Source organism: Paenibacillus zeisoli, from assembly GCF_003994465.1.
GTDB classification, from domain to species: Bacteria; Bacillota; Bacilli; order Paenibacillales; family Paenibacillaceae; genus Fontibacillus; species Fontibacillus zeisoli.
In genome coordinates this window covers 1-56,003 of the sequence record NZ_RZNX01000014.1, presented here as the reverse complement: position 1 = coordinate 56,003, position 56,003 = coordinate 1, and the positions used below count along the sequence as shown (strand labels likewise).

The 56,003-nt window shown below is 46.8% G+C and carries 71 protein-coding genes and 1 other annotated feature (1 of these 72 running past the window's edge); of the genes, 2 read left to right on the top strand and 69 right to left on the bottom strand.

Features of this window, described 5'->3' with window-relative positions; genetic code table 11:
• From EJP77_RS19610 to truA, 5 genes are all read right to left on the bottom strand, one after another.
• On the bottom strand, positions 1-292 hold the start of the coding sequence (locus EJP77_RS19610) for a bifunctional 2',3'-cyclic-nucleotide 2'-phosphodiesterase/3'-nucleotidase (protein ID WP_127200955.1). 4,568 nt of this gene lie to the left of the window's left edge; the window shows 292 of its 4,860 coding nt (coding positions 1-292); its start codon is at positions 290-292; its stop codon lies off the left edge, out of view.
• Between the two features lie 247 nt (positions 293-539).
• Complete coding sequence (rpsI, locus tag EJP77_RS19605) at positions 540-932, bottom strand: 30S ribosomal protein S9 (RefSeq protein WP_068620356.1); 393 nt, start codon at positions 930-932, stop codon at positions 540-542.
• A gap of 20 nt (positions 933-952) precedes the next feature.
• Positions 953-1,390, bottom strand: a complete 438-nt coding sequence (gene rplM / locus EJP77_RS19600) for a 50S ribosomal protein L13 (protein ID WP_127200954.1) — start codon at positions 1,388-1,390, stop codon at positions 953-955.
• 267 nt (positions 1,391-1,657) lie between these two features.
• On the bottom strand, positions 1,658-1,993 hold the full coding sequence (locus EJP77_RS19595; protein ID WP_127200953.1) for a TFIIB-type zinc ribbon-containing protein: 336 nt from the start codon (positions 1,991-1,993) through the stop codon (positions 1,658-1,660).
• A gap of 65 nt (positions 1,994-2,058) precedes the next feature.
• The gene (gene truA / locus EJP77_RS19590; RefSeq protein ID WP_127200952.1) at positions 2,059-2,904 is read right to left on the bottom strand and encodes a tRNA pseudouridine(38-40) synthase TruA; all 846 of its coding nucleotides are present in this window, start codon (positions 2,902-2,904) and stop codon (positions 2,059-2,061) included.
• A gap of 856 nt (positions 2,905-3,760) precedes the next feature.
• Here truA and EJP77_RS20755 point away from each other — a divergent pair.
• Positions 3,761-3,937: a hypothetical protein gene (locus EJP77_RS20755; RefSeq protein ID WP_185897404.1), complete on the top strand. Its 177-nt coding sequence runs from the start codon at positions 3,761-3,763 to the stop codon at positions 3,935-3,937.
• A 16-nt stretch (positions 3,938-3,953) separates the two neighbouring features.
• Here EJP77_RS20755 and rplQ read toward each other — a convergent pair whose 3' ends face one another.
• The 56 genes from rplQ to EJP77_RS19310 form a co-directional block, all read right to left on the bottom strand.
• A complete protein-coding gene (gene rplQ / locus EJP77_RS19585; protein ID WP_068620364.1) occupies positions 3,954-4,319 on the bottom strand; it encodes a 50S ribosomal protein L17 in 366 nt (121 codons plus the stop codon).
• Positions 4,320-4,351: 32 nt separating this feature from the next.
• A complete protein-coding gene (locus EJP77_RS19580) occupies positions 4,352-5,296 on the bottom strand; it encodes a DNA-directed RNA polymerase subunit alpha (RefSeq protein ID WP_127200951.1) in 945 nt (314 codons plus the stop codon).
• Positions 5,297-5,427: 131 nt separating this feature from the next.
• Entirely contained in the window at positions 5,428-5,823 is a 396-nt protein-coding gene (gene rpsK, locus EJP77_RS19575) for a 30S ribosomal protein S11 (RefSeq protein WP_127200950.1), read from the bottom strand.
• Between the two features lie 19 nt (positions 5,824-5,842).
• Positions 5,843-6,211 (bottom strand): 30S ribosomal protein S13, encoded by a 369-nt coding sequence (gene rpsM / locus EJP77_RS19570; RefSeq protein ID WP_127200949.1) that lies wholly within the window; start codon positions 6,209-6,211, stop codon positions 5,843-5,845.
• A 19-nt stretch (positions 6,212-6,230) separates the two neighbouring features.
• Complete coding sequence (rpmJ, locus tag EJP77_RS19565) at positions 6,231-6,344, bottom strand: 50S ribosomal protein L36 (RefSeq protein WP_021296640.1); 114 nt, start codon at positions 6,342-6,344, stop codon at positions 6,231-6,233.
• A gap of 173 nt (positions 6,345-6,517) precedes the next feature.
• Positions 6,518-6,733 (bottom strand): translation initiation factor IF-1, encoded by a 216-nt coding sequence (gene infA, locus EJP77_RS19560; RefSeq protein WP_028559500.1) that lies wholly within the window; start codon positions 6,731-6,733, stop codon positions 6,518-6,520.
• Positions 6,734-6,736: 3 nt separating this feature from the next.
• Positions 6,737-7,042 (bottom strand): KOW domain-containing RNA-binding protein, encoded by a 306-nt coding sequence (locus tag EJP77_RS19555; protein ID WP_127200948.1) that lies wholly within the window; start codon positions 7,040-7,042, stop codon positions 6,737-6,739.
• Between the two features lie 10 nt (positions 7,043-7,052).
• Positions 7,053-7,805, bottom strand: a complete 753-nt coding sequence (map, locus tag EJP77_RS19550) for a type I methionyl aminopeptidase (protein ID WP_127200947.1) — start codon at positions 7,803-7,805, stop codon at positions 7,053-7,055.
• Positions 7,806-7,809: 4 nt separating this feature from the next.
• On the bottom strand, positions 7,810-8,454 hold the full coding sequence (locus EJP77_RS19545; RefSeq protein ID WP_127200946.1) for an adenylate kinase: 645 nt from the start codon (positions 8,452-8,454) through the stop codon (positions 7,810-7,812).
• 91 nt (positions 8,455-8,545) lie between these two features.
• Entirely contained in the window at positions 8,546-9,850 is a 1,305-nt protein-coding gene (gene secY, locus EJP77_RS19540) for a preprotein translocase subunit SecY (protein ID WP_127200945.1), read from the bottom strand.
• Positions 9,850-10,290: a 50S ribosomal protein L15 gene (rplO, locus tag EJP77_RS19535; RefSeq protein ID WP_127200944.1), complete on the bottom strand. Its 441-nt coding sequence runs from the start codon at positions 10,288-10,290 to the stop codon at positions 9,850-9,852. The genes secY and rplO overlap by 1 nt, the downstream gene beginning before the upstream one ends.
• 45 nt (positions 10,291-10,335) lie before the next feature.
• A complete protein-coding gene (rpmD, locus tag EJP77_RS19530; protein WP_127200943.1) occupies positions 10,336-10,521 on the bottom strand; it encodes a 50S ribosomal protein L30 in 186 nt (61 codons plus the stop codon).
• Between the two features lie 13 nt (positions 10,522-10,534).
• Entirely contained in the window at positions 10,535-11,032 is a 498-nt protein-coding gene (gene rpsE / locus EJP77_RS19525) for a 30S ribosomal protein S5 (RefSeq protein WP_127200942.1), read from the bottom strand.
• Between the two features lie 27 nt (positions 11,033-11,059).
• Positions 11,060-11,428, bottom strand: coding sequence for a 50S ribosomal protein L18 (gene rplR / locus EJP77_RS19520; protein WP_127200941.1), 369 nt, complete (start codon positions 11,426-11,428; stop codon positions 11,060-11,062).
• Between the two features lie 80 nt (positions 11,429-11,508).
• Positions 11,509-12,051 carry a 50S ribosomal protein L6 gene (rplF, locus tag EJP77_RS19515; protein WP_127200940.1) on the bottom strand — a complete coding sequence of 181 codons (543 nt, stop codon included), beginning with the start codon at positions 12,049-12,051 and terminating at the stop codon, positions 11,509-11,511.
• A 30-nt stretch (positions 12,052-12,081) separates the two neighbouring features.
• Entirely contained in the window at positions 12,082-12,480 is a 399-nt protein-coding gene (gene rpsH / locus EJP77_RS19510; RefSeq protein WP_127200939.1) for a 30S ribosomal protein S8, read from the bottom strand.
• A 31-nt stretch (positions 12,481-12,511) separates the two neighbouring features.
• Positions 12,512-12,697, bottom strand: a complete 186-nt coding sequence (locus EJP77_RS19505; protein ID WP_009226651.1) for a type Z 30S ribosomal protein S14 — start codon at positions 12,695-12,697, stop codon at positions 12,512-12,514.
• A gap of 45 nt (positions 12,698-12,742) precedes the next feature.
• Complete coding sequence (gene rplE / locus EJP77_RS19500; protein ID WP_127200938.1) at positions 12,743-13,285, bottom strand: 50S ribosomal protein L5; 543 nt, start codon at positions 13,283-13,285, stop codon at positions 12,743-12,745.
• Positions 13,286-13,317: 32 nt separating this feature from the next.
• Entirely contained in the window at positions 13,318-13,671 is a 354-nt protein-coding gene (rplX, locus tag EJP77_RS19495; protein WP_082927007.1) for a 50S ribosomal protein L24, read from the bottom strand.
• Positions 13,672-13,715: 44 nt separating this feature from the next.
• On the bottom strand, positions 13,716-14,084 hold the full coding sequence (gene rplN, locus EJP77_RS19490) for a 50S ribosomal protein L14 (protein WP_127200937.1): 369 nt from the start codon (positions 14,082-14,084) through the stop codon (positions 13,716-13,718).
• Positions 14,085-14,121: 37 nt separating this feature from the next.
• Positions 14,122-14,385 carry a 30S ribosomal protein S17 gene (gene rpsQ, locus EJP77_RS19485; protein WP_127200936.1) on the bottom strand — a complete coding sequence of 88 codons (264 nt, stop codon included), beginning with the start codon at positions 14,383-14,385 and terminating at the stop codon, positions 14,122-14,124.
• A gap of 53 nt (positions 14,386-14,438) precedes the next feature.
• Positions 14,439-14,639 carry a 50S ribosomal protein L29 gene (rpmC, locus tag EJP77_RS19480; RefSeq protein ID WP_127200935.1) on the bottom strand — a complete coding sequence of 67 codons (201 nt, stop codon included), beginning with the start codon at positions 14,637-14,639 and terminating at the stop codon, positions 14,439-14,441.
• Complete coding sequence (gene rplP / locus EJP77_RS19475) at positions 14,629-15,063, bottom strand: 50S ribosomal protein L16 (RefSeq protein ID WP_068620409.1); 435 nt, start codon at positions 15,061-15,063, stop codon at positions 14,629-14,631. The genes rpmC and rplP overlap by 11 nt, the downstream gene beginning before the upstream one ends.
• 2 nt (positions 15,064-15,065) lie before the next feature.
• Entirely contained in the window at positions 15,066-15,731 is a 666-nt protein-coding gene (rpsC, locus tag EJP77_RS19470; protein ID WP_127200934.1) for a 30S ribosomal protein S3, read from the bottom strand.
• Between the two features lie 13 nt (positions 15,732-15,744).
• Complete coding sequence (rplV, locus tag EJP77_RS19465; RefSeq protein ID WP_127200933.1) at positions 15,745-16,077, bottom strand: 50S ribosomal protein L22; 333 nt, start codon at positions 16,075-16,077, stop codon at positions 15,745-15,747.
• Positions 16,078-16,110: 33 nt separating this feature from the next.
• Positions 16,111-16,389 carry a 30S ribosomal protein S19 gene (gene rpsS / locus EJP77_RS19460; RefSeq protein WP_127200932.1) on the bottom strand — a complete coding sequence of 93 codons (279 nt, stop codon included), beginning with the start codon at positions 16,387-16,389 and terminating at the stop codon, positions 16,111-16,113.
• A 75-nt stretch (positions 16,390-16,464) separates the two neighbouring features.
• Positions 16,465-17,295: a 50S ribosomal protein L2 gene (gene rplB / locus EJP77_RS19455; protein WP_127200931.1), complete on the bottom strand. Its 831-nt coding sequence runs from the start codon at positions 17,293-17,295 to the stop codon at positions 16,465-16,467.
• Between the two features lie 29 nt (positions 17,296-17,324).
• The gene (gene rplW, locus EJP77_RS19450; RefSeq protein ID WP_127200930.1) at positions 17,325-17,615 is read right to left on the bottom strand and encodes a 50S ribosomal protein L23; all 291 of its coding nucleotides are present in this window, start codon (positions 17,613-17,615) and stop codon (positions 17,325-17,327) included.
• Entirely contained in the window at positions 17,615-18,238 is a 624-nt protein-coding gene (gene rplD / locus EJP77_RS19445) for a 50S ribosomal protein L4 (RefSeq protein WP_127200929.1), read from the bottom strand. The genes rplW and rplD overlap by 1 nt, the downstream gene beginning before the upstream one ends.
• 26 nt (positions 18,239-18,264) lie before the next feature.
• Positions 18,265-18,888, bottom strand: a complete 624-nt coding sequence (rplC, locus tag EJP77_RS19440; RefSeq protein ID WP_127200928.1) for a 50S ribosomal protein L3 — start codon at positions 18,886-18,888, stop codon at positions 18,265-18,267.
• Between the two features lie 45 nt (positions 18,889-18,933).
• Positions 18,934-19,242, bottom strand: coding sequence for a 30S ribosomal protein S10 (gene rpsJ / locus EJP77_RS19435; protein WP_017692074.1), 309 nt, complete (start codon positions 19,240-19,242; stop codon positions 18,934-18,936).
• A 344-nt stretch (positions 19,243-19,586) separates the two neighbouring features.
• Positions 19,587-20,777, bottom strand: a complete 1,191-nt coding sequence (gene tuf / locus EJP77_RS19430) for an elongation factor Tu (RefSeq protein WP_127200927.1) — start codon at positions 20,775-20,777, stop codon at positions 19,587-19,589.
• A gap of 95 nt (positions 20,778-20,872) precedes the next feature.
• Positions 20,873-22,951 (bottom strand): elongation factor G, encoded by a 2,079-nt coding sequence (gene fusA, locus EJP77_RS19425; protein ID WP_127200926.1) that lies wholly within the window; start codon positions 22,949-22,951, stop codon positions 20,873-20,875.
• 47 nt (positions 22,952-22,998) lie between these two features.
• Entirely contained in the window at positions 22,999-23,469 is a 471-nt protein-coding gene (gene rpsG / locus EJP77_RS19420) for a 30S ribosomal protein S7 (protein WP_007432586.1), read from the bottom strand.
• A 48-nt stretch (positions 23,470-23,517) separates the two neighbouring features.
• Positions 23,518-23,937, bottom strand: a complete 420-nt coding sequence (rpsL, locus tag EJP77_RS19415; protein ID WP_127200925.1) for a 30S ribosomal protein S12 — start codon at positions 23,935-23,937, stop codon at positions 23,518-23,520.
• Between the two features lie 138 nt (positions 23,938-24,075).
• Positions 24,076-24,327 carry a ribosomal L7Ae/L30e/S12e/Gadd45 family protein gene (locus EJP77_RS19410; RefSeq protein ID WP_127200924.1) on the bottom strand — a complete coding sequence of 84 codons (252 nt, stop codon included), beginning with the start codon at positions 24,325-24,327 and terminating at the stop codon, positions 24,076-24,078.
• A gap of 169 nt (positions 24,328-24,496) precedes the next feature.
• Complete coding sequence (gene rpoC / locus EJP77_RS19405; protein WP_127200923.1) at positions 24,497-28,111, bottom strand: DNA-directed RNA polymerase subunit beta'; 3,615 nt, start codon at positions 28,109-28,111, stop codon at positions 24,497-24,499.
• 37 nt (positions 28,112-28,148) lie between these two features.
• Entirely contained in the window at positions 28,149-31,694 is a 3,546-nt protein-coding gene (gene rpoB, locus EJP77_RS19400) for a DNA-directed RNA polymerase subunit beta (RefSeq protein ID WP_127200922.1), read from the bottom strand.
• 376 nt (positions 31,695-32,070) lie between these two features.
• Entirely contained in the window at positions 32,071-32,670 is a 600-nt protein-coding gene (locus EJP77_RS19395; protein WP_127200921.1) for a class I SAM-dependent methyltransferase, read from the bottom strand.
• Between the two features lie 143 nt (positions 32,671-32,813).
• Positions 32,814-33,176, bottom strand: a complete 363-nt coding sequence (gene rplL, locus EJP77_RS19390) for a 50S ribosomal protein L7/L12 (protein ID WP_127200920.1) — start codon at positions 33,174-33,176, stop codon at positions 32,814-32,816.
• 60 nt (positions 33,177-33,236) lie between these two features.
• Positions 33,237-33,746 carry a 50S ribosomal protein L10 gene (gene rplJ, locus EJP77_RS19385; RefSeq protein ID WP_127200919.1) on the bottom strand — a complete coding sequence of 170 codons (510 nt, stop codon included), beginning with the start codon at positions 33,744-33,746 and terminating at the stop codon, positions 33,237-33,239.
• Between the two features lie 143 nt (positions 33,747-33,889).
• Positions 33,890-34,039 (bottom strand) — a sequence feature (ribosomal protein L10 leader region).
• Between the two features lie 86 nt (positions 34,040-34,125).
• On the bottom strand, positions 34,126-34,818 hold the full coding sequence (gene rplA / locus EJP77_RS19380) for a 50S ribosomal protein L1 (protein WP_127200918.1): 693 nt from the start codon (positions 34,816-34,818) through the stop codon (positions 34,126-34,128).
• A gap of 76 nt (positions 34,819-34,894) precedes the next feature.
• Positions 34,895-35,320 carry a 50S ribosomal protein L11 gene (gene rplK, locus EJP77_RS19375; RefSeq protein ID WP_127200917.1) on the bottom strand — a complete coding sequence of 142 codons (426 nt, stop codon included), beginning with the start codon at positions 35,318-35,320 and terminating at the stop codon, positions 34,895-34,897.
• Between the two features lie 77 nt (positions 35,321-35,397).
• Positions 35,398-35,931 carry a transcription termination/antitermination protein NusG gene (nusG, locus tag EJP77_RS19370; protein ID WP_127200916.1) on the bottom strand — a complete coding sequence of 178 codons (534 nt, stop codon included), beginning with the start codon at positions 35,929-35,931 and terminating at the stop codon, positions 35,398-35,400.
• Positions 35,932-35,953: 22 nt separating this feature from the next.
• Positions 35,954-36,145 carry a preprotein translocase subunit SecE gene (gene secE / locus EJP77_RS19365; RefSeq protein ID WP_068620446.1) on the bottom strand — a complete coding sequence of 64 codons (192 nt, stop codon included), beginning with the start codon at positions 36,143-36,145 and terminating at the stop codon, positions 35,954-35,956.
• 21 nt (positions 36,146-36,166) lie between these two features.
• Positions 36,167-36,316: a 50S ribosomal protein L33 gene (gene rpmG / locus EJP77_RS19360; RefSeq protein WP_127200915.1), complete on the bottom strand. Its 150-nt coding sequence runs from the start codon at positions 36,314-36,316 to the stop codon at positions 36,167-36,169.
• Positions 36,317-36,750: 434 nt separating this feature from the next.
• Entirely contained in the window at positions 36,751-37,398 is a 648-nt protein-coding gene (sigH, locus tag EJP77_RS19355) for an RNA polymerase sporulation sigma factor SigH (protein WP_127200914.1), read from the bottom strand.
• A 159-nt stretch (positions 37,399-37,557) separates the two neighbouring features.
• On the bottom strand, positions 37,558-38,079 hold the full coding sequence (locus tag EJP77_RS19350) for an NYN domain-containing protein (RefSeq protein ID WP_127200965.1): 522 nt from the start codon (positions 38,077-38,079) through the stop codon (positions 37,558-37,560).
• Positions 38,080-38,086: 7 nt separating this feature from the next.
• Positions 38,087-38,842 carry a 23S rRNA (guanosine(2251)-2'-O)-methyltransferase RlmB gene (rlmB, locus tag EJP77_RS19345; RefSeq protein ID WP_127200913.1) on the bottom strand — a complete coding sequence of 252 codons (756 nt, stop codon included), beginning with the start codon at positions 38,840-38,842 and terminating at the stop codon, positions 38,087-38,089.
• 669 nt (positions 38,843-39,511) lie between these two features.
• Positions 39,512-39,955, bottom strand: coding sequence for a Mini-ribonuclease 3 (locus EJP77_RS19340; RefSeq protein ID WP_127200912.1), 444 nt, complete (start codon positions 39,953-39,955; stop codon positions 39,512-39,514).
• A gap of 14 nt (positions 39,956-39,969) precedes the next feature.
• Positions 39,970-41,373, bottom strand: a complete 1,404-nt coding sequence (gene cysS / locus EJP77_RS19335; RefSeq protein WP_127200911.1) for a cysteine--tRNA ligase — start codon at positions 41,371-41,373, stop codon at positions 39,970-39,972.
• A gap of 67 nt (positions 41,374-41,440) precedes the next feature.
• Positions 41,441-42,118, bottom strand: coding sequence for a serine O-acetyltransferase (gene cysE / locus EJP77_RS19330; protein WP_127200910.1), 678 nt, complete (start codon positions 42,116-42,118; stop codon positions 41,441-41,443).
• 414 nt (positions 42,119-42,532) lie between these two features.
• On the bottom strand, positions 42,533-43,993 hold the full coding sequence (gltX, locus tag EJP77_RS19325; RefSeq protein ID WP_127200909.1) for a glutamate--tRNA ligase: 1,461 nt from the start codon (positions 43,991-43,993) through the stop codon (positions 42,533-42,535).
• Positions 43,994-44,050: 57 nt separating this feature from the next.
• Entirely contained in the window at positions 44,051-44,533 is a 483-nt protein-coding gene (gene ispF / locus EJP77_RS19320) for a 2-C-methyl-D-erythritol 2,4-cyclodiphosphate synthase (RefSeq protein WP_127200908.1), read from the bottom strand.
• The gene (ispD, locus tag EJP77_RS19315; RefSeq protein ID WP_127200907.1) at positions 44,530-45,249 is read right to left on the bottom strand and encodes a 2-C-methyl-D-erythritol 4-phosphate cytidylyltransferase; all 720 of its coding nucleotides are present in this window, start codon (positions 45,247-45,249) and stop codon (positions 44,530-44,532) included. The genes ispF and ispD overlap by 4 nt, the downstream gene beginning before the upstream one ends.
• Before the next feature lie 59 nt (positions 45,250-45,308).
• Positions 45,309-46,394: a PIN/TRAM domain-containing protein gene (locus tag EJP77_RS19310; RefSeq protein WP_127200906.1), complete on the bottom strand. Its 1,086-nt coding sequence runs from the start codon at positions 46,392-46,394 to the stop codon at positions 45,309-45,311.
• Between the two features lie 213 nt (positions 46,395-46,607).
• On the opposite strand from EJP77_RS19310, the gene EJP77_RS19305 reads away from it, so the two are divergent.
• Positions 46,608-47,003, top strand: a complete 396-nt coding sequence (locus EJP77_RS19305) for a nucleoside triphosphate pyrophosphohydrolase family protein (protein ID WP_127200905.1) — start codon at positions 46,608-46,610, stop codon at positions 47,001-47,003.
• A gap of 84 nt (positions 47,004-47,087) precedes the next feature.
• Here EJP77_RS19305 and pssA read toward each other — a convergent pair whose 3' ends face one another.
• The 8 genes from pssA to EJP77_RS20750 all read right to left on the bottom strand — a co-directional run bounded on the left by pssA (position 47,088) and on the right by EJP77_RS20750 (position 55,862).
• Positions 47,088-47,822 carry a CDP-diacylglycerol--serine O-phosphatidyltransferase gene (gene pssA / locus EJP77_RS19300; RefSeq protein WP_127200904.1) on the bottom strand — a complete coding sequence of 245 codons (735 nt, stop codon included), beginning with the start codon at positions 47,820-47,822 and terminating at the stop codon, positions 47,088-47,090.
• Positions 47,823-47,875: 53 nt separating this feature from the next.
• Entirely contained in the window at positions 47,876-48,952 is a 1,077-nt protein-coding gene (gene disA, locus EJP77_RS19295) for a DNA integrity scanning diadenylate cyclase DisA (protein WP_127200903.1), read from the bottom strand.
• Between the two features lie 13 nt (positions 48,953-48,965).
• The gene (gene radA, locus EJP77_RS19290) at positions 48,966-50,333 is read right to left on the bottom strand and encodes a DNA repair protein RadA (protein ID WP_127200902.1); all 1,368 of its coding nucleotides are present in this window, start codon (positions 50,331-50,333) and stop codon (positions 48,966-48,968) included.
• A 199-nt stretch (positions 50,334-50,532) separates the two neighbouring features.
• Positions 50,533-52,974, bottom strand: coding sequence for an ATP-dependent protease ATP-binding subunit ClpC (clpC, locus tag EJP77_RS19285; protein ID WP_127200901.1), 2,442 nt, complete (start codon positions 52,972-52,974; stop codon positions 50,533-50,535).
• Positions 52,975-53,032: 58 nt separating this feature from the next.
• Positions 53,033-54,091, bottom strand: coding sequence for a protein-arginine kinase McsB (gene mcsB, locus EJP77_RS19280; protein ID WP_127200900.1), 1,059 nt, complete (start codon positions 54,089-54,091; stop codon positions 53,033-53,035).
• A 12-nt stretch (positions 54,092-54,103) separates the two neighbouring features.
• A complete protein-coding gene (mcsA, locus tag EJP77_RS19275; RefSeq protein WP_127200899.1) occupies positions 54,104-54,625 on the bottom strand; it encodes a protein-arginine kinase activator protein McsA in 522 nt (173 codons plus the stop codon).
• 29 nt (positions 54,626-54,654) lie between these two features.
• Positions 54,655-55,116, bottom strand: coding sequence for a CtsR family transcriptional regulator (locus EJP77_RS19270; RefSeq protein ID WP_127200898.1), 462 nt, complete (start codon positions 55,114-55,116; stop codon positions 54,655-54,657).
• 578 nt (positions 55,117-55,694) lie between these two features.
• On the bottom strand, positions 55,695-55,862 hold the full coding sequence (locus EJP77_RS20750; protein ID WP_185897403.1) for a hypothetical protein: 168 nt from the start codon (positions 55,860-55,862) through the stop codon (positions 55,695-55,697).
• Between the last annotated feature and the right edge of the window lie 141 nt (positions 55,863-56,003).

Genomic DNA, 56,003 nt, shown 5'->3' with positions numbered 1-56,003 from the left:
CCAACCCTACAGTAGGTGAAACCTGGTCCTTATAATAATCGTAAGACATTAGGTTTGTATGAATATCGGTTGTTTCCATGATTCTTAACTTAAGATCAGAGTTATCAGCGGGAGTGGTATCGGCGGATGTGGTATTAGTCGGATCTTGATTTGTTAAAAGGGATACTGTAGGGACTGTTTGTTCAGCAGCCGCCGCATGCATCTGTCCTGCCAAAAACTGAGTCGATAATACACAGACAGCAAGTGTGCTGGTTGCTGCCTTTCTGAATCCTTTTCGAAAATTTAATTCCATTCCTTGTTTTCCACCCTTCTAGATTACTGTTGCTTGGGGGAATTATCCCCTACTATCAATTTAATTTTTGTATGTTAAGTAGGTTCTCTTTTATTATTTGTTAAAGTAGCTAAGTAGGTAAAATTAAGTAAATTGTATAAACATGACAAAAAACCACTGATATAATAAGTCAGCGGCTGTAAAATACGTCTTATCTCCATATAACAAAGAAAACCCTTGACCAGATGGCCAAGGGCTTTGCTGTTGATTAACGTTTCGAGAACTGTGGAGCGCGACGAGCGGCTTTGAGACCGTATTTCTTACGCTCTTTCATACGAGGGTCACGAGTCAAGAATCCTGCTTTTTTCAAAGCTGGACGGAACTCAGGGTCTGCTTTAAGCAGAGCACGGGAGATACCATGACGGATCGCACCCGCTTGACCAGAAATACCGCCACCATGTGCAATAACAATTACATCATAGTTAGTCAGAGTTTCAGTCAGGTTCAGAGGTTGTTTAACGATGAGTTTGAGTGTTTCCAAACCGAAATATTCATTGATATCACGTTTATTGATGACAATGCGTCCTTCACCCGGTACAAGGCGAACACGAGCTACCGAATGTTTACGACGACCTGTCCCATAGTATTGTACTTGTGCCATGAAACTGTCCTCCCTTTTAATTATCCGCGAAGTTCGTAAACTTCAGGTTTTTGTGCTGCATGTGGATGTTCAGTGCCAGCGTATGCTTTCAATCTCAGCTTCATTTTCTCACCTTGGCGAGTTTTAGGAAGCATGCCGTGAACAGCAGATTCAATCATGCGTTCAGGTTTAGTCTTGAGGAGATCCTGAGCAACTGTCACTTTCAAACCACCTGGGTGCAGGGAGTGACGATAGTATTTCTTATTCTCCATTTTCTTACCTGTCAACTGAATCTTCTCAGCATTGATAACGATAACGAAATCGCCAGAATCAACGTGAGGGGTGAATTGTGGCTTGTGCTTGCCGCGGATTAGAGCAGCAGCTTCACTTGCCAGACGGCCCAATGTTTTGCCTTCAGCATCAATAATGTGCCAATTGCGCTCTACTTCATTTGGCTTAGCCATATAGGTGGTACGCATGAAAAGATCCTCCTTCATTCTCGTCCGAAATCTAAGTTTCTATGATACAAATGTTCAGCTGTAAAGCTCATCATTCCATCATATATATCTTCGTTCGTTGTTAGTTGTTGTAGTTAGTAAAGCTAAAAATCGTTGTTATGGCGGTTTTCTTAATTGGGGGCTGTGGGATAGCCGTTAAGAAAACACAAACTTTATTTTACAGCATACAACTTTATTAAGCAAGTAGTTTTTCAAAACTAAATGCACGTTGTCGCAAAAATATTCATGTTAATCAAACAAGTCTCCGAACACATCCAAGACGGACTTTTTCTTCTTAGGATGTCCGTAGTTCTTATGATTCCCATGCTGTGGATAATGAGACTCACGGTGGTCCTTGCTATAGTCAGGTCTATAGTCGTTCTCACGAGGTTTACGGTACTGCTCCCGCTCGCGTTCTCCGTACCATTCATCAAAAGCCGGACGTGCCTCGTTGACCTGACTCATCAGCTTATCCAGTTCTCCTCTGTCGAGCCATACCCCTTTACAGCTTGGACAAACATCGATCAGAACCCCATTCTTATCCACTTCCCTAAGCTGCACATTATCGCATATTGGACAAAGCATATGAATTCCCTCCTAGAGTAGACGCATTATATCCTTCTTAATACGTCCAAGGCATGCTCCAGGTTTCACTCGGTGGAATCAGCCTCATCTTCCTCCACTTCATCCAAGGCAAAAGAAGGCGGCTCTGGCTTGTCCTCCATAAAGTTATACTCTACATTCCAAAGCATCAGACCTTTCCCCTCTGCCGTAGGGCCAGCCGCACTACGATCTTTAGCCTCCAGGATCCGCTGAATATCCACCGGGTTACGCTTGCCTTCGCCCACTTGAAGAAGCGTACCTACAATAATCCGGACCATATGCTGCAAGAATCCATTGCCGGTTATAAAAAGCTCAATGACCCCCTGATCTCTGGGGTGACCCTCGCGGCACTTGGATCTATCTACTTCGATATGAGCATCGTATATCGTTCGCACATGATTCTGCTTGGTAGAATGACGTGAAGCAAAGGAGGTATAGTCAAAGGTACCTATAAGATACGTTACTGCCTCTTTCATAGCATCTATATCAAGAATGCCTGGATGATGCAGCTGCAGATGACGTAGAAACACATCCGGATACTGGTTCGCGTTGATGGTATACCGATAGGTCTTTCGCTTGGCTGAATGACGAGAGTGAAATCCCGGTTTCACTTCTCTAGCCTCAAGAATAACAATGTCCTTGGGAAGTCGGCCGTTCAGAGCAAGGCACCAGCGCTCAAGCGGAATAGCTGACTGCGTATGAAAGTTAAACACCTGACGGTATGCATGGACACCCGCATCAGTTCTTCCCGAACCGATAATTTTGATCTTTTCTCCTGTGAGTTGACGTATTGCCTCTTCCAGGTGATCCTGAATCGTATTCCCATCAGGCTGCGATTGGAAGCCATAATAGTTCGTTCCGTCAAAGCTGACGGTCATACAGAGATTGCGCATATAAAATCCCTCCTAAGTCCCCCAGGGGGATTCCAAAGGGCTGCGCCCTCTGGACACCTATTAAAGGACGGTGATCCTTAAACCGTTCTTCTCTTCACAACCCTCCCAAACCCTCCCTTGCCTAAGGGAGGGCCCCAAGGGCTCTCCCCTCTGGACACCCTGGTGAGTGACTTAAGAGTAACAGAGATGGAGTTTGGCAAGTGCGTGCTTGGAATCGCTTGTCGTCCCCTCCGGGGGACCCGCTTGGGTTAGTGGTGCCTAGTTACAAGCTGGATTGTCACCGAGGGAGGCTTGTTGGCGCGAGAAGAGCTGCGTAGTGCAACGAGCCGCTTGCCGTCCCTCCGGGACCCGCTCTACTTCTTCGAGTTCACCTGCAAGGTCTGCCTCACTGGAGGTCGCAGACGTTAGGCCGCGCTGACCGGGAGGGGCTATTCCTTCTCGAAACGCCCGCGTAGGTTAACTCCCTGGAGGTCGCGGCCGATAAGGCGCGCTGATCAGGGAGCCACACGCTCCCCTGAACTCACCCCCAAGTCTTGCCCCTCGGGATGTCGGGGACGTTTAGGACGCGCTGACCGGGGGGTGAGCTCTTCCTTCTCGAAAAGGCCCTCGTAGGGTACTCCCTGGAGGTCGTGGCCGGTAGGTCACGCTGATTAGTGAGCTGCTCGCTTCCTCGAGCCTACCTGCAAAACTTACCCTCGGGAGGTCGCGGACGTTAGGCCGCGCTGACCGGAAGGGGCCCTGCTTCTAAGAACAGCCCCAGACAAACTAAAACTCTCTGGAAGTCGGGTCCACAGGGCCCGCTGACAGAGAGTAACTTAGCTTCGGAGCTATACTTGTACAACATAGGAGCAGCTCTATGATAGAGCAAACCCCGCGCAAACCAGAAGGCTCGCCCGGGGCTGAAAGCCGCGGGAATGAGCCGGGCTCCACCGCGAAAGTCGCTCTCTATGAGTATCCCTTATCCATCCACAAGAAACTTGCGGGTGTCCAGAGGGCTGCCGCCCTTTGGGGTCCCCCTACAAGGGGGATTTAGGGGGTATGCTCAAATATTATGCGCGGTCTACCAGTTCCAAGTAAACCATAGGTGCGCCGTCACCACGACGAGGTCCCAGTTTCAGGATACGAGTGTATCCGCCTGGACGCTCAGAGTAACGAGTTGCGATTTCCGAGAACAGTTTTTGGATTGCATCCTGTTCACCATCAACGGATTCGCGGCGTACAAACGCAGCTACTTGACGACGAGCGTGCAAATCACCACGTTTTGCTTTCGTAATCAGTTTTTCCGCAATAGAGCGAACTTCTTTCGCTTTTGCTTCAGTAGTTTGGATACGTTCATACAAGAACAAATCTGTTACCAAATCGCGGAACAATGCCTTACGAGCGCTGGAATCACGTCCCAATTTTTGATAAGCCATGTTTTTCCCCTCCTTTGCTAAACGTTAGTAGGCTATTCTTCTGTACGGAGTCCCAAACCGAGTTCCTCAAGCTTTTCTTGAACTTCTTCCAAAGATTTGCGGCCCAGGTTACGGACTTTCATCATATCTTCTTCAGTCTTCGTAGTCAGCTCTTGTACTGTGTTAATACCAGCACGTTTGAGGCAGTTATAAGAACGAACGGAAAGATCAAGCTCTTCTATCGTCATTTCAAGCACTTTTTCTTTTTTGTCTTCTTCTTTCTCAACCATGATTTCAGCGTCCTTCGCTTCGTCCGTGAGACCCACGAACAAGAAAAGGTGCTCGGTCAAAATTTTAGCACCGAGGCTAACCGCTTCTTCCGGTCTGATACTTCCATCAGTCCACACTTCAAGCGTAAGCTTGTCATAGTTGGTTACTTGACCAACACGTGTGTTCTCGATGGAGTAATTCACCCGGGAAATCGGAGTATAGATAGAATCAACAGGTATCACACCAATTGGTTGATCGTCGCGTTTGTTCTTATCTGCTTGAACATAACCACGACCGCGATTGGCAAAGATACGCATGTGGAGTCTGGAACCCGGTGCCAGGGTCGCAATGTGAAGTTCTGGATTCAGAATCTCAACATCACTATCTGCACGGATATCACCTGCAGTGATTGCTCCATCGCCATCAGCATCAATCTCGAGAACTTTCTCCTCGTCAGAATGAATCTTCAGGGAAAGAGCCTTCAAGTTCAGAATGATTTCCGTAACGTCTTCCATAACACCTGGGATCGTAGCGAACTCATGCAGAACACCATCGATTTGAACCGAGGTTACCGCTGCACCTGGAAGCGAGGAGAGCAAAATCCGGCGTAAAGAGTTGCCGAGTGTTGTTCCATATCCACGCTCAAGTGGTTCCACTATAAATTTACCATAGGTGCCTTCCACGTTAACGTCTACGGTCTCAATTTTTGGCTTTTCGATTTCTATCACTGCAATACCCTCCTTCGAAACGTCGTTTCTTCTGAAACTGTCACCTTTTTGTGAGTCTATCATGTAGTATGCCTAAACAACCATTCTTACCAAGTTGCGACGGGGTTATACCACACTAGAGGTTGACTTCATTAGACACGACGACGTTTTGGAGGACGGCATCCATTATGCGGCACTGGAGTAACGTCTTTAATCATGTTAACTTCGAGTCCTGCAGCTTGAAGCGAGCGGATTGCAGCTTCGCGGCCGGCGCCAGGACCTTTAACCATGACTTCAACGGACTTCATTCCATGCTCCATTGCAGCTTTAGCAGCGGTTTCCGCAGCCATTTGAGCGGCAAAAGGAGTCGATTTACGGGAACCTTTGAACCCTTGACCACCAGAACTTGCCCAAGAGATCGCGTTACCGTGTGGATCCGTAATAGTAACGATCGTATTGTTGAAAGTGGAGCGAATGTGCGCCACGCCAGATTCGATATTTTTACGGTCACGACGTTTAGTACGTACGACTTTTTTCGGTTTAGCCATTGTCTGTTATCCCTCCTTCTTATTTCTTCTTGTTCGCTACAGTACGACGAGGTCCCTTACGAGTACGGGCATTCGTTTTAGTACGTTGTCCACGAACCGGCAATCCACGACGATGACGAACACCGCGGTAGCAACCGATCTCGATGAGACGTTTAATATTTAAAGAAATTTCACGACGCAGGTCACCTTCAACCTTAACCGTTTTGTCGATAGATTCCCGGAGTTTGCTTACTTCGTCTTCTGTCAAATCCCGAACGCGAGTGTTCGGGCTGATGCCTGTTGTGCTCAAAATTTTCTGGGAAGTCGTTTTACCGATTCCGAAAATGTAAGTCAAGGCGATCTCAACGCGTTTATCACGTGGTAAATCCACACCAGCTATACGAGCCATTTTACGCTACACCCCCTTCTTAACCTTGTCTTTGTTTGTGTTTCGGATTTTCGCAAATAACCATTACATTGCCTTTACGACGAATGACTTTGCATTTTTCGCAAATTGGCTTTACAGAAGGTCTTACCTTCATATCAATTACCTCCTAAAAGTTTTACCTGAGTAAAACTAATTTCGAAAGCATACGGCTGGTTTTGACAAAGCAAAACCCACCTCCAAAGTTGTTAACATGGTTTACATTAATTCACATTAATAAAACCCAACTTTGCTATCATACCACGAAACTATACTCATGCGGTATGGAATCTATTTACGGTAAGTTATACGACCCTTAGTTAAATCATAAGGTGATAACTGTATAACCACTTTGTCCCCTGTCAGAATACGGATAAAGTGCATCCGCAGCTTACCAGAAACGTGAGCAAGAATCTGATGACCGTTCTCAAGCTCAACCTTAAAAGTAGCATTCGGCAACGGCTCAATTACCGTTCCTTCAACTTCAATGACATCTTCTTTAGCCATAAGTCAGTCTCCTTTCTCTTCAGCTTTGGTTTCGAATTGAACAAACGTGCTTACCGCATGACGCAATTTGCCGTTTGTTACCCGACCACTCTCATTTAAACTATTAACAACTTCGCTGCTAATCAAGTCCAGAAATTCTAAATGCTGAATGTTCTTCCGTTTTGCCTGATCAAACTTTCGTTTGTTACCATCGGCGATCCGGACAAACTTGTCATCCAGAAGCTCTACAACAACTCCGATCCCTCCGGCATCTTTGCCTTTGAGAATTCTTGCGATTTGACCGATCTGCGGGTCTGTGCGGTGTGTCAAAAGGGTTCACCTACGCATTCAGTTTCGTAAGAATTTCGAGGCCATCAGCTGTGACAGCTACTGTATGCTCAAAGTGAGCACACCAGGAACCATCAACCGTGACAACCGTCCAATTATCTTCCAGCGTCTTGACATAACGCTTTCCGATATTGACCATCGGTTCTATTGCAAGCACCATCCCAGGTTTGAGCCTAGGACCGCGATCGGCAACTCCGTAGTTTGGAATCTGAGGTTCTTCATGGAGCTTGGCTCCAATCCCATGACCTACATACTCTCTGACAACAGAAAAGCCTGCATCTTCAATAACCTTTTGAATCGCATGCGATATTGTAAATAAGCGGACATCCGGTTTGACAAGTTCAAGACCGGCATACAGGGAACGCTCCGTTACATCCAGAAGCTTTTGAACTTCATCAGTAATTTTTCCTACTGGATAAGTCCAAGCCGAGTCACCGTGGTAACCCTTATATTCCGCTCCGATGTCAAGACTGATGATGTCGCCTTCGTTTAATTTACGCTTGCCGGGGAATCCATGAACCAGCTCTTCGTTAGTCGAAGCGCATATGCTGTAAGGGAAACCATTATAGTCTTTAAAAGATGGCACTGCATTTTGACTCCGAATGTACTTGTCAGCGATTTGATCAAGTTCTCCCGTCGTAATACCGGGCTCGATCGCTTGTGCCAAGATCCGGTGCGTTTCCGCAACGATCCGCCCTGCTTCTCTCATAAAGCCAAGTTCCGTTTCGGATTTACAAATGATCATTCAGCTAACCTCTCAGTAGAGATACGATTTCTTGGGATACCGTATCGATTTCCAGTTCGCCATCGACTTCGCGAAGCAAACCCTGCTGTTCATAAAAGTTAAGAAGCGGTGCAGTTTTAGTGATATATTCGTCTAGTCGTGTACCTACGCTCTCTTCGTTATCATCGGAACGCTGATACAGCTCACCACCGCATTTATCACATACACCTTCCTGCTTAGGAGGATTAAAGAGCACATGATAGGTAGATCCACATGATTTGCAAATGCGACGTCCTGTAAGACGAGCCAGCAGCTTATCACGATCTACTTTCAGGTTGACAACATGATCCAGTTTGCGTCCGAGCTCCGTAAGCAGTTGATCCAGCGCTTCCGCTTGCGAAAGGGTTCTTGGAAAACCATCCAGTAAAAAACCTTTTTCGCAATCGGACTGCTGGAGACGCTCACGAACGATGCCGACTGTCACATCATCAGGTACCAACAGGCCCTGATCGATGTATTCTTTAGCTTTAATCCCAACGGGAGTTCCTTGTTTGATCGCTAGACGAAATGCATCGCCTGTTGAAATATGAGGAATGCCGAATTCACCGATAATGACTTCTGCTTGTGTTCCTTTTCCTGCCCCAGGAGGCCCCATAATTAAGATGTTCACGTCTGTCACTCCCTCCATAACTAGCTTGAGTGCAAGAACATAACAATAGGTGCCGGTTCGAGTCTAAAAGAGCCCGGCCGGAACCTATCGCCTACTTATTAATAAACCCTTTGTAATGGCGCTTCATCAATTGGCTTTCGATCGTCTTCATCGTATCAAGTGCAACGCCGACAACGATTAGAAGAGATGTACCTCCAATTTGAATTGAGCTAGGTAGTCCAGCCCATGAGCCTAAGGCTATCGGAAGTAGTGAAATCAGTGCCAGGAAGATCGCACCGGTCATTGTCAAACGTGTCATAACACGAGTGAGGTAAGTAGCCGTTGTTTTTCCTGGACGAACTCCCGGAATATAGCCTCCGTTCTTCTTCATTTGATCCGCCATCTGAGTCGGATTCATTTGAACAAAGGTGTAGAAGAACGTAAAACCAATAATCATTATGACATACAGCACCATAGCAAGAGGTGCAGCTTTCTGCATTGAGAAATTGTCGATAATCCACTGAGCCCAAGCATGCGTAGACCAGAAACCAGCAATAATTGTTGGGAACTGGAGAAGGGATACAGCAAAGATAACAGGAATAACGCCAGCCGCATTGATCTTCAATGGGATATGCGTATTTTGTCCACCGTACATCTTGTTGCCAACAACCCGTTTTGCGTACTGTACCGGGATCTTACGGATCGCCTGTTGGATGTAGATAACACCGACAATAATCAGCACTACAACCAAGGCAATGATTATGAATTTTGCAATATTCAAGAAGGTTTGCCCTTCTGCAATGAAATCAGAGTTAACCAAGCTTTGAATGTGACCCGGAATACCTGCAATAATACTCGCAAAGATAATCAGCGAAATACCATTACCGATACCCTTCTCTGTGATTTGTTCACCCAGCCACATCAGGAATGCAGTTCCTGCTGTAAGCACGATGGCAATCAAGGCATAGTCCGCAAATGTAGCATTTGGAACCATTTGAGTACCATAGATCCGGTTGAATCCGATCGACATTGCAAAGGCTTGAATCAGACCTAGCACAATCGTCAAATAACGTGTGAGCTGTGCTGATTTCTTTTTCCCCATCTCACCCTGTTTGGCCCATTCCGCTAACTTCGGAACGACATCCATAGACAGGAGTTGAACGATGATGGAAGCCGTGATATATGGATAGATCCCGAGCGCCAGAATTGAGAATTGTTTCAATGCGCCGCCCGAGAACGTGTTCAGGAGGCCGAACAATGCATTACCTGCTTGATTTGTTGCCGTAAACACATCTGTGTTAACACCCGGAACAGGTACGAATGTACCAATCCGGTATATCAAGAAAATAAACAGTGTAAACAAAATCCGGTTGCGTAAGTCCTTCACATTCCATATATTCTTGAGGGTTTTAAACATTAGATCACCTCGGTTTTACCGCCGGCAGCCTCGATCTTCTCTACCGCAGATTGAGAGAACTTGTTTGCTTTAACAGACAATTTAACAGTAACTTCACCGTTGCCAAGAATCTTGATCCCGCTTTTCGCGTTCTTAACGATTCCTTGTTCAAACAACAGTTCAGGAGTAACTTCTGTATCAGCCGCAAAGTTGTTAAGTTCCTCGATGTTCACAATCGCATACTCTTTACGGGTTGGGTTAACAAAACCACGTTTTGGCAAGCGACGATAGAGCGGGTTTTGTCCGCCTTCGAAGCCCGGACGAACACCACCGCCGGAACGAGCGTTTTGACCTTTGTGACCACGTCCAGATGTTTTACCCATGCCGCTGCTGGTACCGCGTCCTACGCGTTTGCGCTCTTTGCGGGAACCAGGAGCTGGGGAAAGCTCATGTAACTTCATCGTTCGTTGCACCTCCTTCATAATTGTAAGCTGAATCTATATGTCTTAGTCTTGAATTTCTTGTACAGATACCAAGTGAGTCACTTTGTTAACCATGCCACGAATAGCTGCGTTGTCATTGTGAACTACTTGTTGATTGATTTTGCGAAGTCCCAAAGTGTTAACGGTTGTACGTTGGTCTTCTGGACGGCCAATCAAACTCCGTACGAGGGTAATTTGAAGTTTTGCCATTTAGATTCCCTCCTTAACCGAGAAGTTCTTCGACGGTTTTGCCGCGCAATTTCGCAACATCTTCAGCACGCTTCAGACGGGACAAGCCCTCCAAAGTCGCGTTGACCATGTTCATGGAATTCGAAGAACCTAGGGATTTTGTCAAAATGTCGCCAACACCAGCAAGTTCAAGAACTGCACGAACTGGACCGCCAGCGATAACTCCGGTACCTTCCGATGCCGGCTTCAAGAGAACGCGGCCGGCACCAAAGTGTCCGGTCACAAGGTGAGGAATAGTCGTTCCAACCAGGGGAACGTGTACCAGGTTCTTCTTCGCATCTTCAATACCTTTGCGAATTGCATCTGGAACTTCGCCTGCTTTACCGATACCAGCACCAACCCAGCCATTGCCGTCACCGACAACTACCAGTGCGCTGAAACTAAAACGACGTCCGCCCTTTACAACTTTAGCTACACGATTAATATTTACAACTCTTTCAGTCAGTTCTAAAGCGTTAGGATCTACACGCAAGTCGTTAACCTCCTTTTAGAAATAGTCTTAGAATTCAAGTCCAGCTTCGCGAGCTGCATCAGCCAAAGCTTGAATCCGTCCATGGTACAAGTAACCTCCGCGGTCGAATACCACGTTTTTAACGTTTTTATCTTGAGCACGTTTAGCGATGAGTTCTCCAACTTGACGAGCAGACTCAACACTACCGCCATTTTTAACATTAGCGCTAAGCTCTTTATCAACTGTAGAAGCAGACACAAGAGTTACGCCTGCTACGTCATCGATCAGTTGAGCATAGATATGTTTGGAAGAACGGTATACGTTTAGTCTTGGACGTTCAGCCGTTCCTTGGATTTTTTTACGCACACGCAGGTGTCTTTTCAGACGCGCTTTGTTTTTATCCGCTTTTGTAATCATGACTTCCATTTCACTCCCTTCGGTTTACCATACAAGCTGTTTCAATTCAAGCCGCAATCGGGTTAACTGAATTAAGAAGCTTACTTCTTCTTACCAGCTTTACCTTCTTTACGAATAATACGTTCGCCTTCATACTTGATCCCTTTACCTTTGTAAGGTTCAGGTTCGCGTACGGAACGGATTTTAGCAGCGTATGCACCTACGCGCTCTTTATCAATTCCTTTAACGATGATCTTTGTGTTAGCAGGAACTTCAAATTCGATGCCTGGTTCCGGAGAAATTTCAACCGGGTGGGAGTAACCCACGTTCAGGACGATCTTGTCACCAGATTTGCTTGCACGGTATCCAACCCCAACCAATTCAAGGTTTTTAGAGAAACCGTCGGTTACGCCGCTCACCATGTTGCTAACAACGCTACGCGTTGTGCCATGAAGGGAACGGTGAAGTTTATTATCGGAAGGACGTTCAACTGTGATTTGGTTCTCTTCAACAGTTACTTTCATGTCCTTATGAAGTTCACGAGTCAAAGTACCTTTAGGTCCTTTTACCGTAATCACGGTGTTATCAACTTTGATATCAACACCACTTGGTACATTTATTGGTTTGCGACCAATACGAGACATTTGCTGCACCTCCTTGTTTTGTGACTTTAATTACCAAACGTAGCAGACAACTTCGCCGCCAGCTTTGGATTGACGAGCTTCTTTGTCGGTCATAACTCCCTTGGATGTGGAGATGATCGCAATACCCAAACCGCCGAGGACACGAGGAACTTCATTGCTCTTCGTGTACACGCGAAGGCCAGGCTTACTAATTCTTTTCAATCCGGAAATAACACGCTCGTTATTGGACCCGTATTTCAAGAAAATGCGGATAATCCCTTGTTTATTGTCATCGATATATTCTGCATCACGGATAAAACCTTCACGCTTCAAGATTTCAGCGATTTGTTTTTTGATCGTAGATGCAGGCATTTCCACAGTTTCGTGACGCACTACATTCGCGTTACGAATACGTGTAAGCATATCAGCAATTGGATCTGACATAGTCATTCGTGTAAACCTCCTTCCCGTTGTTGATTGTTTACCAGCTTGCTTTTTTCACGCCAGGGATCTGGCCTTTATAAGCTAATTCACGGAAACAAATTCTGCAGATTTTATATTTTTGCAGCACCGAATGTGGACGACCACAACGCTCGCAACGTGTGTATGCACGTACTTTAAACTTAGGTGTGCGTTGTTGTTTAACTTTCATTGAAGTTTTTGCCACTTAGCCTGACACCTCCCGAATCGATTCCAAGAATCGAATTTTTCCTTACTTTACAAAAGGCATTCCGAGTTGAGTCAGCAATTCGCGGGACTCTTCATCAGTTTTAGCCGTAGTTACGATTACGATATCCATACCGCGCACTTTGTCAACTTTATCATATTCGATCTCAGGGAAGATCAATTGTTCCTTGAGGCCGAGTGTGTAGTTACCACGTCCGTCAAACGCTTTGTTTGATACACCGTGGAAGTCACGTACACGTGGAAGAGTTACATTGAACAGCTTGTCGAGGAAGTAGTACATACGCTCACCGCGAAGTGTTACTTTCACACCGATTGGCATGTTCTCACGAAGTTTAAATCCGGCAATGGATTTCTTCGCACGAGTGATTACTGGCTTTTGACCAGAGATCAACTGCAGATCATTTACCGCAGAATCAAGCACTTTCGAGTTAGATACAGCGTCACCAACACCCATGTTGATAACTACCTTCTCGATTTTTGGCACTTGCATAACTGTTGTATAGTTAAACTTTTGAACCAAAGCTGGGGAAACTTCATTCAAATAACGTTCTTTCAATCTTGCTGCCATGAATCATGGACCTCCTTTCATTCAATGCTGGATTAGTCGATCACTTCTCCGGATTTCTTAGCTACACGAACTTTTTTGCCGTTATCCAATACTTTGTAACCGATACGAGTTACTTTTCCGCTCTTTGGATCGACATGCATAACGTTCGATGCGTGAATCGGAGCTTCTTGTTCAATAATTCCGCCTTGTGGGTTAAGTTGATTTGGTTTTTGGTGTTTCTTAACCATGTTCACGCCTTCCACAAGCACACGGTTCTCACGAGGATAAGCGGCGATGACACGGCCTTTTTTGCCTTTATCTTTACCACTAATCACGATAACCGTATCGTCTTTTTTGACGTGCAGTTTATTGTTGTGAGACTCCAGAATCTTTTTCAATCTAGGCATTTGTTACACCTCCCGGTTGCATGGATATAAGGGACTAACTTTATTTAGATAACTTCCGGAGCCAAGGAAACGATTTTCATGAAATCTCTATCACGAAGTTCGCGAGCAACAGGTCCGAAAATACGAGTACCACGTGGGCTCTTGTCATCTTTCACTACTACAGCTGCATTCTCATCAAAAGCGATGTAAGAACCATCTTTACGGCGAACAGAACGCTTAGTGCGAACTACTACCGCTCTTACTACATCACCCTTTTTGACAACGCCGCCTGGTGTTGCTTGTTTCACAGAGCAAACGATCAAATCACCGATTTGAGCAGTACGACGACCAGTACCACCCAGAACGCGGATACACATCAATTCCTTCGCTCCAGAGTTATCAGCAACGTGCAAACGAGTAAATGGTTGAATCATTCTAATTTCCTCCTTTCAACTTCACTAACGAGTTCAATTAGATAATAACCGCTTGTTCTACGACTTCAGTCAGTCTCCAGCGTTTATCTTTGGAAAGCGGGCGAGTTTCTGTGATTTTCACAGTATCACCAATCTTCGCTGTATTGTTCTCATCATGTGCTTTGAATTTCTTAGTATGCTTAATACGTTTATGGTACAAATCATGCTTTTTGTAGGTTTCAACAGCTACTACGATGGTTTTATCCATTTTGTCGCTGACGACTTTACCAATTTGAACTTTACGAGTATTACGTTCGCTCATGGTTAGCCTCCTTCCTGATTTCAAGCACTGCTATTGAAGCTGCACTTTGATAATTAGCTAGTTATGCCAAGTGCTCTCTCATGTAAAATGGTTTTAGCACGAGCTATATCCTTGCGCACGTCACGGATTCTAGTTGGGTTGTCAAGCTGGCCAGTAGCCAGTTGAAAACGCAGGTTGAAAAGTTCTTCTTTGAATCCAGTGATTTTTTGTTCTATCTCAACAGTGGTTAAGTTGCGAAGTTCATTAGCTTTCATTTGCTTCACCACCCAATTCTTCACGTTTCACAAACTTAGTTTTTACAGGCAGTTTGTGAGCGGCAAGACGCATCGCTTCGCGTGCGATTTCCTCCGATACACCAGCAAGTTCAAACATGATCTTACCTGGTTTCACAACTGCAACCCATTTCTCAACGTTACCTTTACCACTACCCATACGAACCTCAAGAGGCTTTTGAGTAATAGGCTTATCTGGGAAAATCTTGATCCAAACTTTACCACCACGTTTGATGTAACGCGTCATGGCAATACGAGCCGCTTCGATCTGACGGTTCGTAATCCAAGATGGCTCAGTTGCTTGAAGACCGTATTCACCGAAGTTAAGTTCAGTGCCGCCTTTAGCTTGACCTCTCAAACTACCGCGTTGTTGTTTGCGGTGTTTTACACGTTTAGGTACCAACATGATTAGTTGCCTCCTTCCTGAGCAGCTTGCTTCTTAGCTGGAGGAAGAACCTCTCCACGGTAGATCCATACTTTTACGCCGATACGGCCGTAAGTTGTATGTGCTTCAGCTGTACCATAGTCGATGTCAGCACGAAGTGTATGAAGTGGAACAGTTCCTTCACTGTAGCCTTCTGAACGAGCAATTTCAGCACCGCCAAGACGGCCGCTTACTGCTGTTTTAATCCCTTTAGCGCCGGAACGCATAGTTCTTTGAATCGCTTGTTTCAATGCACGACGGAAGGAAACACGACGTTCCAATTGTTGAGCAATGCTTTCTGCGACTAGAATTGCATCCAGTTCAGGGTGTTTAATTTCAGAGATATTGATGTGAACTTTCTTACCGCCTGCGATTTGAGTGATTTCGTTACGAATGTTCTCAACTTCAGAACCGCCTTTACCGATAACCATACCCGGCTTCGCAGTGTGGATAGTTACATTCACACGGTTAGCTGCTCTCTCGATTTCAACACGAGATACAGCAGATTCTTTCAATTTGCCTTTTAAGTGTTCACGAATTTTAACGTCTTCCATAAGAAGATCACCAAAATCTTTACCTGCATACCATTTAGATTCCCAATCACGGATAATACCTACCCGCAATCCGACGGGATTTACCTTTTGGCCCACACGTTTTCCCTCCTTATTTTTCGGATACCACCAAAGTAATGTGGCTGGTGCGTTTGTTGATCCGGCTTGCACGTCCCATTGCACGTGGACGGAAACGTTTCATTGTCGGACCTTGGTTAACGAAAACTTCCGAAATAACCAATTTATTTACATCCATAGAATAGTTATGTTCAGCATTCGCAATCGCCGAGTTCAAGAGCTTCTCCACTACTGGTGAAGCTGCTTTAGGAGTATGGCGAAGAATGGCGATGGCTTCACCCACTTGTTTGCCGCGAATCAGGTCAACAACGAGCTTAACCTTACGAGCAGCAATACGGATGGATCTTGCATGTGCTTTTGCTTCCATGTTTGTTACCTCCTCTCAAACGAAGAACTCATCTTAACGTCTTGTTTTCTTATCGTCGTCCGTATGTCCTTTGTAGGTACGTGTTGGAGCAAATTCACCCAATTTGTGTCCTACCATGTCTTCCGTTACGTATACAGGCACGTGTTTACGACCGTCATATACTCCGAAAGTGTGTCCGATAAATTGTGGGAAAATCGTGGAACGGCGGGACCATGTTTTGATCACGGTTTTTTTGTTGCTATCGTTCACTTCATCCACTTTTTTGAGTAGGTAGCCATCGATAAATGGCCCTTTTTTCAAACTGCGACCCATAGCTTGAATCCTCCCTTCATGAAACCATCATAAGTCTCTAATCCGTTAACCGGAGAAGTAATGCGCCTAAGCGTATTACTTCGTACGACGGCGAACGATGTATTTATCAGAAGCTTTACCTTTTTTACGCGTTTTGTAGCCAAGGGTTGGTTTGCCCCAAGGAGACAATGGCGATTTACGACCGATAGGAGCGCGTCCTTCACCACCACCGTGTGGGTGATCGTTAGGGTTCATGACAACACCGCGAACTTCCGGACGTTGTCCGAGCCAGCGACTGCGTCCAGCTTTACCGATTTTCACAAGCTCGTGATCTCCGTTACCTACGGAACCGATTGTAGCACGGCAAACTTTAAGGAGCTTGCGAACCTCACCGGATGAAAGACGAACTGTGACATATTTTTCTTCTTTACCAAGAAGTTGAGCTTCAGTACCAGCTGCACGAACAAGCTGTCCGCCTTTACCTGGTTGAAGTTCGATGTTGTGGATAACGGAACCCACTGGAATGTTCTCCATTGGAAGTGCGTTACCGATTTTGATATCAGCTGTAGGACCTGATACTACAACATCATCAACTTTCAAGCCTTTAGGAGCGATGATATAACGCTTCTCACCGTCTGCATAATGGATCAAAGCGATGTTGGAAGTACGGTTCGGGTCATACTCGATTGTAGCAACGCGGCCCGGTATTCCATCTTTGTTCCGTTTGAAGTCGATGATACGATATTTACGTTTGTGTCCACCACCGTGGTGACGAACCGTAATTTTACCTTGGTTGTTACGACCAGCAGTTTTGCTAAGTGGTGCAAGCAAGGATTTTTCCGGCACATTTGTAGTGATTTCTTCAAAAGTAGACACGGACATTGCGCGTCTTGCCGGGGAAGTCGGTTTATACTTTTTGATTGGCACTTGTGTTCCCTCCTATCTTCAAAAATTTCTTATACCGATTCAAAGAACTCAAGCGGTTTGCTGTCTGCCGTAAGAGTAACGAACGCTTTCTTCCACTCTGGTGTATAACCAAAATGACGTCCGTAACGTTTAGGCTTCGCAGGAACACGCAAAGTGTTAACTTTGTTCACCTTCACGCTGAAGATCGCTTCAATAGCTTGTTTGATCTCAGTCTTATTAGCACGGATATCTACTTCGAATACATATTTCTGTTCACCCATGTATTCAGCCGTACGTTCCGTAATCACTGGACGTTTGATAACATCACGAGGATCTTTCATTACGCGAGCACCTCCTCTACCTTCTGAACTGCTTCTTTCGTAATGATCAGTTTGTCGTACGTAAGTACGTCAAGAACATTGATGCCGTCAGCTGCTACGAATTTTACACCTGGAATGTTACGTGCAGACAAAGCAACTTTATCATCATAGCTGGAACCTACGATCAAGGCTTTGCGTTCTACTTTCAGGTTATTCAGGATAGCTGCGAATTCTTTTGTCTTCGGCGCTTCAAAGCTCAATTGATCTAGTACGATAATATCGTTATCAACAACTTTCGAAGAAAGCGCGGATTTGATCGCCAAACGACGAACTTTCTTAGGAAGCTTGAATGCATAACTGCGTGGTGTTGGTCCGAAAACGACACCGCCGCCTACCCATTGTGGTGAACGGATCGAACCTTGACGAGCACGGCCAGTACCTTTTTGTTTCCAAGGCTTACGACCACCGCCGCGTACTTCAGAACGTCCTTTAACTTTGTGAGTACCTTGACGAAGGGATGCACGCTGCATAACAACAGCATCATGAAGAACATGAACGTTTGGCTCGATACCGAATACCGCATCATTCAATTCAACTTCGCCCACTTGGCTGCCACTTACATTAAAAAGTGCTACTTTAGGCATTGATTGTTCCTCCTTTCTTCAGAAGATTATTTCTTCACCGTTTCTTTGATTTTCACGAAGCCTTGTTTAGGGCCTGGAATAGAACCTTTTACAAGCAATACGTTACGTTCAACATCGACTTTGATAATTTCAAGGCCTTGGATCGTAACCGTCTCGTTACCCAAATGTCCTGGCAAGTGCTTACCTTTAGGAACACGGTTTGCTTGAATGGAACCCATCGAACCCGGTCTACGATGATAACGGGAACCGTGAGCCATTGGTCCGCGGCTTTGTCCCCAACGTTTGATAACGCCGGCAAAACCTTTACCTTTGGAAATACCTGTTACGTCAACAAATTCGCCCTCAACAAAGACATCAGCTTTAACCTCTTGGCCAACCTCATATCCTGTCAAATCAATACCGCGAATTTCGCGAACGTAGCGCTTAGGTGCAGTGTTAGCCTTTTTGGCATGCCCTGCTTCTGGTTTGTTAGCTCTGCTCTCTTTTTTATCAGAGAAACCTAGCTGAACCGCTTCGTAACCATCGTTATCTGCATCCTTTTTCTGCAAAACAACATTGGGGCCTGCTTCAATAACGGTTACTGGAATTACATTACCTTCAGCGGTAAATACTTGAGTCATTCCAAGTTTTTTTCCTAAGATACCTTTCATGTTGACACCTCATTCCCTTTTCTAATCAAATGCTTGTTATTAGACTTACAGTTTAATTTCGATATCTACACCGGACGGTAGATCCAAGCGCATCAAGGCATCCACAGTTTGTGGAGTCGGATTAACAATATCGATCAAACGCTTGTGAGTACGCTGCTCGAATTGCTCCCGAGAATCCTTGTACTTGTGTACCGCACGGAGAATAGTAATAATTTGCTTTTCTGTTGGAAGCGGAATCGGCCCAGATACACCAGCACCTGAACGTTTTGCAGTTTCAACAATTTTCTCAGCAGATTGATCAAGAATTCTATGGTCGTAAGCTTTCAAACGAATACGAATCTTTTGCTTTGCCATTTTTAGTCCCTCCTTCTATCGCCCAATTTATTATCGGACATACTCCGTGAAAATTTTCCAAACACCTGCCTCATGGCAAAGGGGCCGGGTGTGTCGGTAACCTCTCACATCATCGCAACGTCACAGAACAACATATATTATTATATTAAAAAGATAGGCTCAATGCAAGCCTTATATACAAAAATTTTTAATTCCACTTTTCAGGGGACGAGCCAATGTTCTCCTGACATAAAACAAGAAGGTTCATCTCCAAAGAGATGAACCTTCTCTTCTTTCGTTTACAGTACATTGTTGCTCGTTACATCACACTGTTGCTCTATAATCAATCAGGCTAAGACGCCTAATTACTTTTGAATGCTTGCTACGGAACCGGCACCTACTGTACGTCCACCCTCACGAATGGAGAACTTAGTTCCTTCTTCGATCGCGATTGGGGAGATCAGGGAAACAGTAACGGTGATGTTGTCACCAGGCATTACCATTTCAGTACCTTCAGGCAGGTTGATGATGCCTGTTACGTCAGTTGTACGGAAGTAGAACTGTGGACGGTATCCAGTGAAGAATGGTTTGTGACGTCCACCCTCTTCTTTAGTCAACACGTAGATTTGAGCTGTGAATTCTGTGTGAGGCTTAACAGAACCCGGCTTAGCCAATACTTGGCCACGCTCGATCATGTTACGATCAACACCACGAAGAAGTGCACCGATGTTATCACCAGCTTGAGCGGAATCCAGCAATTTGCGGAACATCTCAACGCCTGTTACAACGGATTTCTTAGTTTCTTCAGTAATACCAACGATTTCGATCTCTTCGCCGACTTTAACAGTACCACGCTCTACACGGCCAGTTGCAACTGTACCACGGCCAGTGATGGAGAATACGTCCTCGACAGGCATAAGGAAAGGCTTGTCAGTTTGACGCTCAGGAAGTGGAATGTAAGTGTCGATAGTTTCGAACATTTCAACGATCTTTTTAGCCCACTCGCCATCAGGGTTTTGAAGAGCTTCACGAGCAGAACCACGAGTGATTGGAGTGTCATCACCAGGGAATTCATATTCGTTAAGAAGATCGCGAACTTCCATTTCAACCAATTCCAAAAGCTCTTCGTCTTCAACCATGTCACATTTGTTCAAGAACACAACGATGTAAGGCACGCCTACTTGGCGGGACAACAGGATGTGCTCACGAGTTTGTGGCATAGGACCGTCAGCTGCGGATACTACGAGGATTGCTCCGTCCATTTGTGCAGCACCAGTGATCATGTTTTTAACATAGTCGGCGTGACCTGGGCAGTCAACGTGTGCATAGTGACGGTTGTTTGTTTCATACTCAACGTGTGCAGTTGAGATTGTGATACCGCGCTCGCGCTCTTCTGGAGCTTTATCGATTTGGTCGAATGCTACAGCAGCACCACCATAAGTTTTGGACAATACAGTAGTGATTGCAGCAGTCAGGGTTGTTTTACCATGGTCGACGTGACCGATAGTACCGATATTAACGTGCGGTTTTGTACGTTCGAATTTAGCCTTTGCCATTTTGAACAGTTCCTCCTTAAAATATGGGATTGTTATGTTTTACTGAACGGAGTGTCTCCCTAATGAAAAACACCCGAACAGCAGTTGAAAATTAATTAATCTGAACCTTTTGCTTTAGAAACAATCTCTTCTTGAATGGACTTCGGTACTTCTTCATAGTGAGAGAGTTCCATCGAGAACACACCGCGACCTTGGGTACCGGAACGGATAGTAGTCGAGAATCCAAACATTTCGGAGAGAGGCACTTTAGCACGGATAATTTGAGCTCCACCGCGGGAATCCATACCTTCGATACGGCCACGACGGGAGTTCAGCATACCCATTGCGTCACCCATGTACTCTTCAGGCACTGTTACTTCAACTTTCATAACAGGCTCAAGAATAACTGGCTTACATTTTTCCGCAGCAGCTTTAAGCGCCATGGAACCCGCAATTTTAAATGCCATTTCGTTGGAGTCAACATCGTGGTAAGAACCATCTACGATAGTTGCTTTTACATCCACGAGTGGGAATCCAGCGATAACACCATTTTTCATTTGCTCTTCAATACCTTGCTGTGCAGGTCCGATATATTCTCTTGGTACCGAACCACCCACAACTTTGCTCTCGAACTGGTTACCAGTACCTGGCTCCAATGGTTCGAATTCAACCCATACGTGACCGTATTGACCACGACCACCGGATTGACGTACGAATTTACCTTCTACACGCGCTGGCGCGCGGAAAGTTTCGCGATAAGCAACTTGTGGTGCACCTACGTTGGTCTCCACTTTGAACTCACGACGCATACGGTCGATGATGATGTCCAAGTGAAGCTCACCCATACCAGCCAGGATGGTTTGGCCTGTTTCTTCATTAGTATGCGCACGAAGAGTTGGATCCTCTTCAGTCAGCTTACTAAGAGCGACGCCCAATTTATCTTGGTCAGCTTTGGTTTTCGGCTCAACGGCGATCTCGATAACTGGATCAGGGAAGTTCATGGACTCCAGAATAACTGGACTCTTCTCATCACACAGTGTATCACCTGTACCGGTATCTTTCAAACCTACGGCAGCTGCAATGTCACCAGAATATACTTCACTGATCTCTTGACGGCTGTTCGCATGCATCTGAAGGATACGTCCAATACGTTCGCGTTTACCTTTTGTTGCATTCAACACATAAGATCCGGATTGAAGCACACCGGAATATACGCGGAAGAACGTAAGTTTACCAACGTAAGGGTCAGTCATGATTTTAAAAGCTAGCGCCGAGAAGGTTTCTTCATCCGAAGATTTACGAACCGCTTCTGTACCATCTTCAAGGTGACCCTTGATGTCTGGAACGTCAATCGGAGCTGGCAGATAATCAATAACTGCGTCCAACATCAATTGAACGCCTTTGTTACGATATGAGGAACCACAGATAACTGGGAAGATCTTTACTTCTACAACACCTTTACGAAGAGCAGATTTGATCTCTTCTACAGTGATTTCTTCACCTTCAAGGTATTTCATAGTAAGGTCTTCGTCAAGTTCAGCGACTTTCTCTATCAATAACGAACGAAGTTCTTCGACTTGCGCCTTGAACTCTTCAGGAACATCAACCACTTCGATGTCTTGACCCAGATCGTCTTTGAACATATGAGCTTTCTCTTCCACGATATCAATGATACCAGTGAAGTCGTTCTCTGCACCGATTGGCAGTTGAATTGCAACTGCGTTCGCTTGCAGACGCTCATGCATGTCTTTAACAACGTTCAAGAAGTCAGCACCGATGATGTCCATTTTATTTACATATGCAATCCGTGGAACGCCATAACGGTCTGCCTGTCTCCATACAGTTTCAGACTGAGGCTCTACGCCTTCCTTCGCACTGAAAACGCCTACTGCCCCGTCCAATACACGAAGGGAACGTTCAACTTCAACTGTGAAGTCAACGTGTCCCGGGGTATCAATAATATTTACGCGGTAGCCCTTCCAAGCAGCGGTAGTAGCGGCGGACGTAATCGTGATCCCGCGCTCCTGTTCTTGCTCCATCCAGTCCATTGTAGCAGCACCCTCGTGAACCTCACCGATTTTGTGCGTACGGCCTGTGTAGAACAAGATCCGTTCTGTAGTCGTGGTTTTACCGGCGTCAATATGCGCCATGATCCCAATATTACGTGTATTTTTCAAGGAGAACTCTCTTGCCATGAATAAAGTCTCCCTTCAAAAATGAAGTTATTAGTTTAGGCCTTATCCTACCAACGATAGTGTGCAAACGCTTTGTTTGCTTCAGCCATTTTGTGCGTATCTTCGCGTTTCTTAACAGAAGCGCCGGTGTTGTTGGATGCGTCGATGATCTCAGCAGCCAAACGCTCTTCCATAGTCTTCTCTCCGCGGTTGCGGGAGTAGTTCACGAGCCAACGTAAACCAAGGGAAGTACGTCTTTCCGGTTTAACTTCGATAGGCACTTGATAGTTCGCACCGCCCACACGGCGAGCTTTAACTTCAAGAACTGGCATAATATTTTTGATCGCTGCTTCAAACACTTCCATTGGGTCGTTACCAGTGCGTTCTTGAATCAGTTTGAACGCATTGTATAGAATGCTTTGAGCAACGCCGCGTTTTCCGTCGAGCATGATGCGGTTGATTAGGCGAGTAACAAGCTTGCTGTTATACACCGGATCTGGCAACACGTCTCTTTTTGTAACTGGACCTTTGCGTGGCATTGATTATCCCCCTTTCAGAAATAGTTCATTCTAATTTGTTCAATCTTCTTACTTCTTAACTTTAGGACGTTTTGCACCATATTTCGAACGAGCTTGCATACGGTTGTTAACACCAGCTGTATCCAAAGCACCGCGAACGATGTGATAACGTACTCCTGCAAGGTCTTTGACCTTACCACCACGAATCAATACAACACTGTGCTCTTGCAAGTTATGACCGATACCTGGAATGTAAGCAGTAACCTCCAGACGGTTAGTCAAACGAACACGGGCATATTTACGAAGTGCGGAGTTCGGTTTACGTGGAGTCATAGTACCTACACGAGTGCAAACACCACGTTTTTGAGGAGCGCTCAAATCAGTAGTCTCACGTTTGAGGGCATTGAACCCTTTTTGAAGAGCTGGTGATTTGGACTTCTCAACTTTGGCTTGACGCCCTTTACGAACTAGTTGGTTAATTGTTGGCATGTTGTTGCCACCCCCTTCCTCAAATTTTCATGTCTTTACAAACCTTTTAATTAAGCCCACAGACCCAGGCGGTTCATAAAAGAACAAAGGAAAGTTTCTGCCCCAAGCTTTCACCTGAAACAAAAACGTTTCATACCATTATTGTTTTACTATCGCAGCCACCGCTGCCCCAACTTCAATCCCACATACCTTACCGAGTTCTTTCATCGTATCGACATAAGTGATCTTGATTGAAGCCTTGTTACAGAGCCCGATGATCTTTGACGTAACACGAGGATCTGCATCTTGTGCGATATAGACCTCTTCGGCTTGACCAAGTTCCACTACCTTCGCAGCTTGTTTGGCACCGATCTTGACATGAGCATCCTGTAGTCCTCTATCATTAGACATCTTACGATACCTCCAAAAATACAGGGAATTACCGCTACTCACGCACCTTTGCTATATTAGCATCTGAATTGGGCGATGTCAAGTGTTTATATTAATTATAACGGCGGAGCAGCCGCATATTGCCTAGATCTACAACATGGACTCCTCCGCCATTTCTTGCTTTATAAATCTATTCTACCGAAACAGGCTCAAGATTCTCTGCAGAAACATCGCCTTCTTCTTGATCGTCAAACTGAACACTGCGATAACGGTTCATACCCGTACCCGCTGGGATCAGCTTACCGATAATAACATTCTCTTTCAGACCGAGCAGCTTATCAACTTTACCTTTAATGGCAGCATCGGTAAGTACCCGAGTTGTCTCCTGGAAGGAAGCGGCCGACAAGAAGGAGTCTGTCTCAAGAGATGCCTTCGTAATACCGAGCAGTACAGGCTTAGCAACAGCAGGCTCTTTATCCGATAGGATGGCCTCTTTGTTGGCTGTTTCATATTCATGAATGTCCACAAATGAACCTGGGAGAAGTGTAGTATCTCCAGCATCAACAATACGGATTTTACGAAGCATCTGCTTAATCATAACCTCAACGTGTTTATCGTTGATCTCAACGCCTTGGTTACGGTATACGCGCTGTACTTCTTGCAAAATGTAGTTCTGTACGCCACGAATACCTTTGATTCGCAGAATTTCTTTAGGGTCAATTGAACCGTCGGTAAGCTCATCGCCGGCTTCAATCTCTTGACCTTCGCTAACACGAAGTCGAGAACCGTAAGTTACGGAGTAGACTTTAGTCTCTGCTTCACCTTGGATCTCAATTTCACGGCGATCCTTAGCTTCACGGATTTCTTTGACTACGCCGTCAAGTTCACTGATTGTGGCTTGACCTTTCGGATTCCGAGCTTCAAAGAGCTCCTGAATACGCGGCAAACCTTGAGTGATATCGTCACCCGCAACGCCCCCGGTATGGAACGTACGCATCGTGAGCTGGGTTCCCGGCTCCCCGATGGACTGGGCTGCGATGATACCAACTGCTTCACCGATTTCAACGAACTTACCAGTAGCCAGGTTACGGCCATAGCATTTCTTACAAACACCATGACGGGCACGGCAGCTCAGTACGGAACGGATTTGCAGTTTCTCAACACCCGCATTTACGATGGCATTTGCGCGATCTGTATCAATGAGCTCATTACGAGCTACAATGACTTCGCCTGTCTCAGGATGCTTGATCGTCTGGAACGAGTAGCGTCCTTCAATACGGTCGAAGAGATCTTCGATAATTTCTTTACCATCCTGAATGCGTGCTACTGTAATTCCTTTATCGGTACCACAATCGTCTTCGCGAACGATAACATCCTGGGCTACGTCAACCAAACGGCGAGTCAGGTATCCTGAGTCCGCTGTACGAAGGGCTGTATCCGCCAGACCTTTACGCGCTCCGTGAGTCGAGATAAAGTACTCGAGGACCGTAAGACCTTCACGGAAGTTCGCTTTAATTGGAAGTTCATAGATACGTCCTGATGGTGTCGCCATCAGACCCCGCATACCACCCAGCTGAGTAATCTGCGATTTGTTACCCCGTGCTTTGGAGTCTACCATGAGCATAATGGAGTTGAAGCGATCCATCGATTTCATGAGAACTTCCGTCAACTGATCCTTGGATTTGGACCAGATATCAATAACACGATCATAACGTTCTTCATCCGTGATTAAGCCGCGGCGGTACTGATTCGTTACCACGCGTACTTTCTCATCAGATTCGCGCATAATGGTTGCTTTTTCCTCAGGAACAATAACGTCGGATACAGCAATACTTACGCCTGCACGTGTGGAATACGTGAATCCAAGCTGTTTAATTCTATCTAGAATCACAGATGTTTCAGTCGTGTGATAGGTTTCAAAGCAGCGTGCAATGATAGATCCCAGATACTCTTTACCTACTCCCCCTGGTATTGCCGGGTCGTTGATACGTTCATTGAGATCCGCACCCTTTTCATAAACAAAGTATCGATCCGGTGTCCCGTTAAACAGGTTATCGCGGGTAGCTTCGTTAATATAAGGGAAGCTGGATGGGAAGATTTCATTAAAGATAATTTTCCCGACCGTAGTCACCAGCAGCGCTTTTTGCTGTTCAGGTGTAAATCCGTCTTTATTCAGAGCCTTAGCCGGAATAACTACCCGTGCATGCAGAGCTGCTGCTCCACGCTGGTAGGCGGACACGGCTTCGTTCACACTTCCCAGGATCATGCCTGAACCTTTAGCCTTGTTATCATCCATAGTCAGGTAGAAGGATCCAAGGACCATATCCTGAGATGGAGTAACAACCGGCTTACCATCTTTCGGGTTAAGAATGTTACCTGATGCTAGCATCAAAATCCGCGCTTCTGCTTGCGCTTCAGCTGACAGAGGAACGTGAACTGCCATCTGGTCACCGTCAAAGTCGGCGTTATACGCCGTACATACCAGCGGGTGAAGACGAATGGCGCGTCCTTCTACCAAGATTGGTTCGAACGCTTGAATCCCGAGTCGGTGAAGCGTCGGTGCACGGTTCAGAAGAACCGGATGCTCCTTGATAACTTCTTCCAATACGTCCCATACTTCCGGGCTGACACGTTCAACTTTGCGCTTCGCGCTCTTGATGTTATGAGCAAGACCTTTGTTGACAAGCTCCTTCATCACGAACGGTTTGAACAATTCGAGTGCCATTTCCTTAGGCAGTCCGCATTGGTACATCTTCAGGTAAGGACCTACTACGATAACGGAACGACCAGAGTAGTCAACACGTTTACCGAGAAGGTTCTGACGGAAGCGTCCTTGCTTACCTTTCAGCATGTGGCTTAGAGATTTGAGCGGACGGTTACCAGGACCCGTTACAGGACGGCCACGACGACCGTTATCGATCAAGGCATCCACCGCTTCTTGAAGCATACGCTTCTCGTTCTGAACGATGATATCCGGCGCTCCAAGATCCAGAAGGCGTTTCAAACGGTTGTTACGGTTAATGACACGGCGGTACAGATCGTTAAGGTCAGACGTTGCAAAACGTCCACCATCGAGCTGAACCATCGGACGAAGTTCCGGAGGGATGACCGGAAGGACGTCAAGAATCATCCATTCCGGCTCATTGCCCGAGTTGCGGAAGGCTTCAATAACTTCAAGACGTTTGATTGCCCGGTTACGACGCTGACCTTGAGCGGTACGCAGTTCTTCCTTAAGGAAATCAAGCTCTTTCTCCACGTCGATGTCCTGCAAAAGCTTCTTAACAGCTTCGGCACCCATGCCGGCTTGGAAACCGTAGCCGTATTTCTCACGGTAGCTACGGTATTCCTTCTCGGACAGGAGCTGCTTTTTCTCAAGCGGCGTATCGCCAGGATCTGTTACAACATATGATGCAAAATAGATAATCTCTTCCAGAGATCTAGGGGACATATCCAAAGCCAATCCCATACGGCTTGGAATCCCTTTGAAATACCATATATGAGAAACTGGAGCAGCCAGCTCGATGTGGCCCATGCGTTCACGGCGTACTTTCGCACGTGTTACTTCAACGCCGCAGCGATCGCAGACAACGCCTTTGTAACGTACGCGTTTGTATTTACCGCAGTGACATTCCCAGTCTTTTGTAGGACCGAAAATTTTCTCGCAGAAAAGCCCTTCTTTCTCCGGCTTCAGCGTACGATAGTTAATCGTCTCCGGTTTCTTCACTTCTCCGCGGGACCAAGAACGAATTTTATCTGGGGAAGCAAGCCCAATTTTCATAAACTCGAAATTGTTGACGTCCAACAAAGAGCATCCCTCCTTAACCAAATCCTGATTTGTAATGCTATTCTACGCCGACTTCAGAGCCTTCCAGGTTCAAACTAAGTTTGTCGCCTGCAGCATCCTCTTCATCGTCTATTTCTCTCATTTCGATCTCTTCTTCATTCTCACTCAGGATTTTCACGTCCATACCCAAGCTTTGAAGCTCTTTGATCAATACTTTAAAGGATTCAGGAACACCCGGTTCCGGAACATTCTCACCTTTGACAATGGATTCGTAGGTCTTAACCCGGCCCACCACGTCATCGGATTTGACAGTCAGAATCTCCTGCAGGGTATAAGCAGCACCATAAGCCTCAAGTGCCCATACCTCCATCTCCCCGAAACGCTGTCCACCGAACTGAGCTTTACCGCCCAGAGGCTGTTGAGTAACGAGAGAGTAAGGACCTGTAGAGCGGGCATGGATCTTATCGTCAACCATGTGAGCGAGTTTGATCATGTGCATGACACCAACAGTAACTTCACGTTCGAATTTGTCTCCCGTACGGCCATCATACAGCACAGTCTTACCGTTACGCTGCATACCGGCTTCTTCCATGGTATCAAATACGTCATACTCTTTGGCACCATCAAATACAGGAGTTGCTACGTGGATACCCAAGTGCATAGCCGCCATACCCAAGTGGATTTCAAGCACCTGTCCGATGTTCATCCGTGAAGGTACCCCGAGCGGGTTAAGCACGACTTGTACTGGTGTGCCATCAGGCAGGAACGGCATATCTTCCTCAGGCAAAATACGCGCTACGACACCCTTGTTACCATGTCGTCCGGCCATTTTGTCACCTTCGGAAATTTTACGTTTTTGGGCAATATATACACGAACAAGTTGGTTAACGCCTGGCGGCAGCTCATCACCGTTCTCACGGGTGAATACCTTAACGTCAACAACGATACCATCTGTACCATGCGGTACACGCAGAGAAGTATCACGTACTTCACGAGCTTTCTCACCAAAAATCGCATGCAGAAGGCGCTCTTCCGCAGTGAGCTCAGTTACCCCTTTAGGTGTAACTTTACCAACAAGGATATCGCCAGCACCAATCTCAGCACCTACGCGAATAATTCCACGTTCGTCAAGATTTCTAAGCGCTTCTTCACCCACGTTCGGAATATCGCGAGTAATTTCTTCTGGTCCAAGCTTCGTATCACGAGCCTCGGATTCATACTCCTCAATGTGGATCGAGGTGTACACATCTTCTTTGACAAGCTTCTCACTAAGGAGAATCGCATCCTCATAGTTGTAACCTTCCCAAGTCATGAAGGCTACGACCACATTACGGCCCAGTGCCAATTCTCCCATCTCTGTAGAAGGGCCGTCAGCAAGGATATCGCCTTTGCGGACGATTTCACCCGTCTTAACGATTGGACGCTGGTTAATGCATGTTCCTTGGTTCGAACGCATAAATTTGTGTAATTTATATTTAACTAGGTCGCCTTTAACTTGCTTGCCTTCGACCGTCTCAACACGGCGAAGCCAAATTTCATTAGCGGCCGAACGTTCAATGATTCCATCATATTTAGCAACTATACATACACCGGAATCCTTCGCAGACTTATGTTCCATCCCTGTTCCTACAAGCGGAGCTTTAGGAATAAGGAGTGGCACAGCCTGCCGCTGCATGTTGGATCCCATCAGTGCACGGTTGGAGTCATCGTTCTCCAAGAACGGAATAAGCGCGGTAGCTACCGACACAACCTGTTTTGGAGAGATATCCATGTAATCCACGCGATCGCTAGGCATTGTCAAAATGTTATCCGACTGTTTGTTATAACGAACGATAACCTGATCTTCCGCAAAACCACCGTCTTCATTTAACTCAACATTGGCCTGTGCGATAACATAGTTATCTTCTTCATCCGCAGTCAAATAGGAGATCTGCTCCGTAACTTTTCCTGTCTTAGGATCTACCCAACGGTATGGCGCTTCAATAAAGCCATATTCGTTAATGCGGGCAAATGTGGACAAGGAGTTGATCAGACCGATGTTCGGGCCTTCCGGTGTCTCAATCGGACACATACGGCCATAGTGAGAGTGGTGAACGTCACGCACTTCCATGCCCGCACGTTCCCGGGTCAAACCACCAGGTCCGAGTGCAGACAGACGGCGCTTATGCGTAAGTTCCGCAAGCGGGTTCGTCTGGTCCATAAACTGGGACAGCTGGGAGCTACCGAAGAACTCTTTGATTGAGGCAATAACCGGACGAATGTTGATCAGAGCCTGTGGTGTAATTACATTCGCATCCTGAATGGACATTCTCTCGCGAACCACACGTTCCATACGGGACAAGCCAATGCGGAATTGGTTCTGCAGCAGTTCACCAACAGAGCGCAGGCGACGGTTACCGAGATGATCGATATCATCCGTGCTTCCGATTCCATGCAGCAGGTTAATGAAATAGCTGATTGAGGAGATAATATCAGCAGGTGTAATGTTCTTAACCGATTTATCAATATCGCGATTTGCGATGACTTTAACGACTTTGCCATCTTCAATTGGCGAGAATACATCGATGGTCTGGAGAGGTACATCTTCGGACTCAAGTACACCGTTAGCTACATGGTAAGTCTTAAAGCCCACACCTTCTTCCAGATTCTTAAGAATCTCATCCAACAAACGGCGATCAACCATTTGACCCGCTTCTGCAATAATCTCCCCAGTTGATGTATCAATGAGGGACTCTGCAAGACGCTGATTAAAGAGACGGTTCTTAATGTGAAGCTTTTTGTTAATTTTGTAGCGGCCTACATTCGCAAGATCGTAACGCTTCGGATCAAAGAAGCGGGCAACCAGCAAACTTCTTGCGTTATCAAGTGTAGGAGGCTCGCCTGGACGAAGACGTTCATAGATCTCAATGAGCGCTTTCTCCGTGGAGTCCGTATTGTCTTTATCCAGCGTATTGCGGATATATTCATCGTTACCGAGAAGGTCTAGAATCTCAGCATCTGTACCAAAACCGAGTGCACGAAGCAGTACGGTTACTGGAATTTTACGAGTACGGTCGATCCGGACATAAATGATGTCCTTAGCATCCGTCTCAAGCTCTAGCCATGCACCACGGTTAGGAATTACCGTCGCCGTGTAAGTCTTCTTGCCGTTCTTATCTATTTTGGTATTGAAATAGACGCTAGGGGAGCGGACCAACTGGCTGACAATAACCCGTTCTGCACCATTGATAATGAAGGTGCCGGTTTCCGTCATCAGCGGGAAATCCCCCATGAACACTTCCTGCTCTTTGACTTCGCCGGTTTCTTTATTAATGAGCCGGACTTTTACTCTAAGCGGTGCCGCATACGTAACGTCACGCTCTTTCGCATCGTCTACCGTATACTTTGGTTCACCAAGACTGTAGTCGATAAATTCCAGAATCAAATTGCCGGTAAAATCCTGTATCGGCGAGATGTCCTGAAACATTTCCCGAAGACCTTCCTCCAAAAACCATTCGTATGATTTTTGTTGGATCTCAATCAGGTTCGGAACCTCGAGTACCTCGTTAATTCGCGCATAACTACGCCGAGTGCGTCGACCATATTGAACAAGATGTCCTGCCAACTTAAACTCACCCCTCATGTCTACTCACTTAAAAATTTCATTGCGAACCCGTGTTTGTCCCTATATAATAAAGTCCATAGAAACGGATTCATGCACAAATAAAGAAAAGCCCTTATCGAATGCTTTCGAAAAAAGAGCATCATTATTAGTGCCTTTCCTGTCGATGTCCTCATTATCAGTAGATTTGCCAAAAATGGGCATAATATACGTATATAGAAGATTAGTGAACCTCTACTCCCGAAATTATGCTTGACATTTCAGCAGACTAAAGCCATGTAGGGCATCCTAATACTGACATTTTACAATAATACCACAGTCATACACTCAAGTCAACAGCTATCTTTTGCTTAATGTCCATGATCTTTGTGGTTGCGGATTAATTTTTGGTAGCCTTAAAGATCCGGTATCCCTTCTCCTTTGTAACTTCCTCAACTTCTCCAAACAACGATTCCAGCTTTTCTTTCGCCGAAGGCGCACCCTGTTTTTTTTGTATAACTACCCAGAGTGAACCACCCTTATTAAGCCGTTCCGCGGCTCCCTCAAAGATCGCATGTACTGTCATCTTGCCTGCGCGTATGGGCGGGTTCGTCAGTATTACATCAAACTTCTGATCACCGAGTTCTTTATATAGGTCACTTTGGATTACCGTTACATTCTTGATTCCATTATTAGATACGTTCTCTTTGGCTAACTCAACGGCACGTTCATTCACGTCAACAAGGGTCACTTTCCCCTTCACGGCAAGTCCTGCAGCAGCCATTCCCATCGGACCGTATCCACAGCCAACATCCAAGACACTGGCTTCCGCAGGAATCTCCATGGCCTCGATCAAAACCCGACTTCCGAAGTCAATGCCCTGTTTGGAGAATACCCCAGCATCGCTCACAAACTTATATGTTCTGCCTCTTAGTTCTGCCTCCCAAGTCTTGCGGTCATGAGCCGTCTCCGGCTTACTGGAATAATAATGATCGGGCATACTTTCCCTCCAGCTATTAGATTCAATATTCTATCTTTTATAGTTTCTATATAAATGATGCACACCTGGATTTTCCAGGCATCCACTTATATAAAAACAAACCCCTTGAATATCTTCAAGGGGTTTGTGCGGGAGAAGAAGAATTACTTCACTTCTACAGAAGCGCCTGCTTCTTCCAATTTAGCTTTAACCGCTTCAGCATCTTCTTTAGATACTTTTTCTTTCAATGCTTTTGGAGCGTTGTCAACCAAGTCTTTTGCTTCTTTCAAGCCAAGACCAGTGATTTCGCGAACCACTTTGATTACGTTGATTTTGGAAGCGCCAGCGCTTGTCAAAATTACGTCGAACTCGGATTGCTCAGCAGCTGCTTCGCCACCGCCGCCACCTGCTACAACTACTGGAGCTGCTGCAGTTACGCCGAATTCCTCTTCAATTGCTTTAACGAGATCGTTAAGTTCAAGAACAGTCATACCTTTGATTTCTTCCAAAATTGTTTCTTTACTCATGGTAGAACCTCCGTTATATAATTTTATAGTTTTTGTTAAATTACTAGTTCAAAAAGATCCTTACGCGCTAGCGCCAGTTTCTTCTTTGTCAGCAACGGCTTTAACTGCAAGCGCGAAGTTGCGCACAGGAGCTTGAAGCACGCTGAGGAGCATGGAAAGGAGACCTTCGCGAGAAGGAAGTTCCGCAAGAGCTTTGATTTGGTCTACGCCGACTACACGGCCTTCAACCACGCCACCCTTAATTTTAAGAGCATCATTCTTCTTAGCGAAATCGTTAAGAATTTTAGCTGGAGCTACAGCATCATTCGTGCTGAATGCGATCGCTGTAGGACCTGCCAGAACTTCATCAAGTTCTGTCAATTCTGCAGCTGCAGTCGCGCGGCGAACAAGCGAGTTCTTCAGCACTTGGAATTCGATACCAGCTTCGCGAAGCTGTTTACGAAGTTCGGTTACTTGAGAAACATTCAGACCGCGGTAGTCAGCAACAACAGTCGTTACGCTCTCGCGCAGTTTAGAAGTTACTACATCAACGGCATCTTGTTTTGCTTGAATTACTTTTGCATTTGCCAAACTGTACACCTCCTGTTAGATTTACTGAGCTGCCGGACATAATATATCGTTGACCCAACAGCTCCCCTGCAATAAAGGGCAAGCCGTTTATATTAGGAAGTTTTTTTGTGGGGATCAGATTAACACGTTAACCGGTCCTTCTAATGCCCATCAAAAAAGCCTCCGTAGAATCACGAAGGCCTGATAAATCATCATTCACAGAACACTGCAAAGTCCGAATCTCTATCACAACACCTCGGTAGGAAATTAAGCCGCAAGGCACCTACTGTCTACGGTAAGCATATTCACATTTAATTGTTGAAATCAATGCAACCACTTTACTATACCAGAGGGTTTACTCAAGAGTCAACCCTGAATTTATTACCAAAGGTAATAAATCTTATCTGTAAGATGCAGTGTTTACACGAGCACTTGGTCCCATCGTCGAAGAAATCGCGATGTTCTTCAAGTATACGCCTTTAGCAGCCGCTGGTTTAGCGCGGTTCAATGCGTCAATAAGAACTTTAAGGTTCTCATTCAGTTTGTCAGCATCAAAGGATACTTTACCGATTGGCGCATGAATTTGACCTGCTTTATCAAGACGGTACTCAATTTTACCCGCTTTGATTTCTTGAACCGCCTTAGCTACGTCAAACGTAACTGTTCCCGCTTTAGGGTTTGGCATCAAACCTTTACCCCCGAGAAGACGACCCAATTTACCAACTTCACTCATCATGTCCGGTGTTGCTACGCAAACATCGAACTCGAACCAGCCTTGTTGGATTTTATTGATAACGTCTTGATCGCCTACGTAGTCAGCGCCAGCAGCTTCAGCTTCTTTCGCTTTATCACCTTTAGCAAATACAAGGACGCGTTGAGTTTTACCAGTACCGTGTGGCAATACAACTACACCACGAACAGCTTGGTCTTGTTTACGAGGGTCTACGCCCAAACGTACTGCAGCTTCAACAGTTTCGTCGAATTTAGCAGTAGCTGCCTTCTTAACCAGTTCAACGGCTTCAGCAGGCTCGTAAGTTGCTTCGCTGTCAATCAGCTTAGCAGCTTCAAGGTATTTTTTACCGTGTTTAGCCATTTAAATTTCCTCCTTTGTGGTATTAGCGGATATTCCTCCCACTTGTTAGCCGGACGTATCCGGCAGCATCCAAAGACTAGTCTTGGATTGTGATACCCATACTACGGGCAGTACCTTCAACCATAAGCATTGCTGCTTCAACGGAAGCTGCGTTAAGGTCAGGCATTTTTTGTTCCGCGATTTGACGTACAGTCGCACGGTTCACAGTTGCTACTTTCTTCTTGTTAGGTTCACCAGAACCCTTCTCGATCTTAGCAGCTACGCGAAGCAATACTGCAGCCGGTGGAGTCTTGGTAATGAAAGTGAAAGAACGATCTTCAAATACCGAAATTTCAACCGGAATGATCAAACCTGCTTGATCGGCAGTACGAGCGTTGAATTCCTTACAGAATGCCATGATGTTGACACCTGCTTGACCCAGCGCTGGACCTACCGGAGGTGCTGGATTCGCTTTCCCCGCAGGAATTTGCAGTTTTACAACTTTAATGATCTTTTTAGCCATGTAAAACACCTCCTTGCACTAATAGTGGTACCCGGGATTAAACTCGTCAATCCCTCCCACAGAAAACCTTAAGAAAACTATAGCTTCTCCACTTGAGTAAAATCAAGCTCAAGCGGGGTTTCCCGTCCAAACATGTTGACGTGAACCTTTACCTTGCTTTTGTCGGTTAGAATTTCTTCTACAGACCCAACAAAATTGGCAAACGGACCAACCTTAATACGTACAGATTCCTTGAGTTCAAACTCAATGACCGGCTTCGGTTCATCCATTCCCATGTGGTTCAGGATCTGTTCTACTTCTTCTGGAAGCAAAGCAGTCGGTTTAGAACCGGAACCTGTCGAGCCGACGAAACCTGTAACTCCAGGTGTATTGCGGACAACATACCAAGAATCGTCAGTCTGGATCATTTCCACCAAGACATAACCAGGGTAAACTTTACGCATAACGGTCTTTTTCTTCCCGTCTTTGTTTACGATTTCTTCTTCCATAGGAACAAGAACCCGGAAAATCTTGTCTTCCATGCCCATAGACTCAACGCGTTTTTCCAAATTGGCTTTGACTTTATTCTCATACCCGGAATAGGTATGAACTACATACCATCTTTTTTCCATATCAAGCCACCTGGGACCCTTCTTAAATAATCGCGTTGATCACAGCGGAAATGCCGATGTCAAGAACCCAAAAATAAATTGCGACAACTACGATTGTACCGAGGACAATCAGCGTATAATTCGTCAGCTCTTTACGATTAGGCCAGCGAACTTTTTTAAGCTCAGCCCAGCTTTCAGAGAAAAAAGAAAACATCGACTTGAAACTACGTTTCATCCGCACCTACACCTCCAAAGACTATCTGGTTTCGCGATGAGGAAATTGCTCGTTACAGAACTTGCAAAATTTCTTCATCTCCATGCGGTCGGGGTGGTTACGCTTGTTTTTCGTTGTCGTGTAGTTTCTTTGTTTGCAGTTCGTACAAGCCAACGTGATAATTACCCGCATGATGTGCACCTCCCGAAGACATTCTTTCTTACAGAAGTCTCTATATTGATCCCGACGCAGGGCCGGGCCGTTCAGAGAGACCTAAGGTCGCTCTGCCCAATCTGGAATTCAGGAAATATTAAGTAAATCCCTAAATCTCCTTAATTCAAAAAAAGCAAGCGCGAAATTTGGCCTACCTAAAACACTTTATCATAAGGGTATAGCCGTGTCAATGAAAGAATGGCCTTGCCCTGTGCGGATTTAGCCTGTTATTATCTTCAATTTCTCTCTGAAGCCGCTTTTCAACTCAAGTCTAAGTATGGACTCGTCTTCCGCTCTCTAAACATCCTATATTATGAATCTATTTAAACGAATTCAAGAGAGGAGGGACTCGTTCTCAATGTACTAATAAAAAGAAAAAAAGACTCCATCATGAGTCCCTTCTCTAAGTAATACTATAGTCCGTCACGAACTTCCAAATACCGTTCAAGCTTTCGCTTAACCCGTTGAAGCGCGTTATCTATTGACTTCACATGCCGTCTAAGATCAACTGCAATTTCCTGATAAGATCTTCCATCCAGATAAAGCATCAGTACCTTACGTTCGAGGTCGCTGAGAATCTCTGACATCTTATCTTCCAGTCCAACAAACTCTTCTTGATTGATAATAAGTTCTTCAGGATCAGATACCTGTGTACCGCATATCACATCCAAGAGGGTACGATCGGAATCCTCATCATAAATAGGCTTGTCCAATGACACGTACGAATTCAAGGGGATATGCTTCTGTCTTGTCGCTGTCTTGATCGCAGTTATGATCTGCCTAGTAATACATAATTCCGCAAAAGCCTTAAAGGAAGCAAGCTTGTCACCCTTAAAGTCTCTAATCGACTTATAAAGACCGATCATGCCTTCCTGAATAATATCCTCCCGGTCAGCTCCTATTAGAAAATAGGATCTCGCCTTGGCTCTGACGAAACTGCGATACTTATTGATCAAGTACTCCAGTGCTTCGCTATCGCCTTCCCGGACTGCCTCGACAATGTCTTCATCACTTTGAATTTCATAGTCAAATTTCATCATTACTTTGAGGTCGACACTCACCACAATCCCTCCGGCTGCAACGCACAGTGCCCCGTCACTTCAATCAAGTATACGATCAGTATATATGATGGGATGTAACAGCGTCAACCACATAAGTCCTAAATTTTGTAAAGTCGAACTTTGTCAAGGGCTATTGGAAGCATATCGATGTGCGTCATTTTACTCTCTACGCCAGCGTTCGAACATCTTTTTGATCTCAGGACTAAGCTTGCCCCCCAATGTATTCCTGCTTGAATTCAGACGATCCTCGGCAATTTTCGACTGTATTTCTTGTTCGCTCTGCTCCACCAGGGTCAACAGCTCCCTGGCCGGAATACGCAGCGCACCTTGTCCAAAGATCACATGCTGTTCTACTAGGTCACTAGTCGCAACGTAAATCTGGCGGCGCCGGTGACTGAGCTCACGTACCAGCCGTTCTATACACTCATCGGCGGTTTCCTTTTCACTTGTAAAGTAGACCTGCACCTTATTCTGAGCAAAAGATTTTCCGAGCCCGGGTACCCGGTAGGCATCGAAGACAGCGATCACATGCATGCCGCTATACGCCTGATAGTCCGCCAACCGCTCCAGCAGTCGGTCCCTGGCTTCCTGCAGTCCAATCTTGGACAGCTTGGTTAGCTCCGGCCAATCTCCGATCATATTGTATCCATCTACAAGGAGAACATCCCGAATCTCCCCCATCATGAGCCTATCCCTGACTCTGGCGTCTGCGGAGAGTCTCGTACATGATCACTCCTGCTGCAACAGATGCGTTAAGCGAATTTAGTCGGCCTACCATCGGCAGTTTAAGCAGGACGTCACATTTCTCACGGATCAGCCGGCCCATCCCCTTACTCTCGTTCCCGATCACAATAGCTACAGGTCCGGTAAAAACGCCATTATTATATATTTCTTCCTTTGCGGTTACATCCGTTCCTACGACCCATACTCCAGCTTCCTTCAACTGCTCAATAGTATGAGCCAAATTGGTTACTCGCGCCACCGGTACATACTCTACTGCTCCCGCTGAAGTCTTGGATACTGTTGAAGTTATTGAAGCGGAACGCCGTTTTGGGATAATTACACCATGAACGCCCGTACATTCCGCCGTACGCAGAATGGACCCTAGGTTATGAGGATCTTCAATCTCATCTAGCAGGAGTAAAAAGGGAGCCTCTTCCTTTTCCGCTGCTTTCGCGAGAAGGTCTTCCACTTCCACATACGCGTAGGGCGCCACTTGGGCAGCTACACCTTGGTGCTGGAGATCCGGCACCATTTGATCCAGCTTGCGCTTATCTACATGCTGAACCACGATTCCATTCTTCTTGGCTTCGGCAATTATAGGCTGCGTCAAGTGCTTCTGAGCACCTTCTGCGATTAGAATTTTGTTAATTGTGCGGCCGGCGCGCAGCGCCTCAAGCAGGGAATGCTTACCGCCAATCCAGTCTTCGTTAGTATTGTCCACCTGTATATCCTCCAGAGTAGGATCCGAGGGGGGCCTCGGGCTCCCATAGTTTTTTTTCACAACCCTCCCAAACCCTCCCTTGCCTAAGGGAGGGCCCCAAGGGCTACGCCCTCTGGACACCCGGAATTCGAATAACGAAAGGTGTTACAGAGGCGGGGTTTAGCTGGCTGGGTGGGAGGAGCGCTTGCCGCCCCCTTGGGGCCCGCTTTACTCTCGGCGCTCCTGCAATTGGGCATGACTGCTGCTGATAGTGCTGTAGAGGTCTTGCGTGCTCGGTGGCGCTCTCCCTGCGGGATTCGCTCACGTCTGAGCGGAGCTTGGTGCTGCTGTTGCGCGTCTTCTTGGCCTTACGTGCTCGGAATCGCTCTCCTTGCAGGATTCGCTCACACTAGTGCAGACCAGAAGGATTACTTACCGAGCTTTATTCCTATCTTGCGTGCTGGGAGGCGCTCTCCCTGCTGGATTCGGCTTGCGTTAGTGCGGATCGGCGATTTACTTACTGTGCTCTTTCCTCTAACTCCCTGCTGGGAATCGCTCTCCCTGCGGGATTCACTTACGCTCGAGCGGAGCTTGGTGCTGCTATTTGCCTCTTACTAGCCTTGCTTGCTCGCAACCGTTCTCCCTACGGGGTTCGGCTTGCGCTGCTGCTGGAAGCTTGTCCTGTCCCGGCTAAGACTTGGGACCGGACACCATCAGATCAAGTCCATAAGTGATCAGATAAATCATCCGGTCTTGTTCGCCGCCGTAGTACAAGTAGCCGATCAGCGCCTCGAAGGCGGTCGCGTGCCGATAATCTATGACATTCGCGTTCTTGGGGACGCTGCCGGATTTGGCGTTGCGGCCCTGGCGTACGACGTCAAGCTCGGCTTCCGTCAACTCGGATTCGATCAAAGAGAGCAGCGTGGCTTGGGCTTTGGCGGAGACGAACTTGGTCGACTGCACGTGCAGATGATGCGGGCGCAGATTAGGTCGCGAAATGACATATTGGCGGACCGCCACCTCGAAGATGGCGTCGCCGATATAAGCAAGTGCCAAGGGAGGGAGCAGCCGGGCCGGCTTGGATGACAGGTAAGGGAACCACAGCGGCGTCTCCGGGAGACCGCCGCTGTTCATATCACCAGCACCTGTCATTTGCGGCGCCACCGCATACCCTGCGGCGTATCCTCAAGCACAATGCCCTGAGCATCAAGCAGATCCCGGATTTCATCGGCACGTGCCCAGTTTTTATTTTTACGTGCTTCGGTTCGCTCCGTAATCAGCCGCTCAACGTCTTCGGAAGGCAGCTCTGCGCTCTCATCCGTATATATCCGCAGAACTTTATTCATCTCATCGAACACTTGTTTTGCGGCAATCAGATCCGCGCTGCTTACAACCGCTTGCTTGAGCAGGCTGTTCACTTCGTTCACCCATTCAAATATAGCTGTGATGGCATCAGGGGTATTGAAATCATCCTGCATTTTATCATGGAACAGCTTACGGATCTCAGCGAGCTTAGCTACCAGCTCAGGGGCTGCTTCGCCGCCTGTATCTCCGACTGCCTTAAGACGATGATTCAAGTTAACTACCGCATTGGCGATACGCTCTATGCTTTTCTCCGCTTGTTCCATAGTCTCTTCCGAGAAGTTCAGCGGATTGCGATAATGGCTGGACAGCATGAAGTAACGGATGGCTTCTCGTTTGTACATATTCCGAAGGTCCTTGACTAGGATGCCATTGCCGAGGGACTTCGACATCTTTTCCCCGCTGATATTAATGAACCCGTTATGCATCCAGTAATTCGCGAGCGGCTTGCCTGTAACGGCTTCAGACTGGGCTACCTCGCACTCATGGTGAGGGAACTGCAGATCCTGACCGCCCCCGTGAATATCAAGAGTATCCCCGAGCAGCTCGCGAGCCATCGCAGAGCATTCGATATGCCAGCCAGGTCTGCCATCGCCCCATGGACTAGACCAATAAATTTCGCCCGGCTTGGCGGCTTTCCAGAGAACGAAATCCTGCGGATTTTCTTTACGCTCATCCACATTGATTCGAATTCCGAATTGAAGCTCATCGATATTCTGGTGGGACAGCTTGCCGTATTCCTCGAATTTGCCAGTACGATAAAAGACGTCACCCCCCTGCTCATAGGCATATCCTCTGCGCTCAAGCTCCTTGATAAACTCAATAATCAGAGTCATATTCTCCGTAACCCGCGGATTAGAGGTAGCCCGTGGAATCCCGAGTCCATCCAGGTCCTTATAGTAAGCTTCAATAAATGTCTCGGCGACCGCAGGGACTGTGGTGCCCATCTCGTCCGCTTTGCGGATCAGCTTATCGTCGACATCGGTGAAGTTCACGACGTAATTCACGTCATATTCCAGAGCCTCGAGATAGCTGCGAACCACATCAAAGAAAATAGCCGGACGCGCGTTCCCGATATGGATATAACCGTAAACGGTAGGTCCGCATACATATACCTTAGCTTTGCCCGGTTCCTGACTGACAAACCTTTCCTTCTTGCGGGTTAGCGTATTATAAATGTGAAGTGCCATACTAACATCCTTTCATTTCTCAAAATACCGGCCAGCAACACCCGGCGGCTTTCTTATATCCTGCAGCTTACCCCTTGTCTCCGTGAGACAGGACTTCCGCATGTAACTCTGCTCGTTCTTTCTTCAAATTTCGGAGCTCCTCTTGAAGCTCCTCTATCTCACGCTGTAGCACCCGCATCGTATCTACCACCGGATCGGGCAGCTGGTGGCTGAGCCGGTCCATACGCACGCCCCCCTGCTTAACCACTTTACCAGGGATCCCTACAACTGTACTGCCCGGAGGTACCTCTTTTAGAACAACAGAGTTGGCTCCTATATTGCTCTGAGCTCCCACTGTAAAGGAACCCAGAATTTTAGCTCCCGAACCTATAACCACATTATTGCCAATCGTGGGGTGTCTCTTGCCTTTTTCTTTGCCGCTTCCGCCAAGAGTGACGCCTTGATAGATAACCACATCATCCCCAATTTCACAGGTCTCTCCAATGACAACACCCATACCGTGGTCAATGAATAGCCGATTCCCAATCGTAGCCCCCGGATGAATTTCGATCCCGGTAAAGAAGCGGCTGGCCTGGGAAATAATACGAGCAATGGAGAACCATTTTCTCCGGTAAAAAGCATGGGCAATCCGGTGACTCCATATGGCATGCAGACCGGAATAGGTGAAGACGACTTCAAACCAGCCCCGTGCCGCGGGATCATTATCAAGCACTGCTCCAATATCTGATCTCATCTTCTTAAACATAAATTATGCCCTCCTCCCCCGGTAAGTCCCTGTCTATACTAAAAAAGCGCCCCTGCAGCTTTCGCTGCAGAGACGCCTTACACGCGGTCCCACTCTGCTTAAATACCACAGTCTCTGCATAACAGAGCTCGGCATTTCTCTCAAACGTCCTTAACGCGGACGATGCGGCAGAATCTACCCGCGCACCTTAGCGCGCTCAATTCCACAGCTCCCGGGTGCATTTCCGCCGAATGCATTTAGATAACTCTCAGCCTGGCAGCCGCTGGGCCACCGGTTATCTTCTCTGAAAAATACATCAATTAGCGTACTTCTCCCGATCTGTGCTTTTAGGTTGTAATTAAAGATGTAACTGTTCAATAGCTTTCTTCTATATTAACCAAAAGAAAACGAACTTACAAGATGGATTTGCTTCGACTAAGCCCCGCGAATCTGGGATTTAAGACGATCCAATACCCGATCCTTACCCAGAAGGTAAATCGTCTGGTTCAGGTCACGCCCATGCATCTGTCCAGTGAGCGCAACGCGGATAGGCATAAACAGCTGTTTGCCTTTGTAGCCTGTCTCCTTCTGAACTTCCTTAATCAACACAGCCACGCTTGCAGCCGAGAATTCCGGTGCTTGTTCTACCTTGCTAAGGAAAGCCTGGAGCACTTCAGGCACCTGAGGTTCTGATAATATAACTGCAGCCTCGGCATCAAGCTCCAGATGTGTACGGAAGAACAGTTCAGACAGTTCAACAATATCCGATGCCGATGTCATTTGCTCCTGATAGAGCGCAACGAGCGACTTGGCCCAGCTGAGCTGTTCGTCTGTAAGCTCTGCCGGAAGCCGGGACGCCTTCTGAAGCTGTGGAATGGCAAGAGCCGCAATCCGTTCCGGATCCGAGTTCTTGATGTAAGTGTTGTTGATATGAGCCAGCTTGTTCGTGTCAAAGACCGCCGGACTCTTCGAAAGCCGGTTTGCATCAAAGATCGAGATGAGCTGCTCCTGGGAGAAAATCTCTTCTTCTCCTTCTGGAGACCAGCCTAGTAATGCAATAAAGTTAAACATCGCCTCTGGCAGGTAGCCAAGCTGGTCGTACTGCTCGATGAACTGAATCACCGATTCATCACGCTTGCTCAGCTTCTTATGATTCTCACCCACGATCAAGGTCATGTGGCCGAACTTTGGCGGCTCCCAGCCAAATGCTTCATAGATCATCAATTGACGCGGCGTGTTGGAAATATGGTCTTCCCCGCGGAGCACGTGGGAGATCTTCATCAGGTAATCGTCCAGCACAACGGCAAAGTTGTAAGTTGGGATGCCGTCTTTCTTCACAATGACGAAATCTCCGGATATGTTAGACTCGAAGGAGATCGGTCCTTTTACCAGATCATCAAAGGCATAGGTCTTGTTCTCGGGAACACGGAACCTGATGCTTGCTGCGCGGCCTTCGGCCTCAAAGGCCTTCTGCTGCTCCTCCGTCAAATCGCGGTGTCTGCCGGAGTACCGGGGCGTCTCTCCTTTGGCAATCTGCTCTTCCCGCTCCTGCTCTAGCTCTTCTTCCGTACAGTAGCAGCGGTAAGCCAGACCCTTGTCCAGCAGCTCCTGCCAGTACTGACGATAAATATCAAGTCTCTCCGTCTGGCGGTAAGGGCCGTAATCCCCGCCTACATCAACACTCTCATCCCAGTTGATCCCCAGCCATTTCAGGTACTTCAGCTGGCTTTCTTCCCCGCCTTCAATATTGCGTTTTACATCGGTATCTTCAATCCGAATAATGAATTTGCCACCCAGATTGCGGGCGAACAAGTAGTTGAAAAGAGCTGTTCTTGCATTACCAATATGTAAATGACCCGTTGGACTCGGCGCATACCGCACACGAACTTCTGTCATTGAAATCCCCTCCGCGTACTAATTATAATAAGTTCTTTTTCCATCCGTATCCCACGATCATAGCATACCTTTAACGAGGCAGACAACACACTGAGCAGCAATGCCCTCGCCACGTCCCGTGAAGCCCAACTGCTCCGTTGTCGTTGCTTTCACATTGACCTGATCATCCTGCGCACCCAGGGCGGAAGCAATCACCTCTACCATTTGTGGAATATAAGGAGCCATCTTTGGACGCTGTGCAATAATCGTAGCATCAAGATTTCCGAGTACATAACCTTTGTCCAGAGCTTTCTCCCAGACTTCCTTCAGAAGCTTCAGACTATCTGCATCCTTGAATTCTGGATCGGTATCAGGGAAATGCCTTCCGATATCCCCCTCCCCGATAGCCCCCAGAATGGCATCGCTGATCGCATGCAGCAGTACATCCGCGTCGGAATGACCCAGAAGGCCTTTGTCATAAGGAATTGTCACTCCGCCGATAATGCAGGGTCTTCCTTCTACCAGCTGATGTACGTCAAATCCTTGTCCTACTCTAATCATGTCAACCTCTCCCCATTTCTTTTCTTCTGTCTGATGAAATCGGCATAATCCAAGTCTTCAGGCGTAGTGATCTTGATGTTGCTGTAACTGCCTTCAACCACCTTGACAGGAACCCCTATCCGCTCAACCAGCATGGAATCATCGGTCCCCAGGAAGCCTTCCTCCATCGCCTTTTCATGCGCCCTCCGTAGATCGGAATGCCGAAAAGCCTGTGGGGTTTGAATAGCCCACAAGCTGCGGCGATCAGGGGTAGAAGTCACATAAGCCTGATCATTCACCTGCTTGACCGTGTCCTTCACGGGCACAGCCAGGATGGATGCTCCCTCTCGTACAGCGGCCTCATAGCATGCCGTGATCTGAGCTTCCGAGACGAAGGGTCTTACCCCGTCATGGACGAGGACCCATTCGCAGTCCGTTTCAAGCAGTCCTTTATAAACCGAGTGCTGGCGCTCAGCCCCGCCCGGTATCACTTTTACTGTATGTTCCAATGGGTACGCCTTGACCCAATCCTGGCATCTGGGTACATCCTGCTCTCCGGTTACAAGCACAATTTCCTTGATAAAAGGAAGCCTGTCAAACGCTTCAAGCGTATGAACGAAGATGGGCTTGTCCTCAAGCATCAGGTACTGCTTGCTCTCCTTGGTCCCCATGCGGGTTCCCCTGCCGGCAGCCACCACGATGACCGCTGCTTCCTGATTGTTACTTTCCACTGTCATCCCTGCCCCGCAAGTATAATAAGCGGCTGTCTTGATCAGCCTTCCTAATCATACCGTGTTTACTGGGCTTTTTCCAACAGTTTCGGTTTGGCAAAAATCATCCGGCCCGCCGAGGTCTGCAGCACACTGGTCACGAGCACCTCGGTCACCGTACCAATGTAGTCCCTGCCTCCTTCAACTACAATCATCGTGCCATCATCAAGGTAGGCTACGCCTTGTCCATGCTCTTTGCCATCCTTGATCACCTGAACCATGATCTCCTCCCCAGGAAGGACGACCGGCTTAACCGCATTAGCCAAATCATTGATATTCAGCACGGATACGCCCTGGAGCTCACAGACCTTGTTCAGATTGAAGTCGTTGGTTACGACTTTGCCCTGCAGAACCTTGGCGAGCTTGACCAGCTTGCTGTCCACTTCGGAAATATCCTCGAAGTCCCCTTCATAGATCAGCACCTTCACATCGAGTTCCTTCTGGATTTTGTTCAGAATATCGAGACCCCGGCGACCACGGTTCCGCTTGAGCAGGTCTGATGAATCCGCGATATGCTGGAGCTCCTCAAGTACGAACTCCGGAATGACGATGGTCCCCTCGATAAATCCTGTTTTGCAGATATCCGCGATCCGTCCATCTATAATGACACTGGTGTCCAAAATCTTGTGTTCTTGTGTCCATGCCTCTTCTTCCCGGGCAGAGCCCCATTTCCCCGATTTCCAAAGTGAGGAGAGCTCGTCCTTCTTCTCCATACCGACACGTAAACCTATATAACCGCAGAGCCAAGTGAAAACAAGCTGAACAGCCTCTCTAAGGCTTCCAAGCCACGATAATCCGGGGTAGACCATTAACGAAAGTAGAAGTCCCGCAGTAAGACCTGCCGTACCCGCAGCCAAATCCCCCATAGGAATTTGGGTTAAAGCCTGAATCCCTGCACGAATCCGTCTGGACAACGTCTCCGCAAATAATGAAAATAGGAACATAAAGAGACTGGCTCCGAGCACCGCAAAAAGCAGATGTCCACCGAAAGGGCCTATTCCATCCAGCCAGTCTTGCATTGAAGCAGGCAGAAGATCAACCAAATTTTGCGAAGTGTAGCCGGACCAAGCCCCAATCAGACCCGCTAGAATTAGAAAAGTTCTCTTTAACATATGTTCCTTCACCTCCTTAAATTTTTATCTCGCTCTTTATCCAGTATGATCCATTTTTTGCAGAGGTAATCCAGTGAATGGAACTTTTTTTTCCCAGGCCTGGCACAGTGTTGAGTCTCCCGGACCCTACTGGCCCTGCGATTTCAGCTTGAAATGGCATCAAAGCGTGGACTATAATGAACTCAATTCATAAAATAAGGTGGATGGACAATAATGAGCACACTTAGCTTACAGTCTTTTCAAGAACAAGTTTCCGAACTGCTACTCCGTCACCGCAGTCTGCTGGATGTCCTATCTAAGAATGGTCAAAGTAATTCTTCTGTCATTCGTTCGGTAACCAAGGCTGTAACCGAGTGCGGATGTATCGAACTGCATGCAACCAAGCAAACCTTTGAACCCAGCTTTAACCTGGAGCAGGCCAAAGAAGTGGTCGGCAAGCATGTTCAAGGTGAACTTTGCGAGAACTGTAAGGAAGCCATTAGCGCCGAGCTGGGACGCAACCTGTTCTATATGTCCGCTCTATGCAATCTGCTCGATATTAATATGGATGAAGTCGTAGAGAGAGAATCGAAGAAATGCTCAACGCTTGGGCTGTTCAACTTATCGTAAGCCTTTATACACAGCAAAAAGCACCGAATCCCAAAATGGGATTCCGTGCTTTTTTTATTTATTACGGGTACCTGCAGAATTGAATCAATGCTTAGAGCGGTAAGGCTCCTCGGAAGAGTGCGTATGCGAATTCCGACCTCGTCTACCGAACAATCTTTCGACATTCTGCTTAATACCGTATAAGGCATAAATGACTAGTGGAACAAATATCAATTTGGTCAATTGATCCGGAAATCTAACAGCTACTACAACAGCTACCACTACGACCCAAGGGGCGAACCAAAGGGCTTTTCTCGGCAGGCCGATCTTCTTGAAATTCGGATATCTAACGGAACTGACCATCAAATAAGAAAGCAAAAGCATCGCTATGATGAAATAAGGGGCTGTAATCTCTTTATGAAATAAGGACAGTGTGGCAAGCACGCTCCCCGCAGCGGGAATCGGAAGGCCTATGAAGTAACCCGGAATTCCCGGCTTCACATTGAACCTTGCCAAACGAAGTGCACCGCACATCGGGAAAATCGCAGTTACAATCCATGCCAGCGCATCAGGCATGCTTTGAAAGGAAATCGTATACATCAATAGCGCAGGTGCGATTCCGAAGGAAATCACATCTGAGAGAGAATCGAGTTCTTTTCCAAATTCGCTTTGACAATTAAGGGCACGGGCAACACGTCCATCCAGACCATCGAGCAGCATCGCAACAATAATCATAATCGCTGCTAAACTGTACTTCCCGTTAAATGCCAGCATAATCGCGACCATTCCGAGAAACAAGTTACCTAAGGTAAACATGTTCGGAATCGATTTAGTAATCATCTCTTCACCTCATATATATTATGCCTCAGGATCATCCTTTGATTGTATGGGAATTAGATTTGTCTGTCAATGAATACTTGTTCCTGAAGGCGTTTCAATCCATCTTTAATAGTACGTGCTCGAACCTCACCAATCCCATCCACTTCATCCAGTTCTTCTATGGAGGCGATCATAACTCCCGGCAGATGCTCGAAACGCTCAATGAGATTATGGATAATGACATTGGGCAGGCGAGGGATCTTATTGAGCACCCGGTAACCCCGCGGAGAAATAAGCTCTTCGGAGGATGCGGCAGATGCAGGATAGCCAAGCAGACGGGAAATATGAACAACGTCCAGCAGTTCTTCATCAGAAGAACGCTTAAGCCCCATGATAAGCTCACGGATATATTCCTCTTGATCTTCACGGGCATAATCCTTATACAGCAGCCAAGCTTCCTCTTCCATATTGCTGACCAGCTCTTCCATCTGCATACTGATCAGACGGCCTTCCGTACCCAGCTCATTAATGAATCGTTTGATCTCCAACTTAATGCGGATGACCATTTCAACCCGCTGAATCACATTGATAACCTCAGGCAAAGTAACGAGCTCCTCGAATTCCGAGGCCGTCAAATTTGTAAGAGATTGATTCAACACAGATCTATATTTCTCTAGGGTTTGAATCGCTTGATTCGCTTTGGTTAGAATCACGCCGATTTCCTTAAGAGCATAGCGCAGGCTGCCTTGATATAGCGTGATGATATTCCGACGCTGGGAAATGGATACAACCAGCTTCCCGGTTTGTTTGGCAACCCGCTCTGCGGTACGGTGACGAATCCCTGTCTCTGCAGACGAGATGGAAGAGTCGGGAATAAGCTGGGTATTCGCATACAAGATCCGCTTCAAATCCTCGCTTAGTATGATGGCGCCGTCCATTTTGGCAAGCTCATACAAATAGTTCGGAGAGAAGTCACAGTTAATGGAGAAACCTCCTTCAACCACCTCCATCACTTCCGGACTATAGCCAACCACAATCAACCCGCCCGTCTTGGCCCGCAGCACATTCTCAAGACCGTCCCTGAATGCGGTCCCGGGTGCCACAAGCCTAAGCAAATCGTTCATTTTCTCCAGTTGGTTCGGTTCTTTCATCTTCAAGTGCCCCCTAATTTAACGCAACAGCTAATGCCTCTGCAACCGTATTTACTCCGATCAATTGTATTCCCTTCGGGCTCTTCCAGCCCTTTAAGCTCTTCTCCGGAAGAATAACTCTTTTGAACCCTAACTTCTGCGCTTCTCTTACCCGCTGTTCTGCCCGGGAGACTGCCCGAACCTCCCCAGTCAATCCGACCTCCCCAAAGATCACATCATCAGGCTTGGTGGGAATATCGCGGAAACTGGATGCAATACTTACCGCAATCGCCAAATCAACTGCGGGCTCATCCAGACGCACACCGCCAGCTACGTTAACGTAAGCGTCCTGAGTCTGGAGGAACATGCCCATTCTTTTCTCAAGAACGGCAATTATGAGATTCATCCGGTGATGATCTACGCCGGTTCCCATACGTCTTGGCGACGGGAAATGGGTCGTGGAGATCAGAGCCTGCAGTTCAACCAGCATTGGGCGGGTTCCCTCCATGCTGGCTACAACGGTAGAGCCCGCTACGCCAAGAGGCCGCTCGGAAAGAAACAATTCCGATGGGTTAACCACTTCCGTCAGCCCGACTTCATTCATTTCAAATATGCCGATCTCATTGGTCGAACCAAAGCGGTTCTTAACCGCGCGAAGCAGACGATAGGAATGATGGCGCTCACCTTCAAAATAAAGCACACAGTCCACCATATGCTCAAGCAACCTGGGACCCGCAATAGCCCCCTCCTTGGTAACATGACCCACAAGAACGGTAGCAATCCCCTGCCCCTTCGCAATACGCATAAATCTTGCCGTACACTCCCGAACCTGGGAGACACTCCCTGGTGCGCTTGTCACTTCAGGCAGATATACAGTTTGAATCGAATCGATGACCAGAAAGTCGGGTGATACACTTTCAATCGCCTCTTCAATACTGTCCATGTTGCTCTCACACAGTACGAAGAGCTCTGCGGATAAGGCACCCAAACGCTCTGCACGAAGCTTGGTCTGCTTTACAGATTCCTCCCCAGAGATGTATAGAACCCGTAGTCCCGCTTTGGCCATCTCGTATGAGGTCTGAAGCAAGAGTGTGGATTTTCCGATACCCGGATCTCCACCGACTAGAACCAGGGAGCCGGGAACCACTCCACCACCCAGCACCCTGTTCAATTCTCCAATCCCCGTCTGAACGCGAGGCTCCTTGCCGCTTTCTATATTAATTATGGGCTGGGCCTTTTCTTTAGTCTGAAAAAGCCCCGACGTCAACCCCTGGGTCTTAACCACTTTCTCGGTTTCCTCCACCATGGTATTCCAGCTGCTGCAGCCCGGACATTTACCGTACCATTTAGGGGATTCATAACCACATTCCGTACAATAGAACTTGGTCTTAATTTTGGCCATGTACCTCTCCTTAACCAACCTGAAAATTTTCAAACGATACTACTTTTTCCATTCGACAATCAAAGTTTAACATTTATATTGTTTTATCGTAAAGTTTTAATGAAAATGTTAGAACAAACAGCAAAAGGCTGCGTCACTCGAACACAGGTTCGAGCGACATTCAGCCCCTTATCTATAAATATTATGCAAATTGTTCACTTTAATTAGGTGATAAAGTACCTGTTCTGTTAACGGTAAGTGCGCCATTTTCCTCGTCAATAACAAGGGAATCGCCTTTCTTCACCGTACCCGTTAAGAGCTCTTCGGATAACCGGTCTTCAATATGCTTTTGAATGGCACGGCGCAGCGGACGCGCTCCATAAGCTGGATCGAATCCTTCCTTAGCAAGGAAAGCTTTCGCTTTGTCCGTAAGAAGGAAGTCCACATCGTATTCACGAAGACGTCTGCGAAGCTCCTCGGACATGAGCGTAACAATCTCCGCAATATGCACCTCTTCCAGAGAGTGGAACACAATAGTCTCATCAATCCGGTTCAGGAATTCAGGACGGAAGCTCTTCTTAAGCTCTGCCATCACTTTATCCTTCATCGTACTATAATTGGCCCCTGCATCGCTTACTGCGGTAAAGCCGAGTGTTGTGTTCTTCTTGATCACATCAGCACCCACATTGGAGGTGAGAATGATCAGTGTATTACGGAAGTCAACAACACGACCTTTGGAGTCTGTAAGACGACCATCTTCCAGCACTTGAAGCAGGATGTTGAACACCTCTGGGTGAGCTTTCTCGATTTCGTCTAGCAGGACTACGGAATAAGGCTTGCGGCGAACTTTCTCTGTCAGCTGACCGCCTTCTTCATAGCCTACATATCCCGGAGGAGCTCCGACCAGACGTGAAGTCGAGTGTTTCTCCATATACTCGGACATGTCGATCCGAATTACCGCATTCTCGTCACCGAACATTGCTTCAGCGAGTGCGCGGGCAAGCTCTGTTTTGCCTACCCCTGTTGGTCCCAGGAAGATAAATGAGCCCATTGGACGTTTAGGATCTTTAAGTCCGGCACGTGCCCGGCGTATTGCCCGGCTCACTGCTTTTACAGCCTCTTCCTGACCAATAACCCGTTCATGGAGAATCTGCTCCATGTTAAGGAGGCGCTCAGTTTCCTCTTCCTTCAGCTTGCTTACAGGAATCCCGGTCCAGCTTGCTACAACCTGTGCAATATCCTCGGGAGTTACCTCGGAATCGGTACGTCCTTGTTTTTCTTTCCATTGATTCTTCGTTACATCGAGCTCTTCACGAATCTTCTGCTCGGTATCACGAAGGGCGGCAGCCTTCTCGAATTCCTGGCTTTGAACAGCTGAATCCTTCTCCTTGCGGATATCATCCAGACGGTTCTCAAGCTGTTTGAGATTAGGCGGCACAGTGTACGAATTGAGCCTTACTTTGGAGCCTGCCTCGTCAATAAGGTCAATGGCCTTATCCGGCAGGAACCGATCTGGGATATATCGGTCAGACAACTTCACTGCCTGTTCGATAGCCTCATCTGTAATTTTCACCCGGTGATGAGCTTCATAACGGTCACGAAGACCATGCAGGATTTGGATCGCTTCTTCTGGAGATGGCTGATCGACTGTAATCGGCTGGAAGCGGCGCTCGAGCGCAGCGTCCTTCTCGATATATTTGCGATATTCATCCAAAGTAGTTGCACCAATGCACTGTAGTTCACCACGGGCCAAAGCCGGCTTCAAAATATTGGAGGCGTCAATGGCGCCTTCAGCACCCCCTGCACCGATAAGGGTATGCAGCTCGTCAATGAACAGAATAATATTGCCTGCCTGGCGAATTTCGTCCATGATTTTCTTCAAACGGTCTTCAAACTCACCGCGATATTTGGTACCTGCAACTACTGAGCCCATATCGAGAGTCATAACTCTCTTGTCACGAAGTGTCTCTGGGATCTCGTTGTTAATAATCTTTTGAGCAAGGCCTTCGGCAATTGCCGTTTTACCTACCCCAGGTTCTCCGATAAGAACCGGGTTATTCTTAGTCCGGCGGCTCAGCACTTGAATTACACGCTCAATTTCCTTACTGCGCCCAATAACCGGGTCCAAGCTGCCTTCTTTGGCTATAGCCGTCAGGTCACGAGCCAAGCTATCCAGCGTTGGGGTATTCACATTGGCCGGAGCTCCGTGATGACTGGATACCGCTTCACTGCTACCAAGCAGCTGCAGTACTTGCTGACGCGCTTTGTTAAGGCTGATTCCAAGGTTGTTCAATACGCGGGCTGCAACGCCTTCTCCTTCACGGATAAGACCGAGCAGGATATGCTCAGTTCCTACATAGGTATGGCCAAGCTTGCGGGCTTCGTCCATCGAGAGTTCAATAACTTTCTTGGCACGAGGCGTATAAGCAATATTCGTTGGCTGTTCTTGACCGCGGCCGATTAGGGTTTCTACCTCATCTTGAATTTTCTCGAGCCCAAGACCTAGACCAATCAGGGCTTTGGCGGCAATGCCTTCCCCTTCACGAATAAGACCCAGCAGTATGTGTTCAGTACCAATGTTATTATGCCCCAAACGAACTGCTTCCTCTTGAGCCAAAGCCAGCACTTTCTGTGCGCGTTCCGTAAATCTTCCAAACATCATATCCCCTACACCTCCATGATTGGTAAAAATCTGGTTCTCCAATTAAACACTATTGCATTTATTTACCCAATTTCTCACGAATGAGCTTGGCCCGGTACATATCCCGCTCAGCGCGATCCATGTGTTCATTAAATATCTTTTGCAAAAATCCCGACTGTGTCAGTACTGTTAGTTCATTCAGCTGCGAAGCCGTAAGGTGATCAATGAGCCCCAGATCAATTCCGAGTCTGACATCGGACAATCGCTGAGCCGCTTCCTTGGAATCAATAATTGCAGCATTGGACAAAATCCCGTAGGAGCGCATTACCCTGTCCGTCATCCGCAGCCGCGACTCCATAAGCAGCTTCTGCCTTGCCGTCTTCTCATGCTCGATAATCTGTAAGACAACGCCATGCAGATTCTCAATGATTTCAGACTCACTTTGTCCCAGTGTAATCTGATTTGAGATTTGAAACAAGTTACCCATGGCCTCACTACCTTCGCCATATATCCCGCGAACCGTTAACCCAACCTGCGATACCGCCGATAAAATCCGGTTGATCTGCTGCGTTAGTACTAAAGCGGGAAGGTGCATCATGACCGAAGCTCTAAGTCCAGTTCCTACATTAGTAGGACAACTGGTCAGGTAACCTCTTTTGTCGTCAAAAGCATAATCCACATGAGCTTCAAAAATATCATCCACTGCCGTTGCACGTTCCCAAGCTTCCTGAACGTGGAATCCTGGATACAAGCACTGAATGCGCAGATGATCTTCTTCGTTGATCATAATGCTTAGGCTTTCATCTTCACTAATGAGAACCGCTCCATTGCGCGATTCAGTAGCAAGATTAGGGCTGATTAAATGTTTCTCAACCAGAATTCTTCGATCCAGATCATCCATATCATCCAATGGCAGGAAATGCAGCACTCCGTATTGACTCAAACGGTCGTCTTCAAGCACGGCCTTGAGCCTTGTCAACACTTCTTCCGATTGTTGGTTCGTCGCCAGCATGGGAAAAGCAAGATGTTGAAGGTTCCGCGCAATCCTTACCCGGCTGCTGATGACAATATCGGATTCATATCCTCTATGTCTCATCCATTCACTAAGCGGCTGTTCTGTAAACCGGAGATTAGGCATAACGCATTCCTCCTACTCTGATGAAATGTCTTTCTCAAGTTCTCTAATCTCATCCCGAAGCTTGGCTGCCTTCTCAAATTCCTCTTCGGCAATTTTTTGTTGAAGCTCCTGCCTAAGGCCTTCGATCTTGCGTTTAGCTTGAATATGGCTTCCTACTCGGACAGGAACCTTTCCCATATGGGTCGTGTTCCCGTGTACCCTTTTGAAAAGGGGGTCAAGTCGATCATTAAAATATTTATAACAGGAGCTGCAGCCGAACCGTCCCACTTTACTGAACTGGGAATAGGTCATCCCGCATTCCTTACATTGAAGATTCTCTGTATTCTTGCCTACCAGCTGCCCTTTTCCAGTTGGGCCAATATCCAGAAGACCCGACAACAGACTGTGAATCGAAAAGCCTCCTGAGGTCCCAGGTATCATCTCGCCTTTTTCTCTCGCGCACGCTTCACAAATATGAAATTCCGTCTTCTCGCCATTTACAATTTTAGTAAAATGAAGCGAAGCCGGACGCTTACCGCATTCTTGACAAAGCACAAGATGTCCCTCCTTTATTCCTGGCCTAATTATTTGACTAATAAAGAAATCAACATGGCCTTCATAATTCTGGCACGAAGCTCATCCCGATAAGGCAACTTGAGCGCCAATACTTCTCTTGAAGTCACTGACCTCATCAAATTAGCTTCACGCTCGGTAATGATTCTAGCCTCTAGCAATTGATAGATCAGCCCTTCTGCAGCAGCTTGACCCATTTCATTTCCAATGGTCTGATGCAGATGAGTATGCAGCGAAGTGGGTCCAGGAAGTTCAATCTTCCTTATTCTGACGTACCCGCCGCCGCCCCGCTTACTTTCTACAAGGTAACCCTTCTCCAAAGTAAATCGAGTACTGATTACGTAGTTAATCTGGGAAGGTACACAGGAGAATTTATCGGCTAAATCATTGCGCTGAATCTCAATGGTTCCTTCAGGACTTTCATGCATAATACTCTTGAGATATTTCTCAATAATATCGGAGATATTCCGCATTCACTCATCCCTCCACTGTAGAAGCGTTTAGCCATTACGAAACGGCAAAATGATCTCCTGATAAAAGTCACACTGCTTTTAAATTAGATGCCTACTTTTAACCTATTGAATAATAAATTGGGTTAAAGAAATGATTGCTTAATACCAAGTTGACTTTGACTTTCTTTGACCTTGAATTTATTATATCATATTTTCCTCATTTGCCAAGAGTCCTTTTTAGATCTCGTCTAAATTCCTTTGGCAGATCCGGGCTCTTAATGAAAGTCCTTACCAAGTCCGTTGTATTCAGCCCTAAATATACTTTACCCATCCTGCAACGTGTCCATTCGATTCAATAGCTTTTTTACTCTAGTCGCTCTTTTTGCTTAGCAGCCAGTTAAAAACAAAACCGCATGCTCAGGCTCTAACCAACCGGCGAGAACCCTGTATTAATTGTATTGCTCTGATCCAATTCTTTGTGTGTGTCCTAAACTAATGACTTAAGGTAAATTCCATCGATTCACTTTAGTTTCCGTCTTGATAAAGTAGGCAAACAAAAAACCGCCAGAGCTTTCTGACGGTTCTTAGCTGGTTATAAGTTAGTCTCCTTCTTTTTCCTCAGGCACATCATACTTATTCATATGTGCTGTAATGGCTTCTACAGCTTCGTTAACATCCGTTGTCGCCGGAACTGCCTTGACCTCATCCTCCGTTTTATCCAAAAAGTTCTGATGATCCGCACGAATAGCTTCAATCTTGTTGCTCATCTGTAATCAACCTCCTAAATTTAAAAGTGCCATCTTATTGTGTCAGAATTAGCTGAATCTATACCCCTAAGAGTGCTGCTCATGTGATTAAAGTAATTTAGTGCACAAAAAAAGCCTTACCGATTATATCGGTAAGGCTTA

Bases quoted from the DNA above. Each gene is read 5' to 3' on its own strand.
- rpsI (WP_068620356.1), bottom strand. From the start codon at position 932: ATGGCACAAGTACAATACTATGGGACAGGTCGTCGTAAACATTCGGTA.
- rplM (WP_127200954.1), bottom strand. From the start codon at position 1,390: ATGCGTACCACCTATATGGCTAAGCCAAATGAAGTAGAGCGCAATTGG.
- EJP77_RS19595 (WP_127200953.1), bottom strand. From the start codon at position 1,993: ATGCTTTGTCCAATATGCGATAATGTGCAGCTTAGGGAAGTGGATAAG.
- truA (WP_127200952.1), bottom strand. From the start codon at position 2,904: ATGCGCAATCTCTGTATGACCGTCAGCTTTGACGGAACGAACTATTAT.
- EJP77_RS20755 (WP_185897404.1), top strand. From the start codon at position 3,761: ATGATAGAGCAAACCCCGCGCAAACCAGAAGGCTCGCCCGGGGCTGAA.
- rplQ (WP_068620364.1), bottom strand. From the start codon at position 4,319: ATGGCTTATCAAAAATTGGGACGTGATTCCAGCGCTCGTAAGGCATTG.
- rpsK (WP_127200950.1), bottom strand. From the start codon at position 5,823: ATGGCTAAACCGAAAAAAGTCGTACGTACTAAACGTCGTGACCGTAAA.
- rpsM (WP_127200949.1), bottom strand. From the start codon at position 6,211: ATGGCTCGTATAGCTGGTGTGGATTTACCACGTGATAAACGCGTTGAG.
- rpmJ (WP_021296640.1), bottom strand. From the start codon at position 6,344: ATGAAGGTAAGACCTTCTGTAAAGCCAATTTGCGAAAAATGCAAAGTC.
- infA (WP_028559500.1), bottom strand. From the start codon at position 6,733: ATGGCTAAAGAAGATGTCATTGAAGTTGAAGGAACGGTAATTGAGCCG.
- map (WP_127200947.1), bottom strand. From the start codon at position 7,805: ATGATCATTTGTAAATCCGAAACGGAACTTGGCTTTATGAGAGAAGCA.
- secY (WP_127200945.1), bottom strand. From the start codon at position 9,850: ATGTTTAAAACCCTCAAGAATATATGGAATGTGAAGGACTTACGCAAC.
- rplO (WP_127200944.1), bottom strand. From the start codon at position 10,290: ATGAAGTTACATGAGCTTTCCCCAGCTCCTGGTTCCCGCAAAGAGCGC.
- rpmD (WP_127200943.1), bottom strand. From the start codon at position 10,521: ATGGCAAAACTTCAAATTACCCTCGTACGGAGTTTGATTGGCCGTCCA.
- rplR (WP_127200941.1), bottom strand. From the start codon at position 11,428: ATGATTACAAAAGCGGATAAAAACAAAGCGCGTCTGAAAAGACACCTG.
- rplF (WP_127200940.1), bottom strand. From the start codon at position 12,051: ATGTCTCGTATTGGTCGCAAACCAATAAATGTACCAAGTGGTGTTGAT.
- rpsH (WP_127200939.1), bottom strand. From the start codon at position 12,480: ATGACTATGTCAGATCCAATTGCTGATATGCTTACACGTATTCGTAAC.
- rplE (WP_127200938.1), bottom strand. From the start codon at position 13,285: ATGGCAGCAAGATTGAAAGAACGTTATTTGAATGAAGTTTCCCCAGCT.
- rplX (WP_082927007.1), bottom strand. From the start codon at position 13,671: ATGCCTAGATTGAAAAAGATTCTGGAGTCTCACAACAATAAACTGCAC.
- rplN (WP_127200937.1), bottom strand. From the start codon at position 14,084: ATGATTCAACCATTTACTCGTTTGCACGTTGCTGATAACTCTGGAGCG.
- rpsQ (WP_127200936.1), bottom strand. From the start codon at position 14,385: ATGAGCGAACGTAATACTCGTAAAGTTCAAATTGGTAAAGTCGTCAGC.
- rpmC (WP_127200935.1), bottom strand. From the start codon at position 14,639: ATGAAAGCTAATGAACTTCGCAACTTAACCACTGTTGAGATAGAACAA.
- rplP (WP_068620409.1), bottom strand. From the start codon at position 15,063: ATGTTGGTACCTAAACGTGTAAAACACCGCAAACAACAACGCGGTAGT.
- rplV (WP_127200933.1), bottom strand. From the start codon at position 16,077: ATGGAAGCAAAAGCACATGCAAGATCCATCCGTATTGCTGCTCGTAAG.
- rpsS (WP_127200932.1), bottom strand. From the start codon at position 16,389: ATGGGTCGCAGTTTGAAAAAAGGGCCATTTATCGATGGCTACCTACTC.
- rplW (WP_127200930.1), bottom strand. From the start codon at position 17,615: ATGAAAGATCCTCGTGATGTTATCAAACGTCCAGTGATTACGGAACGT.
- rplD (WP_127200929.1), bottom strand. From the start codon at position 18,238: ATGCCTAAAGTAGCACTTTTTAATGTAAGTGGCAGCCAAGTGGGCGAA.
- rplC (WP_127200928.1), bottom strand. From the start codon at position 18,888: ATGAAAGGTATCTTAGGAAAAAAACTTGGAATGACTCAAGTATTTACC.
- rpsJ (WP_017692074.1), bottom strand. From the start codon at position 19,242: ATGGCAAAGCAAAAGATTCGTATTCGTTTGAAAGCTTACGACCATAGA.
- tuf (WP_127200927.1), bottom strand. From the start codon at position 20,777: ATGGCAAAGGCTAAATTCGAACGTACAAAACCGCACGTTAATATCGGT.
- fusA (WP_127200926.1), bottom strand. From the start codon at position 22,951: ATGGCAAGAGAGTTCTCCTTGAAAAATACACGTAATATTGGGATCATG.
- rpsG (WP_007432586.1), bottom strand. From the start codon at position 23,469: ATGCCACGCAAAGGTCCAGTTACAAAAAGAGACGTGTTGCCAGATCCG.
- rpsL (WP_127200925.1), bottom strand. From the start codon at position 23,937: ATGCCAACAATTAACCAACTAGTTCGTAAAGGGCGTCAAGCCAAAGTT.
- EJP77_RS19410 (WP_127200924.1), bottom strand. From the start codon at position 24,327: ATGTCTAATGATAGAGGACTACAGGATGCTCATGTCAAGATCGGTGCC.
- EJP77_RS19395 (WP_127200921.1), bottom strand. From the start codon at position 32,670: ATGCCCGATCATTATTATTCCAGTAAGCCGGAGACGGCTCATGACCGC.
- rplL (WP_127200920.1), bottom strand. From the start codon at position 33,176: ATGAGTAAAGAAACAATTTTGGAAGAAATCAAAGGTATGACTGTTCTT.
- rplA (WP_127200918.1), bottom strand. From the start codon at position 34,818: ATGGCTAAACACGGTAAAAAATACCTTGAAGCTGCTAAGCTGATTGAC.
- rplK (WP_127200917.1), bottom strand. From the start codon at position 35,320: ATGGCTAAAAAGATCATTAAAGTTGTAAAACTGCAAATTCCTGCGGGG.
- nusG (WP_127200916.1), bottom strand. From the start codon at position 35,931: ATGGAAAAAAGATGGTATGTAGTTCATACCTATTCCGGGTATGAGAAT.
- secE (WP_068620446.1), bottom strand. From the start codon at position 36,145: ATGAAACGTAGTTTCAAGTCGATGTTTTCTTTTTTCTCTGAAAGCTGG.
- rpmG (WP_127200915.1), bottom strand. From the start codon at position 36,316: ATGCGGGTAATTATCACGTTGGCTTGTACGAACTGCAAACAAAGAAAC.
- EJP77_RS19350 (WP_127200965.1), bottom strand. From the start codon at position 38,079: ATGGGGGAGATTCGGGATGTTCTCCTTGTAGATGGATACAATATGATC.
- EJP77_RS19340 (WP_127200912.1), bottom strand. From the start codon at position 39,955: ATGAACAGCGGCGGTCTCCCGGAGACGCCGCTGTGGTTCCCTTACCTG.
- cysS (WP_127200911.1), bottom strand. From the start codon at position 41,373: ATGGCACTTCACATTTATAATACGCTAACCCGCAAGAAGGAAAGGTTT.
- cysE (WP_127200910.1), bottom strand. From the start codon at position 42,118: ATGTTTAAGAAGATGAGATCAGATATTGGAGCAGTGCTTGATAATGAT.
- gltX (WP_127200909.1), bottom strand. From the start codon at position 43,993: ATGACAGAAGTTCGTGTGCGGTATGCGCCGAGTCCAACGGGTCATTTA.
- ispF (WP_127200908.1), bottom strand. From the start codon at position 44,533: ATGATTAGAGTAGGACAAGGATTTGACGTACATCAGCTGGTAGAAGGA.
- ispD (WP_127200907.1), bottom strand. From the start codon at position 45,249: ATGACAGTGGAAAGTAACAATCAGGAAGCAGCGGTCATCGTGGTGGCT.
- EJP77_RS19310 (WP_127200906.1), bottom strand. From the start codon at position 46,394: ATGTTAAAGAGAACTTTTCTAATTCTAGCGGGTCTGATTGGGGCTTGG.
- EJP77_RS19305 (WP_127200905.1), top strand. From the start codon at position 46,608: ATGAGCACACTTAGCTTACAGTCTTTTCAAGAACAAGTTTCCGAACTG.
- pssA (WP_127200904.1), bottom strand. From the start codon at position 47,822: ATGATTACTAAATCGATTCCGAACATGTTTACCTTAGGTAACTTGTTT.
- disA (WP_127200903.1), bottom strand. From the start codon at position 48,952: ATGAAAGAACCGAACCAACTGGAGAAAATGAACGATTTGCTTAGGCTT.
- radA (WP_127200902.1), bottom strand. From the start codon at position 50,333: ATGGCCAAAATTAAGACCAAGTTCTATTGTACGGAATGTGGTTATGAA.
- clpC (WP_127200901.1), bottom strand. From the start codon at position 52,974: ATGATGTTTGGAAGATTTACGGAACGCGCACAGAAAGTGCTGGCTTTG.
- mcsB (WP_127200900.1), bottom strand. From the start codon at position 54,091: ATGCCTAATCTCCGGTTTACAGAACAGCCGCTTAGTGAATGGATGAGA.
- EJP77_RS19270 (WP_127200898.1), bottom strand. From the start codon at position 55,116: ATGCGGAATATCTCCGATATTATTGAGAAATATCTCAAGAGTATTATG.
- EJP77_RS20750 (WP_185897403.1), bottom strand. From the start codon at position 55,862: ATGAGCAACAAGATTGAAGCTATTCGTGCGGATCATCAGAACTTTTTG.